Genomic DNA, 53,688 nt, shown 5'->3' on the forward strand with positions numbered 1-53,688 from the left:
GGAAGAGGAAGAACGGGGCGCCGACGGCGGCGGTGACGACGCCGACGGGGAGCGTCGCGGCGGTCGAGCGCGCGAGCGTGTCGGTGGCGACGAGGAAGATGCCGCCGGCGATCGCGCTCGTCGGGAGGAGCACGCGGTGGTCGGGGCCGACGACGAGCCGGAGGACGTGCGGGACGACGAGCCCGACGAACCCGATGACGCCGGCGACGGCGACGGCGGCTGCGGTGACGACGCTCCCGACCGCCAGGAGGACGCGCTTGGTGCGTTCGACCTCGATGCCGAGGGTGCGGGCGTCCTCCTCGCCGAGCAGGAGGACGTTCAGGTCGCGCGTGAACGGGAGGAGGGCGGCGAACAGGACGAGGACGACGGGCGTGGCGACGGCGACGTCGCCCCAGGCGGCGTTGTTGAGGTCGCCCATCAGCCAGTAGATCGCTCGCCGGATGCTCTCGCCGGAGTGCACGAGGAGGAAGGAGACGACGGCGCCGAGGAACGTCTGGACGGCGACGCCCGCGAGCAGGAGCGTCGCGACGGGGGTCCGGCCGCCTTCGGTGGCGATGGCGTACACGAGGAACGCGGCGACGATGGCGCCGACGAACGCGGCGGTCTGGATGCCGACGCCCTTCGGGAGCCCGAGCGGGCCGGTGACGGCGACGACGAGTCCCGGGGCGGTGATAGCGGCGACGGCGCCGAGTGCGGCGCCCGAGGAGACGCCGACGATGCTCGGGTCCGCCATCGGGTTCCGGAAGAACCCCTGCATGACGGTGCCGGCGGCGGCGAGCGCGAAGCCCACGACTGCCGCCAACACGATGCGTGGGGCGCGGACGCCGACGACGATGAGTTGGTTGGTCTGTGCGACGTCGAAGCTGAAGGGATGTGCGAGTTCCAGGCCGAGGCCGCCCTGGACGGTGACGCCGACCGGGACGGGCGTGGCGTTGAGCAGCGCTTTCGCGACTGTCGCGTACGGGATGGAGACGGGGCCGACGGTCGCGGCGCCGGCGATGGTCGCGAGGAGCGCGACCAGGAGGGCACTCGAGTACGCGGTGGCTGTCGTCCCTGCTCGCATCGATAGCAAGTCCACTTGCTTTAGATAAATACTTGTTGCATAAGCCGGGAGGTGTCCACGATGACACGCACGAACGCAGTCGCCGCAGTGCTGCTCGCACTCGCGCTCGTCGCCACGCCCGCCGCCGCCGCAGTCGGCCAGGGCGCAACGACGGCCGCGGCCGAGAGCACGTCGCTCCAGACGACCGACGTCACGCAGCAGTCGGTCGATACCAGTAGCACAGCAGGCCCCTGCGAGTACCCGCTCACGCTCCGTGACGCCTCGGGCACCCAGGTCGAGATAACCGGGGAACCCGAGCGCGTCGTCACGCTCGGGCCCGCGAGCGCCCAGACGATGTGGGAGTTCGACGCCCAGGACAAGGTCGTCGGCGTCACGCAGTTCGCCGCGTACCTCGACGGCGCCACCGCGAAGGCGAACGTCTCCGGTGCCGGCCGCGCGCGCATCAGCGTCGAGCGCGTCGTCGCCCAGCAACCCGACGTCGTCCTCGCCGAGAACGTCACGAGCCCCGAGACCGTCTCGAAGCTCCGCGACGCCGGCATCACCGTCTACTACTTCAACAACTCCGAGAGCATCGACGACGTCTACAAGAAAGTCGCCACCACCGGGCGAGTCGTCGGCGAGTGCGACGCCGCCATCGAGTCCGTCCGGTCGATGAGAGAGGAGATGGCTATCGTCGAGAACGCGACCGCGGGCGAGGAACCGCGTGACTTCCTCTACGCGCTCTTCGGGTACACCGCCGGCGAGAACACGTTCATCAACTCCGGACTCGAGGCCGCTGGCGGGAACAACCTCGCCATCGGCGTCGTCGAGTTCCCGCCGAACGGGTACGCGCCGATCAACCCGGAGACCGTCGCGAACCTCAGCGTCGACTGGATCGTCTATCCCGGAACGCCCGCGGCCATCCCGCAGAACGCCGCGTGGAATCAGACGACCGCCGTCCAGGACGGGAACGTCGTCGCCGTTGACCGCAACCACATCAGTCAGCCCGCGCCGCGCGTCGTCCTCGCGGTCCGGAGCCTCACGAAGACGTGGTACCCCGACGCGTACGCGGCCGCCAACGAGAGCCTCCGCGGGAGCGTCCAGGTGAACGCGGACGTCTACGCGAGCGTCGACGACGAGACGACGACCACGAGCGGTGACGACGACACCGACGCGACCACCAGTAGCACTGGCGACGGCGACGCGACGACGACGACCGCGACGGACGAGACGACGACCGAGCCCGTCGGCGAGGACGGCTCGCCCGGGTTCGGGCCGGTCGCACTACTTGCCGCCGCCGCCCTCGTCGTCGGCGCGCTCGCACGCCGCGACTGACGACCGACGACGACCCGCGTCGTTTCCGCTGTCTCGACCCGCGATTCCGGAAAGGTTGTAAGTCCCACGACCGGACCGATGGGTATGGTCGAGAACGTCCTCTATCCCGCGTACTTCGACGCGACGCTCTCCCGCGCCGACGGTCGACGCGTCCCGGAAGCCCTCGCCGTCGACGACCCCGACGTCGACGAGGTCGCGAAAGCCGTCCAACAGGTCGGGTACGACGTCATCGTCGAACGCGACAAACAGTACAGCCGCGAAGGCCACCGCGACCGCGGTCGCGTCCTCGTGAAGAACCCCGACGGCGACGCGAAGAACGACATCGTCCAGGCAGCCGCGGCCTACGTGAACGCGCTCCGAGAATGACGACCGGTCTCGGGGTGGCGTCGCGACCGACGACCGCTCTTGGGGGGCAGTCGGTATGAAGCGCGTCGGCGAAGTCGTCCGCGTCGCACAGGGGCTCGCTATCGCTCGGGTGAGCGACGACGACCCGCCGCGTATCGGCGCGGGCGTCGTCGACGAGAACCTCGACGACGTCGGGCGCGTCGTCGACGTGTTCGGGCCCGCCGCGCGCCCGTACGTCGCCGTGTCCGCGGACGGCGTCGACCCCGCGCTCCTCCTCGGCGAGAAGCTGTACGCGCGCTGACCCGCGCCCGGCTCGACGAGACGCTTCGCGCGCGCTGACTCCGTCTTTCTGCGGCGTCGTCGCGGAGCGAAACGTACTCCCGGCGCGGGCGGGTACTCGCGGGCATGGAAGACCGCACTCGCATCTACGCCGCGGTCGCGTTCACGATGGCGTTGTTCCTCGGCGTCCAGCTCGGCGGACTGATGCTCGTCGAACCGCTGGAGGCCGCGGACAAGGCGTTCACGCAGAACCCCGACGACCCGACGAACTCCATCCTGTACGTCGGCGCCATCCTCGTGATGACGGCGTTGATGCTCGCCGCGTTCAAGTTCGACCTCGACTGGATCGTTCGCGGATTCGTCGTGCTCGCGAGCGCCGGCCTCGCCTGGCAGGTGTTCGACGTCCTCGTCCCATCGCCGTTCTCGCTCGGGCTCGCCGCACTCGTCGGCGTCGCGCTCGTCGCCTATCCGGAATGGTACGTCATCGACGCCGCGGGCGTCCTCATGGGTGGCGCCGCCGCCGGCCTGTTCGGCATCAGCTTCGGCCTCCTCCCGACGCTCGTCCTCCTCGTCGTCCTCGCCGTCTACGACGCCATCAGCGTCTACGGCACCGAGCACATGCTCGACCTCGCCGACGGCGTCATGGACATGAAGGTCCCCGTCATCCTCGTCATCCCCACCACGCTCTCCTTCTCCTTCCTCGACATGCAGTCGCCTGACAGCGTCGACACCAGCGACGAGGAAGAGGTCGCTACCGACGGAGGGAGCGCGGACGCGGAGACGGACGTCGAGTCAGCGAACGACGTCGAAGCCGACGCCACCGACGAGCCCGAAGACGACGGCGTCCTCAACCGCGACGCGTTCTTCGTCGGCCTCGGCGACGCCGTCATGCCCACCATCCTCGTCGCGAGCGCCGCGCACTTCCACACCGCCGTCCCGAACGGCCCGCTCCCCGACCTCGGCCTCCCGCTCGTCACGATGAACCTCCCCGCACTCGGCGCCATCGTCGGCACCCAACTCGGCCTCGTCGTCCTCCTCTGGATGGTCCTCAAAGGCCGCGCGCACGCCGGCCTCCCCCTCCTCAACGGCGGCGCCATCGCCGGCTACCTCATCTGCGCGCTCGCATCCGGGCTTTCGCTCACCACCGCACTCGGACTTTGAGGCCGCCGGACGCTCATTGACCAGTAAGCGCCTCGCTCGCTGGCAGCCACTCGACCTCTGTCCCGAGGTCCTCGTCGGCCGCCATCGCGCGCTCGTAGAGCAGGTACGCGCCGGCGACCGTCTCGATGCCGGTGCCGCCGGAGTCGAAGATCGTGATCTCGTCGCGGCTCGTGCGGCCGTCGGCGTTCCCGGCGACGATTTCACCGAGTTCCGCGTGCACGTCGCTCTCGTCGACGACGCCGGCGTCCTTCGCCGCGATGAACGACCCGGCGTCCTGCGGGACGCGCTCGCGGAGGTCCGGCACGTACGTCCCGCGCTCGATGGTGCGCTCGTCGAGTTCGCGTTTCTCCGGATGATACTGACCCATCGCGGTGACGTGCGCGCCGTCAGCGAGGTCCTCGCCGTCGAACACCGGCTCGCTCGCGGTCGTCGCCGTGACGACGACGTCCGCGTCCTCCACCGCCGCCGCGGCCGAAGAAACCGCCGCGACCGCCGGGTCGAGCCGGTCGTTCATCTCCGCCGCGAAGTCCTCGCGGTGCTCCTTCGTCGGCGAGAACACGTCCACGGTCTCGAAGTCTCGGACCGTGACCGTCGCACGAAGCTGCCCTCGCGCCTGCGCGCCCGACCCGATGACCGCGAGACTGCTCGCGTCCCGGCGCGCGAGCGCATCCACGCCCACGGCGCCGGCCGCACCGGTCTTGAACGGGTTCATGCTCGCGCCGTCGACGACCGCGAGCGGCTCCCCGGACTCGGCGTCGAACAACGGCGTCGCGAACCACGCGTCGCGCTCCGCGAACCCCGCAGAGTACATGTAGCCGCCCATCGCGCCCGTGTCCGGGAGGACGGCGGCGTACGAGAACAACATCCCGGGCGGGTCCGCGTTCCGGAGCGTCGTCCGCGGTTTCGCGGACGCACCCTCGCCTCGCTGCCGGTAGCCGTCGCGGACCGCCTCGACGAACTCGCCGGGGTCGGCGAGCCCACTCACGTCGTCGCTCGAGAGGAACAGCGCTGTCATGCCCCTAGCTCGGAGCGCGAATCGCAAAAAGGGGCCGGGTAGGCGAGTTGGCTGGGTCGCAGTCGCTCGAGGTCGGTAGCGGCAAGTCGATTATTCGGCGTCCGGGACGGGCGTCGACGTCGGCGAGTCAGTGGGGGTCGCAGGGGCGTCCTGGCGGAGGCTGGGTGCGTCGACGGGGCCGTTCACGAACATCGCGTGCCCGATGAGGGCGACGGCGACGAGTGCACCGAGTGTGACGGCGGTGCTGAGCGCGAGGTCGGTTGCGAACGTGAGCGAGCCGGAGATGCCGAGGAGCGAAAGCGGGATCGCCCCGAGCACGATGTCGTAGTACCCAGTCATAATATACTCTAACAAATGGGGCCCGGGTACTTGTATCTTGGGGTGGAATGGGTTCTGTATTTCACGCGTCGATGATTCGTACTTGCTCCAGCATGACTGCGACACATACTCGTAACTTATGAGAATACAACGAGTAGGAAAACGCACGACAGCAGCGGGTTTACCTGAGGTAAATTACTCAGTGGTGGCGCAAGGCCCGCGTGAACACCGAGGAATCTACCCCGACCGGTGGGCTCTTGTCGGAGAACGCCCTCGCCGGGCACGTGGACCGGAACGACCGCGCCGTCGTCGGCCTCGCGACAGTCGGACACGCGAGCGTGCACACGTTCGAACTCGCCATCCCCCTGTTCATCCCGCTCTGGCTCGCCGAGTTCGACAGTCTGGACCTCCTCGTCGCGAGCGTGCCGTTCGACGCCGCGGCCGCCGGCGTCCTCGTCACCATCGGGTACGGGCTGTTCGGGCTCGGTGCACTCCCCGGCGGCGTGCTCGCGGACCGCGTCGGCTCGAAGCGCCTCATCGTCGCGTGCCTGTTCGGGATGAGCGCGGCGTTCGTCGTGCTCGCGCTCGCCCCGTCGGCGCTCGCCGTCGGCGGCGCGCTCGCGCTCTGGGGCGCCGCCGCGAGCGTCTATCACCCCGCGGGCCTCTCGATGCTCTCCCGCGGTGCGAGCGAGCGCGGGAAGGCGTTCGCGTACCACGGCATGGCCGGGAACCTCGGTATCGCCCTCGGCCCGTTCGTCGTCGCGGTCGCGCTCGTCGTCGCCGACTGGCAGACCGTCGCGCTCGCACTCGCCCTCCCGGTCGTCGGCGTCGCCGCGCTCGCGACGCGCATCGACGTCGACGAACGCGCCGCCGTCGAGGAGGATAGCTCGGACGGAAACGAGGACCCCGCGACCGCGAGCGACGGCGGGGAGGACCGCACCAGTTCCGTCGAGTCGTTCGCGGACTTCAAGCTCGGGTCGAAGGAGCTGTTCCTCGGCGGGTTCGCGCTCATCTTCCCGGTGGTCGTCGCCTCCGGCCTCTACTACCGCGGCATCCTCACGTTCCTCCCCGAGGTCTTGTCGTCGTACGACGCGTTCGCCGCGATCGCCGTCGGCGACCTCTCGCTGGAGACGTACCGGTACGCGTACGCCGGCCTGCTCGCGGTCGGCATCCTCGGCCAGTACGCCGGTGGCCGCGTCAGCGACCTCGTGCGCCCGGAGCGTGCGCTCGCGCCTGCGTTCCTCGCGCTCGCCGTCCTCGCCGCGTTCGTCCTCCCGGCGGCGAACGCCGGCCTCGTCCCGTTCCTCGCGCTCGGCGTCGTCCTCGGCACGATGCTGTTCTTCGTGCAGCCGCTCTACCAGGCCGCCGTCGCCGACCACACGCCCGCCGGGACGCGCGGGCTCTCGTACGGCTACACGTACCTGGGCGTGTTCGGCGTCGGCGCGCTCGGCGGCGCGCTCGCCGGCGCCATCCTCGAGTTCGCCGACGCCGCGGCGCTGTTCGCGACCCTCGGCGGTATCGCGCTCCTCGGCGCCGGTGCGGCGCTCGCGCTCGCCAGACGCGGCGAGTGAGTGACTACCGGGGAGAGGGAGGGGCGGTCAGGCGCGCGCACCGAGTCGCGAGACGACGAGTGGTCGGACGACGCCGAGCGCGAGCGACCCGAGGCCCATCATGACGAGCGCGAACGAGAGCGGAGAGTCGCCGGCGAGGTAGCTGGTTCCGCGGAGCGTGAGGCCGATGCCGGCGCCACCGAGCCACGCGCCGACGGTGAGCTTCGCGGTGTCGACACCGCCGGCGAACGCGCGGTCGCCGTACGCGCCGACGAGCGCGGCGACGAGGAACCACCCGAGGAGGAACGGCGCTGCCGTCACGAGCACGCGACCCGGGTTCCCGACGACGTCCACGGCGTGCCGGAGTTCCCCGGCGAGGACGAGCGCGAGCAGCGTCGCGACGTCCGCCGCCGCGAGCTTTCCGACGGCCGACAACCCCACCGACCTCGCGTCGAGCGTCCGAGCGAGTACGTTCATGTGAGGGCCATGCGACCGCTGGGGCAAGACTCCCTCGGTCGCGTCGCCAAAGACACTTATTCGTGGAGACACGTCGACTCGAGTATGTGTCCCCAGAAGCGACGCGACCTCCTCGGGCTCGCCGGCGCGACCGCGACATCGCTCGCGGCCGGCTGTCTCTCCACGGGCGAGGGCGAGTTCAACGATTCAGCGACGACTGACGACCAGACGACGGAGACAGACGCGGTGGCTGGCAGTGGCGATGCGACCGCGACCGTCGACGGCGAGTTCGCGGCGACGACGTGGCTACCGGAACCGGACGCTTTCGGGTACGATAGCGCGTACATGGGCTTCGCGGGCGACCTGAACGCGCTCCGGGACGCCGACGTCACTGACGCGGCAATGGCTCGGACGGCGGACACCTTCCTCCCGTTGCGCGGGCAGGTCCTCTCCCCGGAGGACGTCGTGGAGCTGGCGACGGTCCAGGACGTGGCGACCGCGTGCACGTTCGACCTCGCCCCGGCGACGGTGCGCGACCGGATCCGAGCGGTGCGGCCCGATTGGGGTACGCCGACGGCGACGCCAACCGCCGGCGCCGGCACACCCAGCGGCGACGACGATACCGACCCAGAAACAGAGACGGGCTCGGGCGAATCGGGCGTCACCCGCATCGACGCTCCCGATGGCTACGAGGGATACGAGACCGCCATCGGCGTGTACTGGCTCGGCGGCGACCACCTCCTGTACGGTCCGGATCGACGACTGGTGCAGACGATGGTCGACGCGCACTCGGGTGACGTCGACCGGTACGCCGCGAACGCCGACGTCGACGCCGTGCTGGAAGCCACCGGGGAGGTGGACTTGCTCGCGGTCGCCGCACGGAGTCAGCGAGCCGTCGCGGACGCGGCAGCGTTCGGGTACGGCTGGCGGTTCGGCGACGACGTGGCACTCGCCGCACCGTTCGCGTTCCCGGACGACGACGCGACCGACCCGAGCGCGGTCGCACAGCTCTCGGACATGGCCGGCTTCACCGACTACGGCAACTTCGACGTGGAGACGACGGGGCGAGTCGTCACGCTCACCGCGAACCTCTCCGTCTCCGAGTTCGACCTCCTGCAGCGCGACGACGGCGGCCGTACCGCGACCGGCGGGAGCATGCCTCAGGTGTCGTTCGCGTTCGAGGCGAACCGCGGGAAGGACGGCGAGTGGGACGGCGGCGAGGACGAACGCGTCGTCGTCACGCACCAGGGCGGCGACAGCATCGCCCTCGCGAACGTCGCGCTGCACTACGAGGGGTCGGACGTCGCCAAGTCGGACGTGTTCGCGTCCACGAAACCCGCCGGCGACACGTGGGCCGGGGGCGGCGAGTGGACGCTACGGGTCGACGCGGCCGGCGCGGACTTCGAGTCGGGCGCGACGCTCCAGGTGGTCTGGACGAGCGACGACGGGAGCCGGTCCGCGGTCATCGCGATGTTCCAGCTGCCCTGAGAAACGAGCGGTCGTCGAGAACGAGTTCGGTGCGAGACGGCGCACCGCGTGGCTGCTTACAGGATGATGCTCTTCTTGCGGACGAACGCGTGGATGCTGGCGTCGATGCCTTCGCGGCCGATGCCGGAGTCCTTGTTCCCGCCGAAGGGGATGTCGCCGAGGCCGTGACTGGGCGCGCCGTTGATGCGGACGCCGCCGGCGTCGATGGCGTTCGCCATCCGCATCGCGCGGTCGTGGTCCGCCGTGAAGACGGCGGCGTCGAGCGCGAGGTCGTTCCCGTTCGCGAGGTCGAGCGCGTCAGCCTCGCTCTCGAACTTCGTGACGGCCGCCACCGGCCCGAACTGCTCCTCGTGGACGATGCGCGCGTCGTGGGGCACGTCCGCGAGGAGCGTCGGCTCGTAGAAGTTCCCGTCGCGCTCGCCGCCGCGGACGAGCGTCGCGCCCTTCTCCACGGCGTCCTGCACGAGTTCGTCGACCCACTCCGCCTGGTCCTCGCTGATGAGCGGCCCGAGCGCGGTGTCCTCGTCGAAGAGGTCGCCGATCGGCCACTCGTCCATCTGGCCCTCGATCTTCGCGACGATCTCGTCGTGGACGTCCTCGTGCGCGAGGACGCGCGAGACCGCCGAGCAGCGCTGGCCGGCGTACTTCAGCGAGCCCTTGGTCGCGGCGGCCGCGGCGGCGTCCAGGTCGGCGTCCGGGAACACGATCTCGGGGGCGTTCCCGCCGAGTTCCATGTGGAGGTTCACCATCCCGGACTCCTTCGCGACGTGCTTGCCGGCGCCGCTGGAGCCGGTCATCGCGATGGCGTTGATGCGGTCGTCGCCGGCGAGCACGTCGCCGATGTCGCTCGCGGACCCGGCGACGTAGTTGAACGCGCCCTCGTGGGGCAGGTCGACCTCGCTGATGACCTCCGCGAGGATGGCCGCCGAGATCGGCGTCTTGCTCGCGGGCTTGAGGACGATGGCGTTCCCGGCGGCGAGCGCGGGCGCGACCTGGAGCGCGGTCGTCGCCAGGGGATAGTTGTACGGCGTGATGCACAGCACCGCGCCGATGGGTTCGTGCTTCACGATGGCCTCCCAGCCCTCGTGGCCGGCGGTGGTGCCCTCGCGGTACTGGCCTTTCATATGCCGGATCTCCTCGGCGGCGCGGCGGAAGCGTTCGGCGGCGGAGTCGACCTCGCCGCGCGCGCTCGATATCGGCTTCCCGGCTTCGCGGACGATGACTTCCGCGAGTTCCTCCTTTCGTGCTTCGAGGCCGTCGGCGATCTCGTTCATCCAGCCGGCGCGCTCGACGACGGTGGTCTCGCGCATCGCGGGCTTGGCTGCCTGGGCGGCCGCGAGCGCGTCGCGGGCCTGTGCGGGCGTGGCCGAGGTGACCTCGGCGAACGTGCCACCGTCGGCGAGGTCGGTGACGGTGAGGCGTTTCTCGCCGCCGAGCCATTCGCCGTCGACGTACACGCGTTCACGTCGCTGTGCTGCGGTGGTTTCCATGGTAGAACACTGCACCCCCAGATGCAAAAGATTTACTCAAGGCCGAAATAACGGGGCTGTGATCGGGAGTAAATGCAGGTAGCACGCTCAGAAACGCGTTTCACGGGGAATCACGGCGATGCGAACGAACCCGTTCATCGTCCTCGACGGCGTACAGACGCCGAGGCGGCGGGCGAACGCGGCTCTCTGGACGCAACCGCCAGTAAACGACACCCGTCGCCGACGAGGCGACCACCTGCACGTCGACGCCCGCCTGGCGACCAACTGGGGCGCGTCGGCACCTTCGCGACCAACGAAGGCTCGCCGCCGGGCTAGCGACTAACTGTCTCCCCACCCAACCGAAGAACGACGATGGAGGTGCCAGACGACGCACCCGAGGACTGTCCCGTCTGCGACCGACCGTACGACTCCGTGAGCGAGCACGACGCCGGCGTCATGGTGAACCTCCTCGACAACGAACGCTACCAGCGCGTGTGCTTCGAGCCGCGACCGGGCGGACGACTCTGGTTCTTCCATCATACGCACGCCCAGACCGCAACCGCCGAGGACCCCTACTCGGACTGACCGTCAGCGACCCGGACCGACCGAGACCGGCCCGGGCCGCAGTCACCGTCACTCGTGCCCGGACACCCGCACCGGCTCGTACGGCTCCTCGAGGTACGCGACGTCGCTCGCCGAGAGACTCACCGACTCGAGCGCCTCCACCGCGTCCTCGAGGTGCTCGACGCTCGTCGTCCCGACGATGGGCGCGTCCACGTGGTCCTTCTCGAACAGCCACGCGAGCGCGATCTGCGCCATCTTCACGCCCTTCTCCGCGGCGAGTTCCTGCACGCGCTCGTTCACCTCGACACCGCCGCCCTCGTCGTACGGATGCCGGCGCGCGTGCTCCTCGTTCTCGCCGCGCGTCGTCGTCTCGAACTCGTCGTGCGGTCGCGTGAGCCACCCGCGCGCGAGCGGACTCCACGGCATGACGCCCACGCCCCGCTTCTCGCAGAACGGGAGCATCTCGCGCTCCTCCTCGCGATACGAGAGGTTGTAGTGGTTCTGCATCGTCGCGAACGACTCCAGCCCCAGCGAGTCGCTCGCGTGGAGCGCGTCCGCGAACTGGTGGGTCCACATCGAGGACGCACCGATGTTGCGGACCTTCCCGCGTCGGACGGCGTCGTCGAGCGCGCGCAGCGTCTCCTCGATCGGAGTGTCGTAATCCCAGCGGTGGATCTGGTAGAGGTCGATGGTGTCCATCCCGAGCCGGTCGAGGCTGTTCTCCAACTCCTGCTCGATGGCCTTCCGGGACAGCCCGCCCGAGTTCGGGTCGTCCTCGTCCATCTGGAAGTAGCACTTCGTCGCGACCACCGCCTCCTCGCGGCGCCCCTCGAGTGCGTCGCCGAGGACGCGTTCGCTCTCGCCCGCCGAGTACATGTTCGCGGTGTCGAAGAAGTTGATACCGAGGTCGAGCGCCCGGTCGACGAGTTCCTTGCCCTCCTCGGGGTCGAGGACCCACGGCCGCCAGTCGCTGTCCCCGAAGCTCATGCAACCGAGGCAGATGCGGGACACCTCGACGCCGGTGCTGCCGAGTGTGGTGTACTCCATGCCGGACGCGACGACGCCCGGCCACTAAGACCTACGCCCCCCGGCGAACCAGCGGCGCGCACGCGGTGACTCGGTGAGCGGCGACCATCGCACCCGTTCGTGTCGATAGGTTGAAGACAAGGACGGCGGGATACGGGAGTATGCGCACCCCGACCGCCGTCCTGGTCGCAGTCGCGCTCGTCGCCGCCGCCGTCTCCGGCGCCGGAATCGCCGGCGCAGCGACTGGGGACGCGCTCGCTGCCGACGCGACCCCGACCGCATCCGTGGACGACACGACCGCCCCAGCATCCGTGGACGACACGACCGCCCTCCAGTCCACCGCCGTCGCCACGCCGGAGAACCTCAGCGTCCGCGTGAAGACGCCGCGTACCATCGCGAAGAACGTCACGCAGAACTACTCCGTCGCCGTCGACGGCGCCGACGGGAACGTCACCGCTACGTGGACGTTCGACCGTGAGGCGGCGAACGGGACCGACGGCGTGACGAAGAACGGCACGGCCGTCCAGCACACGTGGGCCGACGGCGGGAACGCGACCATCACCGTGACCGTCGTCGACGAGTCCGGCGCGTCCGTCACGAAGGAACTCACCGTGACGGTCGTCGAGTACGGGAGCGCGGACGACGACCCGGCCGGGTCGACGCCGTTCCGCTTCGTCGGGTCGATGATCGTCATGGTACTCGCGATGGTCCTCCTCCCCGCGGTCCTCTACCTGTTCGTGCTCCCGACGGCGATGACGTACCTGACCGACGAGTTCTCCTGACGCGGCGCGTCGGGCGCGGTCAGATTCGCTCCGGGTCCATTCGCCCGACGAGCAGCCGCACGACGACGTACGCTGCCAGTCCCAGGAGGACGTACAGGACCGCGAACGCGATGGTCGTCCGACTCGTCGTCCCGATGGCGAGGCGCGCGACCGTGTTCGCCGGATGCTCCGGGAGCAACCCGCCGAGGGTCGCCGCGCCGATGATGCCCGTCGAGTACAGGAACTGCGCCTGCCGGCGGTCCGACGACCAGAGCGCGATGCCGACGCCGAACGCGACCACCGCGAGCGACAGGCCCGTGACGAGGAGGACGAGCAGCGAGACGTTCCGGACCTCCGTTCCGTTGACGCCGAGGAGGACGAGCCAGGCGAGCGCCTGCACCGGTGCGAGGCTCGCGGTCGCGAACAGCTTCGAGTCCACGATGTCGCCCATGGAGACCGGCGCGACCCGGAGGAGTTCGAGCGTCCCGCGCTGGGATTCCTCCGTGAGCGAGTCCACCGCGATGGAGCCGCTGATGAACACCGGCAGGAACATCAGGAGCGGGACGAGCACGGTGTACGTGAACCCGTAGTACGGACTGCCGCCGGAGCGCACCGGGACGTGTAGCGGCGGTGCGGCGAGGTCGTCGCGGTACTCGAGGCGGAGTCGATGTTCGAGTTCCTCCATCCCTTCGCGTATCTGGACGACCGCTATCGTCGTCCGGATGTTCTCCTCCGGCACCATCGCTCGCACCCTGAGTGTCCCGTTCACCGTCTCGTTCGAGACCAGGACTGCGTCCACCTCCCGGTCCTGGAACGCGTCCAGTGCGGTCGCCGAGTCGGGGTACCGGCGGACGACGACGCCCTCGTCGTCGCCGAGGACGGCGCCGATCTCGTCGCTGCCGTCGCCCGCGAGTCCGACGCCGAGCTGGTAGGTCTGCCCGGCGCCCGGGTCGTACAGGGAGACGAGGCCGACGACGAGGAACGACGAGAACGACGCGACGAACAGCTGGATGAGGAGCGCGAGGACGATGGTCTTCTCCGAGCGAAGGGCGGCGAGTTCGCGCTTCGCGATGGCGAGTCGCGCGCCCGAGGACCCCGAGTCGTCGCTCATCTCAAGCCACCCCCGACCGAAGGCCGATGACGAGCCCGTTGTACCCGAGGTGGACGAACACCGCGGTGAGGAACGCGAGCGCGTACGTCGTCCGACCCTTCTGCGCCCCTATCGCGGAGATGGTGGCGGTGAGGACGTGCAGTCCGAGCGGGAGGAAGAGGAGCGCGAGCACGAGCAGCGGCGACGCGTCGGTCGGAACGGTCGTGAACGCGGCGCGCCCGTACTCGACGTTCCCCATCCCGACGAGCTGGACGACGAGCGTCGCCTTCTCCGCGAGGAAGAATCCGACGCCTGCGGCGACGCCGACGCCGACCGCGGCGAGCGTCGAGTTCTCGAAGCGGTCGTGCGTGAACCCCGCGTAGCTCGCGAGGCTCTTCGCGAGCTCCTCGACGACCGCGATGGCGGCGAGGAGCAGCGGGAGGGCGACGACGCTCGGGATGGGGAAGACGACGGCGATGACGAGGAGTTCCGCGACGAACACGAACGGGAGCGCGGCCATGGTGACGGCGGCGACGGACTTCTTCGAGTGCACGAACGTCGCGACCGCGTCCAGCGCCTTCGCGCCGAGGCGCTTCTGCGTGAACATGTCCTCCTCGCGGTAGACGCTCGCGCCGACCGCGAACAGGACGAGCGCGGCGAGGTAGAACGGGCCCGTGGAGTACAGGTACTCGACGGTCGTGAACCCGACGTCGCGGAGGTGCCGGACGACCAGCGTGAGTGGACTGATGAGCGCGATGGGCGTGATGTCCGAGAAGATCGCGGGGACGAACACGTACGCGGTGAGGAACACGGAGACGGCGATGGTGACGAACGTGAGTTCCTTGAACGACCGCGCGAACATCCCGCCGACGAACGTCGCGGCGAGGAACAGGAGCGCGATGGGCGTCACCGCGGCGAGGATGGGTGGGACCGCGGCGAGACTGTAGGGGTCGCCACCGACGACGACCGCGATGCCCGCGCACACCGCGAGCAGCGCGGCGAAGTACGGGAGGGTCTTCCCGGCGATTATGTCACCGCGGGTCACCGGGGAGACGAGCATGAGTTCCCCGCGGCGGTTCACGCGCTCGTTGATGATCGTGCTCCCGTACGCCTGCACGACGAAGTTCATCGGGACGATGAACAGGAACGCGAGGACGAGCGACTGGAACGGGAACGGCGGGGAGAGCGCCCCCGGCGTCCCGGTCGTATCCGACCCGCCGGCGCCGCTACCGACGCTCGGTGCACGAACCGGTCCGTCGTCGCCGCCGCCGAGGCCGCCCCCGATGCCGCCGCCGGCCCCGCCGCCGCTCGCACCACCACCGCCGCCGGCTCCGTCGCCGCCTGCGTCCCCGCCGGCACCACCGCCCCCGTCGTTCCCGCCGCCGTCGACGCCGGGTAACGGCTGGGAGACGCGCTCGACGTACTGGAGCGTCACGACGACCGGGAACGCCGCGTACTCCTCGGATTCCCCGCGGTCCACCTGCGCCGCGAGACTGCGGTCGTTGTACTGGCGGATCGCAGTCCGTAACTCGTCGTACGCGGCCGCGCCCTTCCGCGTGTCCGCCTGCTGGAACTGGCCGTTCCGAACGAGGACGGAGACGTCGTCGCCCAGCTCCCCCCTGGGCGACCCGGCGACCAGGCGCTCGTTCTGCTGGACGACGTCGTAGTACGGACTCGATTCGTCGACGCCGACGCGATAGATGCCCTCGTCGAGACTCACGTCCGAGACGAGCGCCGGCCCCGCCGCGATACCGACGGCGAGGACGAGGACGGCGAACGCGACGGTCGTCCGGTCGAGCGTCCCGGCGCTCTTCGTGACCTCCCAGCGCGCGATGCGGAGCGTCTTCCGTAGCTTCACGTCTCGACCTCTTGGGTCGGGCGTTCCGCCTCGGGTTCGCGCGCGGACTCGACGCGCTCGCCGGCGATGTCGAGGAAGATGTCCTCCAGGCTCGGGTCCTCGGTCTGGATGTCGACGACGCGCCCGCCGTCGGCCTGGGCCTCCCGACGCACGCGTTCGACGGCGTCCATGTCGCCGACGACGACCTGATAGTGGTCCTCGTCGTCGTCGTGCGCTGCGTCCCGCACCGGGACGTCCGTGTACACGTGGTACGCGGTCTGGCCGTGTTCGTCGCGTATCTCGTCGAGCGTCCCTCTGGCGATGATGTCGCCGTGGTTCATCACGATGAGGCGGTCGCAGATGGACTCGACGTGGTAGAGGTTGTGCGCGCTGAACACGATGGTCTTCCCGTCGTCGGCGAGCTCGCGCGTGAACTCGATGATGTAGTTCGTCGTGAGCGGGTCCAGGCCCGACGCCGGTTCGTCGTAGATGAGGACGTCCGGGTCGTTCACGAGCGACCGCGCGATGGCGACCTTGCGCTTCATGCCCTTGCTCATGTCGCCGATGCGTCGCTCGCGGTGCTCGAGGTCGAGACGGTCGAGGGCCTCCTCGATGCGCTCGCGTGCGGTCTCGGTCGGGACGTCGTAGAGGTCCGCGAAGAACTCGAGGTAGCCGTGCGCGGTCATCTCCTCGTACAGCGGCGACTCCTCTGGGAGGAACCCGAGGTTCCGACGCATGTCGAGGCTCCCGGCGGACGCGCCGGCGATCTCGACGTCCCCACTCGTCGGTTCGACGAGGCCGGCGAGCATCTTGAGCGTGGTCGTCTTCCCGGCGCCGTTCGGGCCCACCACCCCGAACACCTCGCCGCGGTCGACCTCGAACGTGCTGCCGTCGACGGCGACGAAGCCGTCGTACGCCTTCCGCAGGTCGTCCACCCGGATCATTCGTTAGGTCGAGTCTGGGGTCGAATACAGGTTAAGCTTCTGGGCACCTCACCGCTCGATTCGACGGTCGAGGCGGACGCGTCTCGTGATTGCCGGCCGACAGCTAGCGTGTCTGGACGGCGACAGGTCGGGTGGTGGACCCGGACCGTCTTGGGCGTCGCGCCCGACGACTCGCGCATGAAGAGTCGGGTGCGCGTCGAGCGCGGCGAGTCGGGTCGACGGTACGCGGTGAGTCGCGAGTACGCGGTTCCCCCTGAGCGAGCGTGGACGGTCCTCGCTGAGACCGCGCACTGGCCGACGTGGGGGCCGACCGTCTCCGCGGTCCGCCCCGCGGACGCGACCGTCAAAGAGGGGCTGACCGGCGAGGCCCAGGTCCTCGGCGGCCCGTGGGTGCCCTTCGAGGTGACCGCGGTCGAAGGGGACGCGGACGGCGACGTCCGCCGGTGGACGTGGTCCGTCGCGCGGATTCCCGCGACCGGCCACCGCGTCGAGCGCGTTCACCGCGACGCGGGTGGTGACGGCTGCCGCGTGGTCTTCGAGGTGCCGTTGCTCGCCGGCGGCTACGTCCCGGTGTGTCAACGCGCGCTCGCCGCGCTCGCGACCGAGTTCGAAGAATGACGAGGTCGAGCCGTCAGGCCGCGTTCAGAGCCCGACGCCGGCCGCGTACGCCCACTCCTGGCCCGCGAGCGCGAGCACGAGCAGGCTGGCGCCGAGGAGGCCGACGTTCTTGAGGAACCCCGTCATCTCGTCCTGGACCTGGTCGTCGGGGACCGCCCAGAAGTCGTGCATCATCGGCGTGACGACGACGAAGAACGACGCGAGCGCGCCCGCCGCGAGCACGGGGTACGCGCCGAGGGCGAGGAGCACGCCGCCGAACGCGAGCTGGCCGCCCGAGAAGAGGACGGCGGCGCGCGGGAACGGAATGCCCTTCGCCTCGGCGTACGCTGCCATCCCGTCGGGCTGCATGAAGTGGTTCAGACCCATGAACGCGAGGACGCCGCCGAGGAGGACGCGCCCGACGAGGAGCGCGACGCCCTCGACCCCGGTGACGGCCATCAGGCGACCACCTCCGCGGGGGTGGTCGTGCTTCCGAGAAGCGGTGCGTGCAGCGAGCGAACCGATTGTGGTTGCATCACGTTACCTGGTTCGTCAGCGAACCATTTAAGCGGACGCGGACCCGAGGGATACCAGATAACACCGATGTCCTCAGACTCACCGACGACGGTCGCTGCGACGGCGGACGAGGACGACGCGGGCGCATGCCCCGTCGTCGAGACGATCCAACAGATCGGGTCGGAGTGGCGACTCATCGTCCTCCACGACCTCCACGACGGTGAGAAGCGGTTCAACGAACTCAAGCGCTCGACGGACGCGAGCTCGCGGACGCTCAGTCGCGTGCTCGACGACCTCGCGGACCTCGACCTCGTCGAGCGCCGCGTGGAGAGCGACGCCCCCATCGCGACGTACTACAGCCTCACCGAGAAAGGCGGCGCGCTCTGCCCGGTCTTCGACGAGATAGAGACGTGGGCGAACGAGCACGTCGAGAGCTGCCAGGAGTGACGACCTCCGGCCCGGCGCGGGGCACCGCGACCCGACCGTACCCCGAGCGGTCGCCGCACGACCGCTGAAGCGCTAGCACAGGTTGGGAAGGTTCAAAACGCCCGCGCGAGTCCTCCTCGATATGGACACGTACGACCTGATCACGCGGAACGCAGAGGAGGTCGTGACCGAGGAGGAACTCCGAGCGCTCGCCGACGACCCAGAGGGCAAGCGCGTCTACGTCGGCTACGAGCCGAGCGGCGTCCTCCACCTCGGCCACCTCCTGACGGCGAACATGCTCATCGACCTCCAGGACGCCGGGTTCGACGTCGTCGTCCTCCTCGCGGACGTTCACGCGTACCTCAACGACAAGGGGACGTTCGACGAGATAGAGGCGACCGCCGAGGTGATGCGCGAGCAGTTCCTCGCGTACGGCCTCGACCCCGAGCAGACCGAGTTCGTCTTCGGCTCGAGCTACCAGCTCGACGAGGACTACCTGCTGGACCTCCACGAGATGGCGCGGTCGACGACGCTGAACCGCGCGCAGCGCGCGATGGCGGAGATCCAGGGCGGGGAGACCGCGAAGGTCAGTCACGTCGTCTACCCGCTCATGCAGGCGCTGGACATCGAGTACCTCGACCTCGACCTCGCCGTCGGTGGCCTCGACCAGCGGAAGGTCCACATGCTCGCTCGCGAGGAACTCCCGAACGTCGGGTACGAGAGCCGGCCCGCCATCCACACGCCCATCCTCGCGGACCTGACGACGGGCGTCGGGAAGATGTCGTCGAGTTCGGGCGTCACCATCAGCATGGAGGACGACGCGGACGCCCTCGAGGAGAAGGTCAATAGCGCGTACTGTCCGCCGACGCGCGACCCGGAGCCGACCGACGACGGCGAGGAACGCAAGAACCCCGTCCTGGAGCTCTTCCAGTACCACGTGTTCCCGCGGTTCGAGTCGGTGGTCGTCGAACGACCCGACGAGTACGGCGGCGACCTCACGTACGAGGACTACGACTCGCTCGCCGAGGACCTCGACTCGGGCGAACTCCACCCGGCGGACGCGAAGGGAACGCTCGCCGCGTACCTCGACGAACTCATCGCGCCCGGCCGGGAGCGCCTGGAGGAACTGCGGGACTGAACCGCCGTCGAGCTGGACGACGAACGCATCGCGCGCCTTTTTGTCGACGCCACGCGAAGCGCCGGGCATGAACGACACGCGACTGCGGGTGCTTGCCGCGCTCGCGGGCGGGCCAGTCACCGGGCCGGCGCTCGCTGACGCGCTCGACGTCTCCCGTGCGGCGGTCTGGAAGCACGTCGAGGCGCTCCGGGACGCCGGGTTCGAGGTGTCGAGTACCGACGACGGGTATCGACTCGACGCGATCCCCGAGTACGGCGGGTTGGCGGTCGCGCACGAACTGGACGCACCGTACGACGTCGACTACCACGATTCGGTCGGGTCGACGAACGATCGGGCGCGCGACCTCGCGGCGGACGGCGAGCGCGACGTCGCGGTGGTCGCCGCAGAGCAGACGGGGAGTCGCGGGCGTCTCGACCGGGAGTGGTCCGCGCCCCGTGGCGGCGTGTGGACGAGCGTCCTCGTCCGGCCGGACGTCCCGCCCGCGCAGGTCCCGGTGTTCACGCTCGCTGCCGCGGTGGCGACCGCGAACGCGGCGCGCGAGGCCGGCGTCGACGCGGGCATCAAGTGGCCGAACGACGTCCTCGTTCCGACGGAGGACGGTGGCACGCGCAAGCTCGCTGGCGTCCTCACGGAGATGGAGGGCGAGGCGGACCGCGTGTCGTGGCTCGTCGTCGGTATCGGCGCGAACGTCGACGTCGACGCAGCGGACCTCCCCGAGGGTGCGACGAGCGTCGCGATGGAGGGCGGTGTCGCGGACCGCCGAGCGTTCGTCCAACGGGTCCTCGAAGGGTTCCACGATCTGGTCTCCGGCGACCTGGACGCGGTGCTGCCGGCGTGGCGCGAGCGCGCGCTCACGCTCGGCCAGCGGGTGCGCGTCGAGACGCCCGGCGGCGTCGTCGAGGGCGTCGCTCGCGACGTCGAGTTCCCCGGCGCGCTCCTCGTCGAGACCGACGACGGCGTCGAACGCGTCACCGCGGGCGACTGCGAGCATCTGCGCCCGGCGGACTGACTCTTCGAGCATACGGCCGCCGCCAGGCGGCCGTTTCTGTGGTGGACTGACTCTTCGAGCATACGGCCGCCGTCAGGCGGCCGTTTCCGAGTCACCGCGCGAAGCCGGACGCAGCGCGCTCGCTATTGTCTGAGGACGCCGAAGAGGAAGGGGAGCGTTGCGATGCCGGCGAACACGGCGAGGGTCTCGTCGAAGTACGCGAACGCGAGCACCATCGCTACGAGTGTGAACGTCGCGAGCGCCTTCTGCTGGAGGTCCATCACGCGTCGTCACCGACGCGGACCGTCAGCACCGGGACCTGGCACGCGCGGACGACGCGCTCGGCGACGCTCCCGAGCAGCAGTCTGTCGATGCCGCCGCGACCGTGGGTGCCCATGACGACGAGGTCACAGCCCTCCTCTTCGGCGTACCTGACGATCTCGCGACTCGGCGACCCGTCGAGGACGACGGTCTCGACTGGGACGTCCGCGTCGGCGGCGAGTTCGCCGACGCGGTCGAGCGCGCGTTGGCCTTCCTCGCCGAGCATGTCGCGGATGTGCTCCCACGACGTCTCCATCGGCATGCTCGAGTAGCTCGCGGTGTTCACGACGTAGAGCGCGTGCAGGGTCGCGTCGTGCGTTGCGGCCAGCTCGACCGCGTGCTCGACCGCGCGCTCCACGCCGACGGACCCGTCCGTCGGCACCAGGATGTGGTCGTACATCGCCCCGTGGATGGTGATACGATACCATCTATCATGAATCCTCGCCGTAATCGACCCCACGACGACCACCGGCGCGGCTCTCGACACCTCACAGCACGACGCGGTCGACGTCGTCGACCGTCGCGCGCCGCACCACGCCACGGACGACGTCGTGGACGCCGTCGAGGTTGTCGGAGTCCCCGTCGAGTGCGAGGAGCTTCGCGTCCCGACCGGCCTCGACGACGCCGCAGTTCAGGTCCGCGATGTCCGCGCCGTTCGCGGTCGCCATCGCGAGCACCTCGCGGGCGGACAGCGTGGAGAGCTTCGCCGCCCACTCCAGCTCGCGGAACATCGACGGCGCGTTCACCATCGCGTTGTCCGTGCCGAGCGCGAGCGTCGTCCGGTCGTGGAGCGCGTCGATATCAGGGAGTCCGACGTTCAGCGCGGCGTTCGACCGCGGACACACCACCACGGGAACGCCCTTGTCCTCGACGCGGTCCAGGTGGAGGCTCTCTGCGTGCACCATGTGCACGAGGAAGTCCGGGTCCAGGTCCAGCGCCGGATGGACGTCCGACGCGTCCACCTCGCCCGCGTGGATCCCGAACAGCTTCCCCTCGCGTCGCGTCGCGTTCCGCTCCCGGTCGAAGTCCGCGTCGTTCGCGCCGCTCGCCCCGAACCCGTCCGCGCGCTCCATCGCCGCAACTTCCTCGCGCCCGAGCACGACCGACTCGACCGCCGAGTTCGCGCCAGCGCGCTCGATAGCATCGACGCCCTCGACGCCGCCCTCGCGGAACTCGACGTGCGCCGCCGTCCCCGCGCGCTCCATGTACGCGAACGTCCGCCGCATCGCCGCGACGAGCTCCTCCCGGGTCGCCTCGCGGAGCAACCGGTGCTTGAGGCCGTCCGGCGGCGCGACGAGCTCCTCGAGCGTCAGGCCCTCGCCGGCCTCCTTCGCGATGGAATCCCCGATGTGGGTGTGCGCGTTCACGAACGCCGGCAGCACGATGCGGTCGCTCTCCACCGACGCCTCCTCGATAGCCGTTATCTCGCCGTCCTCGAACACCACTCGACCCTCCACGGGCTCGAACTCGCGGCCGCGGAGAACGAGGCCTTCGAGCGTGCCAGACGCGCCCGCGTCGGGCGCCGAGTCTGCGGTCACGCGTCCTCACCCGAGAACGACCCGAGCGTCTCCTGGAGGCCCGACCGGACCTCGGAGACGAGCGCCCCGTCGAGGTCCAGTCCGAGCACGTCCGCGGCGGCCGTCCCGACCGCCTCCGTGTCCTCGGCGGGCGCGTACACGCCGAGGCGCCACTGCGCGCGGTTCGCCGCACGGAGCGCGTCCACGAGCGGCGACTGCTCGTGGAGCACCCTCGCGTCGCCGTTCACGAGCACGCGCGTCGACGACTCCGTCATCTCCGGCTCCCCGGGGACGTCCAGGACGACGTCCGCCTCCGGAACGCCCGCGCGCTCCGCGATCTCGAGCTCGTACCCGCGGACGTCCTCGTGCGCCAGGTCGAGCAAGCTCTCGGGCGTGTCGTCCAGTTCCGCCCAGAGCGCGCGCTTGTGGAGGTCGCGCTCGTCGAACCGGCGCGCGAACGACTCCGTCTCCGGCGTCTCCCGGAGCGCGACCAGGAACCCCGGGTCGTCCATCCGCCGTAGTTCCTCCGCGTCCACGTCCGTCGATTCGAGCAGTCGCTCCGCCGCACGCCGCAACATCGTCTTCGAGATGCGCGTGACGTGATGGTTGTACACCGTCGGAATCATGAGTGCACGCGCCACCAGGAGGCTCTCGGCGGTCTGGACGTTCCCCTCGTCGAGCACGAGGTCGTCGTCCTCGTCGAACGTCAACTCGCGCACCAGCCGCCCGTGGTCGATGGTCCCGTACGGCACGCCCGTGTGGTGAGCGTCCCGAACGAGATAGTCCATCCGGTCGACGTCCAGCTCTCCGGAGACCACCTGCCCGTACTTCCCGTCGCCCGCGACGAGGTCCGCGACGCGAGCGGGCGACAGGTCGTGCTCCCTGAGGACCGCGCCGACCTCGCCGCGCTCGAACAGCTCGTGGACGTCGTCGTGGTACTTCCCCGTCCGGCGATGCGTGAGCGGTTCGAGGTTGTGACTGAACGGCCCGTGCCCGACGTCGTGCAAGAGTGCGGCCGCCTTCACGCGCTTCGCGTTCCGCCCCGCGACGCCGAGGTGGTCGAGCGCCTCGCACGCCAGGTGGTAGACGCCGAGGCTGTGCTCGAAGCGCGTGTGGTTCGCGCTCGGATACACCAGCGACGACGTCCCGAGCTGGACGATGTGCCGCAACCGCTGGACCGCCGGCGTGTCCAGGAGGTCGCGTGCCACCCCACCGACCTCGATGTGGTCGTGGACGCTGTCCTTTATCGTCTTCATGCCCGCCGATTGCGCGGCCTCGTACAAAAAGCAGTAGAATCGTTCGACTGTCGACACCGCCGAACGACGTAGTCGCGAGCGCTCAGACCGCGCCTTCTACGGCGCGGAGGTCCTCGGCGCGCGACCGCGCCTGCTCGACGATAGCTGGCCGTGCCTCGAAGTCCACGAGGACGTCGTCGTCGCCGTACTCGACGTCGTCGACGTTCGCCTCGTCGTGCAGCCACGACACGACGCTCATCGTGTCCTCCGTCATCGGGAGGACGAGCCGCTCGCGCTCCCAGTCCGGGAGTTCCGCGACGATGCGCTCGCGGAGCGCGTCCACGTTCAGGTCCGCGAGCCCGGACACCGCGACCGGGTTCGGCGCGAGCGCGCTGATGGCGTCGCGCTTCCGCTCCAGCTCGCGGTCGTCGACCTCGTCTATCTTGTTCAGGACCGTCACGATAGGCGCCTCGTTGCGCTCGTAGAGCGTGTCGTGACACGTCACGAGCTTCTCGCGTATCTCCTCGACGTCCTCGCTCACGTCCACCACGAGCAACACGAGGTCCGCGCGGTACACGGAGTCGAGCGTCGACTTGAACGACTCGACGAGCCAATGGGGGAGGTCAGAGATAAACCCGACCGTGTCCGTCAGCAGGACGTCGCGGTCCTCGACGTCCGCGCGCCGCGTCGTCGTCCCGAGCGTCGTGAACAGCCGATTCTCGGATTCGGCGGTCGTGTCCAGGTCCGGGTGGAGGTCCTCGTTCTCGTCGACGTCCATGTCCGCCGCGAGCCGCCGGAGGAGCGTCGACTTCCCCGCGTTCGTGTAGCCCGCGAGCGCCACGAGGTCGAACCCGCCCTCGCGGCGACGCTCCCGTCGAGACTGCTCGGTCTGCTCGATGCGTTCGAGCTCGTCTCGGATACGACTGATCTGGTTCTTGATGTCCTGCTCGCGGGACTCGTCGTACTCCCCGAGCCCCATGAACCCAGGGTGCTCGTCGCGCTTCGCGAGACTCGTCTTCGCCTCCGCGCGCGGCAATTCGTACCGGAGCTCCGCGAGCTCGACCTGCAGCTGGGCCTTCCGGGTCTCCGCGCGCTGGCCGAAGATCTCCAGGATGAGCGTGAACCGGTCGAGTATCTCCACGCCCTCCGGGAGCTTCGCGCCGAGGTTGAACGTCTGGTACGGCCCGAGGCTGTTGTCGAACACCACCACCTCGGCGCCGGTCGCCCGAACCTCGGCGGCGAGCTCGTCCGCCTTCCCCTCCCCGAAGTGTAACGCCGGGTCCTCCGTGCGCGTCTGCGTCACCGACCCCACGACCTCGTAGTCCGCCGCACGCGCCAGGTCCAGGATCTCCTCGAGGTCCGCATGGCCTTCGTCCGCGCGCTTCGCGATCACCGCTTTCATCGACGACCCACCCCGGCCTCGTGACGCGACCCCGTCGGCGTCGCGCCGGCAGTCGCTCCTCGCATCTCAAGCAGGGCCGGCCGCCACCTCGATTGTCCGAGTCATACCCGACCGTTGGTCGTCCGCATCCTTGAATCTCTCCCCACCCGTCGCCGACACGAACCGGTCGCCCAACGGCCGGAGCGAATCCGATGACGTCGGACGCACGTCAGCTCACGCCACAAACGCCTTATGGCGGCGGCGAGGAGTGAGGGGTATGGACCCAATCGCACTGCAACTGGGCGTCGATCCCCAGCAACTGGGTATCGAGTTCGGGACCGGAGGTGTCATCGGCGGAATCATCGGGTTCGCAGCGAAGAAGATCGCGAAGATCATCGCCGTCATCATCGGCCTCGAGCTCGCGCTGTTCAAGTTCCTCGAGTCCCGCGGTATCCTCACCGTCGACTGGGACAAGCTCACGTCCGGATTCGTCAAGGCAGGCCAAGACGCCGCCAGCGGCGCGCCGCCGTCGTGGATCCAGACCATCCTCTCGACGCTCTCCGTCGGCGCCGGCTTCACCGGCGGCTTCCTCATCGGCTTCAAGAAGGGATGATCGGCTGACGGACTCGAACCACGAACCACCGCCGCTTCTCTCGTTCGTTCTCCTCGCTCGTCAGCGACCGCGGTCGCCAGCGTCGTCGTCCGCTGCCGCCGTCGTCCCTTCGACGATTTCGAACAGTCGGTCGGCGCGCTCGCGGTCGATGTCCGCCTCGACGACGCGCGGGAGGAGCGGTTCGTCGTCGGCGACGTACGCGAACGCCGCCACCGCGCCAGCGCCGAGGACCGACAGGAGGAGGCTCCCCTGGAGGACGCCCCAGCCCGCGACGACCACGACCACGACGGCGACGAGGAACGTCCGCATCTGGTCGCGCTTCCGCGCTTCCGTCTCGTGCGCTCGAACGATCTCCTCGCCGCGGCCCGCGTCGACCGCGCGGTACGTCGTCGCTATCGGGCGCTCGTCCCGGAACAGGAACCGATGGACGACGAGGACGCCGACCGCGCCGAGCACGCCAAGGAGGAGCATCCCTTGCACGAGCGCCCCACCGAGCACGACCGCGACGACGACGTACGTCGCGACCGCGACGGTCTGCTGGTGTTTGCGTTCGGCATCCGATAGCGCCTCGCGTTCGTCGAACGCCACCACGTCCACCCGCGACGCCATGCTAGCGGGTCTTGATGTCGTCCTCGTCCTTCACGATCCGAGTCTCGGCCTGCCCGCTGGTCATGTCGTTGACCATGTCGTAGAAGTCGTTCTGCATCCCCGCCGGGAACGTCAGCACGCCGATCCAGCCGCCGTCGTTCGTCCACTCTTCGCTCTCCAGATCGCCGTACTGGCGGATCTTCGCCTGCGCCGACCCCGCGTAGTCAGCGGGCACCCGAACTGCGACCGTCACCTCGTCGAACCGGATAGGGATGACGGGACGGAGCGCGTCGAGCGCGTCGTCGACCTGCTCCTCCACGGGCTCCATCGGGTCGACCTGGAACCCGGCCTGTTCGAGCGCGCTCTCGATGCGGTCGGGCGGATGCGGCGCGTCGTCCATCTGCGGGTTCACGGCGTTGCGCGCGATCTTGTTCACGAGTTGCTTGTGCTTCTGCTCCTGCATCTCGCGGCGCTGCTCGGCCGTGATCTGGATCTCGCCGCGCTTGATGACTTCGGGGATGATCTCCATCACGTCGGTCGTCTCGAAGACGTCCTCGAGGTCGCTCTCCGCGGGTCTGTCGCCGCGACTTGCGTTCTCGTAGACGTCCTCCGCTGCGATGACGTCCTCGAGGTCGCCGTCGAACTCGCCGCGCTTGATCGCGAGCGCCGCGTCCGGGTCGACGAGGACCTCGAAGCGCGTGCCGTGGGATTCGAGCCGCGCCGTCACCGCTTCGTCCAGTGAAATCATACCCTGAACTTACGCGGTCGGGCTTAAAAAGGTGTGTCCCGGTTGGTCACTCCGCTCCGGAGTCGTCGGCGGCGTCGTCGCCGTCGACATCCTCGCTCGAATCCACGGCCTCGCTCGCCGCATCTTCGCCGCCCGGATCTTCGCCGCCCGCCTCTTCGCCGCCCGCCTCTTCGCCGCCCGCCTCTTCGCCGCCCGCATCTTCGCCGCCTGCGTCGTTCTCGGGCGCTGGCAGCGCGTCGAGGTGCGAGGCGAGCGCGTCGTCGTCGAGGACGGTCACGGTTCGCGTCTCCACGTCGACGGTCGCGACCGCGACCTGGTCGACGGCCGGGCGTTCCTCGTCGGGAACCGAGATGGCGCGGAGTGCGAGCGCGGTCGCGTCCTCGAGGTCGAACGCGGGGTCGTACTCGGCTTCGAGGAACGACTGGACGTCGCCGCGGTGCGCGCCGACCGCGACCGCCTGCCAGCCGTCGACGGTCCCCGAGGGGTCCGTCTCGTAGAGCCGCGGCGTGCCGTCGCGGTCGACACCCGCGATCAGGAGCGCCGCGCCGAACGGTCGCGCCCCACCGACCTGCGTGTACGCCTGCACGAGGTCCGAGACGTGTCGCGTCGCCGTCTTCGCGTCGATCGGTTCGCCGTACCGGAGGCGATTCACCTGCGCGTCCCTGCGGAGTTCGTCGACGAGTCGACGACCGTCCGCGACGTGACCCGCGCTCGCTGCCAGCAGGTGGTCGTCGACGACGTGTAGCTTCTCGATGCTCTCGCCCTCCATCAGCGACGAGCTGACGCGCTTGTCGACCGCGAGCACCACGCCCGACGACGTCTTCACGCCGACCGTCGAGGACCCGCGCTTGACTGCCTCGCGCGCGTACTCGACCTGATACAGCCGGCCGTCCGGCGAGAAGATGCTCGTGCCGCGGTCGTACGCCATCTGGTCGTGTCCGTCCATCGTGTCACTCCACGTCCTCGCTGGTCGCGTACACGCGCTCGCCGTCCACGTCCATCGCGACGCGGTCCCCGCGCACGATGGCGTTCCGGCGGCCGTCCGCGAACGCGACCTCGCGTCGGTCCGGACGTTCCGTCGCGGCAGGTATGAACTTTTCCTCGCACGCGCGGATGGTCCCGGAGACGCCGCGGACCGTCACGGCGACGGTCGCGTCGTCGACGCTCTCGATGCACGCGAGCGCCGCTCTGAGGTCCTCGACGTGCCCGCGGCGGGCGCGGACGACCGCGCTCCCGTCGCCGTTCCGGAACTGGAAGCGGACGACGGTGCCGTCCGCGTCCGCGCTCCCGGCGTCCCCGAGGAGGTTCTGAGCGGCGTACCAGAGTTCGCGCTGGAACGCACCACGCGACAGCGAGACGTCCGGGTCGGCCTCCAGCGCGACCGCGACGTACCGCCACTTCGGTCGCAGATGCTTCGGGAGGTGCTTCATCGCGGCCCGTCCCCGAGCGCATCGGTGTCCGCCCGGGCGAACGCGCGGTGGTCGCCCGCGGCGAGCGCGTCGACGTCGTCGCCGACGAGCACGCCGACCTGGTCGTGGACGCTCGTCGCGTCACTGAGCGCGAACCCCGCGTCGGTGAACGCCTCCGCGAGCACGCCGACGGTCGCCGGGTCGTCGACCTCGGGCGAGTAGAACGGCTCCTCGGGGTCCGGGAGCCCGAAGAACATCACGTCACCGAGCACGAACCGGTCGGGGTCGAGCGCGGCGACCGCCCGGAGGGCCTCGCGCTTCTCGTCGTCCGCGAGGTGATGCATCGCGAAGTTCGACACCACCACGTCCACGTCGACGTCGTCGGGGACGTTCGGGTCGCGGAACCGGCCCTCGCCGAACGAGACGTTCTCCAAGCCGGCGTCCGCGGCCTTCTCGCGAGCCTGCGCGAGCATCCCCTCGCTGATGTCCCGGCCGAGGACGCGGGCCGCGTCCTCGGCGAGCGACAGACCGATGGCGCCCGTTCCACAGCCGAGGTCGAGCACCGTCGCGTCCGCATCCATGGCGTCTCGCGCCGCGTCCACGACGAGCGAGACGCACGCGCGGTACTCGTCGGTGTCGTTCTCCTGGTCGTCGTACGTCGCCGCCATCTCGTCGAACCGCGCCGCGTGCTCCTCGATCGGTCGCTTCATGCCTCGGGGTTGGCGACCCCGCGTCAAGAACGCCGTGGGTTCGCTCCCACTCGCGCTACTGCTCGCGATCGTCGCCAGTCGCGTCGTGGTGGTCGCGGTAGCGGCCACGACGCACGCCCGGCTCGATGTAGTCCGGCGCGGTGACCTCGCGATTGCGAGCGACGAGCCGCCCCCACTCGCGGAGACCATCCTCGACCTGCTCGCGGGAGAACCCGATGCGTTCGCCGACCGCGGCGAGCGCGCGCGGCCCGCGGAGGTGTCGGTGACTCGTCCCGTCCGCGCTCACGACGTACGGGACGTCGTAGTACTCGACGAGTTCGCGGAGCTTCCGCAGGTCCCCGAGCGCCTGCACGCGCTGGCCGCCCGTGGCACGCAGCACGCCCGAGAGGTCGAACTCGACGCGGACGCCGTGCTCGGCGGCGGCCTTCGCGAGCACGTGATTGAAGTCGCCGTCGCCACGCATCGGGTGCGCGAGCACGTCCACGCGCTCCTGCTCGACCGCGAACCGATTCATCCGGTTCGTGCCACCGTGCACGAGCAAGAGCGTGTACTTCGGCCGGTAGTTCCCGACGTAGCCACTCGCCTGCTCGGGCGAGTTCGCACGGATCTCCAGGCCGTCGACGACGTCGATACCGACCGCGTCCGCGACCGCATCGGTGTCCACGTCGCTCCGAGCGTCGCCGTGATTCCGAACCACGACGCCGTCGTACCCGAGCGCCGCGGCGTGCTCGGCGCATCGACGAACCGTCGACTCGCCGTCCGGTCGCGCGTGCACCGCCTCGTAGAAACCGGTCATCCCGCGGCGACCCCCGTCATCGCTCTAGGCGTCGTCGCCGTCCTCGGTCGCGCCGGGGTCGTCGCCGTCGCTCGTCGCGTCCGCGTCGTCGTCGGGGACGCGGACCTCGTGCTCCTCGAGTTCCTCGATCGTCCGACGCGCGTTCTCGATGGCTTTCTCGCGCTTCGCCGGATACGCCTCGACCTTCGCGCGGAACGTGATACCGTCGCCGCGCGCCGTCTCACCACCGAACGCCGCCTGCTTGTCGAGATGCAGGAAGAACTCGCAGTGCTCGGTGACGCGCTCCTCGATCTCCGCGAGGAGCGCGTCGGTGTCGTCGAGGTTCGCGACGCGACTCAGCGCGTACCGGAGGTCGTCCGCGTTCTCGATGCGCGCCGAGAGGATGGCGATGCGGTCGCCGTGATGCCCCTCGGACGACGTCCGCTCGACCTCGACGTCCTCGGGCAGGAAGTGACGGAGCGCCTGCTCGACGCGTTTCTCGTCCTCGGTCGCGTACGCGAACGTCCGGACGTCCACGTAGTGGAAGGGTACGCTCGCCATAGGCGCTCCAGGGCCGCGTTATTCCTCGTCGTCCTCGGCCTCGTCGTCGTCGACGAGTTCGAGGGAGTCCTCGGGGACGCCGGACTCCTGGCCGTCCTCGAAGCTGATGGTGTAGTTCGCGTCGCCGAACATGGACTCCATGACCTGCGTGATGGTGCCCGTCTCGCCGTCGTACTCGCTGTGCTCGTCGTGGAGGACCACGGTGTCGTCTTCGTCGAAGCTCATACCACCGCGTATCCTCGGCGCGAGTAAAAAGGACTCGATACGGGCGGGCCGTCGGTCGCCGACGTCGTCACCGGCGGGACCGTTGTTGCGCTCGCTCGATCGTCGACGTCAGTGGTCGAGTTCGTCCAGCAGGACGTCGGCGGCCGCGGCCGACGACCCGGGGCCGCGTGCGGTGACGAGGTCGCCGTCGACGGTGACGCTCGTTTCCGCGTCGAGTTCGGCGTCCCAATTCCCGCCAGCCGCGATGACCTCGTCCTCGACGTAGTACGGGAGCTTGCGGCCGTCGAGGCGGTCGTGGTCGTCGACGATGCCGTCCTCCCACGCGTTCGGGAACCCGGTGACGGAGCGGCCGTCGACGACGAACTCACCGTCGTCGTCCCGGGTGAACGCGAGGATGCCGACGGCGTGACAGACGACGAGCGCGACGCCGTCGTCGCCCGCGACCGCGGTGCGGAGCGCGTCGCGAGCGTGCACGTCCTGATTGACGTCCCAGACGGTGCCGTGGCCGCCGGGGAAGACGACGGCGTCGTACTCGCTCGCGTCGACGGCAGCGAACGGTTCGGGGTCGTTCAGGTCCGGGTCGTTCTCGTGGACGTCGAGGACGCGCTCGGCGGTCTCCTCGCCGACCTCCTCCGGGTCGACCGAGCGGTCGTCGACGACGGGCGGATTCCCCGCTGGCGTGGTGACGTCGACGTCGACGCCGGCGTCCTTCAGGGTGGTCAGTGGTTCGACGCACTCCTCGCCCCAGTAGCCGTCCTCGCTGACGAAGAACAGTGCTCGTGTCATCACCCTCGGGTACGAGCGGGCGGGGAAAGGCAGGTGAGGAAGCGGCCGCACGTGCCGATACCGACACCGGGGGTGACTCGCGTCGTGGCGGCGACGCGGCGAGTCGATAACGAAGCCTCTTTGGGTTGCGTTCGCATACGTTCGCGGTATGATGCAGTCCCACGCTCTCCCGTCCCTCTCCGCCACGCCCCGTCGGTCGACGACCCCTGCGGCCGGTTCGACGCGGCGATGCCGGTAGACGACCTCTGGTTCCTCGCCGACCGCGCCACGCAGGTCGGCGAGCGCGCGTACCACCGACTCGACGACGGCCACGACGAGTACCTCGCGTGCGACCAGACCCGCGACGTCTGCCGCGAGCAGTTCGAGCGCGTCGCCGAACGCGTCGCACAGTCGGGCGCCCCCTTCGGCGCGCACACCGTCGTCTACCGCGACGGCGGCGAGCTCCTGCTCGTGTACCACGAGGGCGTCGACAAGTGGGTCGTCCCCGGCGGCGGCGTCCACCCCGAGGAGTCCTTCCGCGAAGCCGCCGAGCGCGAGCTCGCGGAGGAAGCTGGGGTCGCCGCGGACTACGACGGCCTCGCGCTCCTCGGGCGCATCGACGTCCACCACGGCTCGTACGCGGTCACGGGAGCGCTCCCCGTGTTCGCGGCGGAAGCGCGGACGCACGAGCCCGCCGTCGAGGACCCGGACGGCGAGATAACCGCCGCCGAGTGGTTCGACGTCCTCCCCGAGGACACGCGCGACCGCGAGGACCTCCGGCAGTGGCGCGACCGCGCACTCCCCGTCTGATCCACCCCCACCACCGCTGCAAGTGAAGAATCGGCGACGGCACGGCCACCGCTGCGGTCAGCGTGCCGCGAGTCCCGGAGGCCCGCGACGGCGAGTCCTCACTCGGGCGCGCCGTGGGACTCGCCGTCGCGCGCGTCCGCCTTCATCCGCCGCAGCGCCGCCTGGGCCTGACTCGCGTCGTACCCGAAGTAGACGCCGTCCGCGTACGCCTCAGCAACCTCCGTCGCGTGAATCAAGTTGTCGACCTCGACCTCGACCGCGTACAGCTCGATACCGAGGTCGACGCCGTCGGGGATGCGCGACCGGAAGCCCTTCGCGATGGTCTCCAGCCAGTACGTCGTCCCGTAGTGCGTATCGTAGAGCGGCACGACGAACTCGTCGACGTACTCCGCGAGCGCGTCCACGTCCAATCCCGCGCGCTCCTCCAGGTGCCCGGGGTACGGGTCCGGGTAGAGCGTGAAGTACACCTTCCCCGGGATGCGGTCGGTCGCCTCCGCGACGAACTCCGTGATGGTCGCCTCGCGCCACGCCCACCAGTCCTCGAACTCGCTGTCCGCGAACGCCGCCTCGCAGTGCTCGCAGTGACAGTACTCCGCCCGCGGGAACCCGACGTCGTCGAGGCGGACGTCCGGATTCGCCGCCGCGGCGTCCTCGATCATCTCCAGGAGCCCCTCGCGGTAGCGCTCGCGGCTCGGACAGACGTACCCCCAGTCGAAGTACGGCTGCTCGCGCGTCGCCCGCTCACCGTCCTCGCTCACCGGCACGAGGTCCGGCTTCGCCTCGCCCGCGGCCGTATCACCGAAGCACGAGATCATGTTTACGCCCTCCGCCTCGGGTTCCACCGCTCGACCGGTGACGTCCTTGACCTCGTAGAACGCGCGGTCGAACGACGGCCAGTCGAGCTCCGGCTCGTTCCGCGTGACGACGCCGTACATACCCGTCGCTGGGGCGTGGATACACGAAAACCGTTCGGAAGCGGGCGGCGCGGACGGCGGCGCCGCCCGGCGGACTCGACGGGGTTATTCGGCGTCGTACTCTACTTCGACGGTCTCGTCACCGCCGGAGAACGTCTTGTAGAGGAGGGCGATTGCGACCACCGCGATCAGGAGTTTGACCTTCTTGGACATACCAATACGTTCGAGCTTTGACTATTTATGGCTTACTGAACCAGGGACCGTCGAACGCGACCGGGCTCCCGGGCGCGACGGGACGACTGGGTCCACGTCTTCGCCCTCTCGGGCCGTCGTGTCAGCCGTCGATGAGCGACGCGATGTCCTCGCGGACGATGGTCTCGCAGTACTCGCAGCGGACGCCATCGCGCAGCACCGCGAACGCCGACTCGACCGGCTCGTCGGCGGTCGTGATACAGTTCCGGTTCGGGCACGCGAGCACGCCGGTCACCCGGTCGGGGCGTTCCACGCGGTTCTTCTCGACGACGTCGTAGTCGCGGACGATGTTGACGGTCGCGTCGGGCGCGATGACCGACAGCACGTCGAGCTCGTCCTGACTGAGTTCGCGTCCCTCGACCTTCACGACGTCCTTCCGGGCGAGCGCGTCCGACGGGACGTTCATCCCGACCGATATCTCCTCGCCGCTGGACCCGTCGATGCCGAGCATCGACAGGACGTTCAGCGCCTGACCGGCGCGAACGTGGTCGATGACGGTGCCACTGCGGATCTTGGAGACGCGGAGTTCCTTGTCGGTCATCGCTCGCCCTCCATGAGCAGGTCGAGCAGCGCCATCCGTACCGGCACGCCGTTGTGCGCTTGCTCGAAGTAGTTCGCGTACGCGGTGTCGTCTACCTCGGGTGCGATCTCGTCGACGCGCGGGAGCGGATGCATGACGGTGAGGTCGTCGCTCGCCGCCTCGAGGGTCTCGGCGTCGATCTGGTACTGGCCCGCGACCTTGTGGTACTCGTTCTCGTCCGGGAAGCGCTCGCGCTGGATGCGAGTGACGTACAACACGTCGAGGCTCGCGAGGACCTCCTCCAGGTCGGTGTGCTCGCGGACGTTCGCGCCTGCCTCGTGGAGGTCGTAGCGGACCGAACGCGGGAGCTTCAGGGACTCCGGACTGATGAAGTGCTGGTGCGCGTCGAAGTTCGTGAGCGCGGTCGCGAGCGAGTGCACGGTCCGCCCGTACTTCAGGTCGCCCATGATACCGATCGTGAGGTCGTCGAGCCCGGCGGTCTCCCGGATCGTATAGAGGTCCAGGAGCGTCTGCGTCGGATGGTGTCCGGCGCCGTCGCCCGCGTTCAGGATCGGGACGTCGACGTACTCGCTCGCCATCTTCGCCGACCCTTCCAGGGGGTGCCGGAGGACGAGCGCGTCCGCGTACCCCTCGATGACGCGGACGGTGTCCGCGAGGCTCTCCCCTTTCTTCACCGACGACGAGTCGACGCTCCCCATGTCGACGACGTCGCCGCCGAGGCGCTTGATAGCGGCCTCGAAGCTCATCTTCGTTCGCGTACTCGGTTCGAAGAAACACAACCCGAGGAGCGTCCCCGCGTTCCGTTCCCGGGCGGCCGACGGGTCGGCGTCGAGCTCCGCGGCCCGGTCGAGGACCTCCTCGATGTCCTCGCGCGAGAGCTGTCGCGCCGTGAGCAGGTGGTCGTGACGCATCACGTGACACCACCCACCCCCGGCCCTTGAATCAATCCGTTCGGGTCGCGCCCCGGCCGCGAGTTGAAGTGCGATGGGGCGGCGACTACGGGTATGCTCGCGTTCGCCGGGGGGAAGGGTGGGACGGGGAAGACGACGACGGCGCTCGCGTTCGCGCGCGAACTCGCCGCCGGCCGAGCGGGCGAGGCGTCAGGACGGAGCGTGACGGTCGTCGACGCGGACGTCGACATGCCGGACGTGCACTCGATGGTCGGCGTCGACCGGACGCCGACGGTCCTCGAGTGCCCGCGCGGGCGGCCCGCCCCGTCGCTCTCGGGGGTTCGCGTCGCCCCGGCACCACCCGGGGACGCGACCGACGCATTCGAGAAGACGCTGTTCGAGCTGCGAGCGGCCGACCGACCGAGCGCCGAGGGACGACCGACCGGCGCTCGACCGCGCTGTCGCGTCGTCGTCGACGCCCCCTGTGGCGGCGGGCCCGACGCAGCGCGGCCGCTCGCCGCCGCGGACGGCGTCGTCCTCGTGACGCGCCCGACGCCCGCCGCGGTCCGCGACACCGCGAAGACCGCGGCGATGGCTCGAGCACTCGAGACGCCCGTCGTCGCCGCCGTCGTCGTCGGCAACCATCCACCGCGCGCACTCGAAGACGTCCTCGGAGCGCCACGCGTCGTCACCGTCCCGCTCGTCGACGGCGACCCGTTGACCGCTCCAGCCCACCGGACCGCAATGGGGCGCCTCTGCAAGGGACTTCGACGCGGCAGACACCTTTTTACGGAGTGAAGGCCAACCCAGAGGCACATGGCGGGGCGTCTAGAGACGGGCATCGAGGTTCTCGACCGGAAGCTCGACGGTGGCCTCCCACCGGGGACCATCGTCGCGTTGACCGCAGAGCCGGCGAGCCAGTCCGAACTCATCCTCTACGAGCTCACGGCGGCCCGCGGCAGCCTCTACCTGACGACCGAACGCTCCGATCAGGCGGTCCGCGACGCCATCGAGAAGACGAACGCGCCCGTCGGCTCGCCGACGGTCCGAGACATCTCCGGGAGCGAACCGCTCGACCAAGCGAACCGCCTCATCCGCGCGCTCCCCGAGGGCGCGAACCTCATCATCGACACCGCGAACGTCCTGGAGCGCGGCGACCGGAACCGCTTCCGGAACTTCATGACGGAGCTCCAGACGCACATGGTGAACACGGGCTCCATCGCCATCATGCACTGCATGAAAGAGCAGACGCCACCCCAGAACCGGTCGTCGACGAAGCACATGGCGGACGTCGTCTTCGACCTGGAGACGCAGGTTCGAGGGAGCGAACTCGAGAACCGCCTGACCGTCCCGAAGTTCCGGGGGGGCACCGCGCTGAAGGAATCCATCAAGCTCGAACTCTCCGACGAGGTCGCCATCGACACGAGCCGCGACATCGCCTGACGAGTACGACGCGCTCGAGTTCCATCGCAGCCGCAGGGGCCACGTCTCCATTCCGAGCCGTCACGCTCACGTTTCGTTCCAGCACCAGCCACGCTCGATCCGCCGTATCGTCGCGGAGCACCGCCATAGCGCGAGATTTCGCCGGAGTAAACTGCGAGAAACGTGAGCGTTCGAAACCAGCACAAATTACAAGGTCCGTTCAGTACGGAGTGACAAGGACGACGAACATCGACTCTATACCGATGATTCCTACCCTACCATGACAGACACACACGACGTGGTTATCGCCGGTGCGGGCCCCGCAGGTGGACAGGCGGCGCGAGACCTCGCGTCCCGTGGGTACGACGTGGTCGTACTCGAGACCGAGTCCGAGGACGAGTTCCCGAGCAGGAGCAACAAGTCGACAGCGGGGACGTTCCCGTCGACGATGGCGTCGTTCGGCATCCCGGACGACGTCGTCATGAACTTCACGGACGACGTCATCCTGGAGTCCCCGAACCATCACTATCGCCGTCACCAGCCAGGTGCCGTCCTGGAGTTCGCGGACTTCAAGAACTGGCTCGTGGACGAGGCGGTCGCCGACGGCGCCGAGTATCGGTTCGACGCGCGCGTCTCGAAACCCATCATGGACGGCGACGAGATAGTCGGCGTGACGTACAACGGCGACGAGGAGGTCTACGCCGACATCGTCATCGACGCGACCGGGCCGGCGGCACCGCTCGCGAAGGCCCTCGACGTCTGCGGGCTGAGACGCGAGAAGCAAGCGATCGGGATCGAGTTCGAGTACGAGAACGTCGACGTGGACGCGGAGGGATACGCGGACCTGACGGACTCGATGATGCTCCGGCTCGACCACGACATCGCACCGGGCGGGTACTCGTGGATCTTCCACACGGGCGCGGACACGGCGAAGGTCGGCGTCTGCTACCTCCAGAACGAGAGTCATCGCGCGAACTCGAAGTCCGGGTTCACGATCGACGACTACCTCCAGTACTGGGTGGACACCGACCCGCGGTTCGCGGACGCGAAGAAGCTCGAGGGGAAACAACATCGCGGGTCCGCGCACGTCCAGCTCCCCGACAAGATGAGTACGGACAACTTCATGGCGATCGGCGATACGGTGCCGACGGTCGACCCGCTCTGGGGCGAGGGCATCGACAAGTGCATGCGCTCGGGGCGGGTTGCGGCGGCGACCGCGGACCGGTCGCTCACGGACAGCGACCGGGACACGTCGGCGGGCGAGCTCGCGGTCTACGACCAGCTCTGGCAGGACCGCGTCGCGCCGAAGGTCAACAAGCGACTGTTCATGACGGAGATGCTGTACCGCGCGTCGAACGACCGGTACGACGCCCTCGTCAGCGACCTCCACAAGCACTCCAAGGACAAACTCGACTCCGTCAACGCGGGCAACCTCCGCGACATGCTAGGGATGCTGAAGCTCGAGGACGTCTCCATCCTCGCGAAGACGGCCCGCGACTGGGTTCGGAACTGACGGCAGCGACGACTTCGTTCTCTCGACTCGCGCGCTCCGTCAGCGATCGCTCCCGGGGTCGCCGGTCGCCTCGATGCGTCGTTCGTACTTTTCGAGCGCTTCGTCGAGTGCAGCGTCGGCGTCGACGTCGAGCGAGTTCGCGAACGAGAGGAGACTGAACAGCGCGTCCCCGATCTCGTCGCGCTCGACTTCCACCTCGCCGTCACCGGCGCCGTACTCGGTCGACGAGCACGCGTCCGCGGCGAGTTCGCCGACCTCGCTCGCGAGGTCGAGCAGCTGGTACTCGGGTTCCCCCTGCATGTCGTGTTCGTCGTGGAACTCGCGTACGCGGTCCTGAGCGTCCATGTCGAGCGCGTCGACGCCACCTTCCAAGGGCGTTCTGGAATCCGTCGACGAGCGTCGCCACTACGAGGTCTGGAAACGAGAGAATCGGCGCTGCTGCGTTACTCTTCGTCGAGTTCCGCGGCGATCTCGTCGGCGTCGACGTCGGCCTCCTCGAGCGCTTCCTCGACGGCTTCGGCGTCGGCGCCCTCGCCGCCGCCCATGCCGCCCATCATACCGCCCATGCCACCCATCATGCCGCCCATGCCGCCGCCGTCGATGATCTCCTGGACGACCACGCGGTCGACATCGACGTGACTCATGATCTGTTGGGCGACCTGCTGCTTGCCGAACATCCACTGCTGGTTCATCTGGAGCTGCGGGACGCTCTCGACGTAGAGCGAGCGCTTCTCGACGACCTCGGTCTCGAACTCGGGCTCGGCGTCCTCGTCGGCGTCCTCGTCCGGCTCGACCATCGTCTCCTCCTCGACCTCGTCCGTCTCGATGTGCATCTCGGGCGCGATGTCGAAGAACATCTCGAACAGGCCGGAGGCCTTCTCGACCTCGTCCGTGACGACGTCGACGATCTCGTAGTCGTACTCGACGTCGTCACCGGCGAGCGGGTGGTTGAAGTCCACGCGAGCGCGGCCGCCGATGATGGTGTTCACGAAGCCTTCCTCGCCGTCGATCTGGACCTGCGCGCCGGGATGGCGGTCGTCCTCGGGGATCTTCTCGGCAGAGATCGTGCGGACGGCGTCCTCGTCGTACTCGCCGAACGCTTCGGCAGCGGGGACGGTGACGGTGCCGGTGTCGCCGACCTCCTTGCCGCGGACGTCGTCCTCGACGCTGTCGAAGATGTGGCCCTCACCGAGGACGATGGTGCGCGGAGCGAACTCCTGGCCTTCCTGGTCGATGCCCTCTTCCTCGGCGACCTCGGGGTCGGTCGTGTCGACGAGCTGGTCGTTCTCGACCGTGCGGGCGGTGTAGGCGAGCTTGACGAAGTCTCCGTCCTGCACGCCCTCGGTCTCGTCTGCCTCTGTCTCGGCTGCTGCGTCCTCAGTCTCGGCTTCTTCGTCGGTCATGTCGTATACGTCTCCCAGCCCGCATTTAAGAACCACGTTTTCGACCCGCGAGCGTGCACTTCGCGCGAGCGGATTCGACCGGGTCCTGAGAGCGGATTCGGCGGCCGGATGCGGCCGGGAACGACCACGTTTTTGCCGGTTCCGCGATGGGTTCGTGGTATGTACGAGGTCGAGATGAAGGTGCGGGCGGGCGGCGTGGAGACGCGGGCGGGACTCCGCGAGGCAGGGGCGTCGCTGTCGCGTGTCGTGTTCCAGGAGGACACGTACTACGACGCGCCGCATCGGGAGTTCGCGGAGACGGACGAGGCGCTCCGGGTGCGTCGCGAGGCGACGCTCGCGCCGGATGCGCCGACGAGCGTCGACGAGGTGATGGACGCGCTCGAGGACGGTGCGTTCGAGTCTCGCGTGACGTACAAGGGGCCGCTCGTCGACGACGCTTCGAAGACTCGCGAGGAGTTCGAGACGGGGGTCGCGGACGGCGAGACGATGGCGCGCGTGCTCTCGGAGCTCGGGTTCTCGCCGGCGGCGACGGTCGCGAAGCGCCGCGAGTTCTGGACGCTCGACGGGGTGACGGTGACGGTCGACGACGTGGCGGACCTGGGGACATTCGTGGAGGCGGAGGCGGAGACGGACGAGGCCGGGGTCGACGCCGCTCGTGAACGGGTCGCGGACGCGCTCCGCGCGCTCGACCTCGACCCCGACGAGCAGATACGGACGTCGTACCTCGGGCTGCTGCTCGCGGCCGCCGGCGACTGAGCGACGGGCACTGTTGCAGGGGGCCGTGCTCGGATCGGGCCAGGGCTGGGTGCTGCGGGCGACCGGAAGGCTGATTGTCCGAGTACCGGTGGTCGTGTACTGATGGCTTCCCGGTCGCTGGTGTCCGCGCTCCGCGCCGTCGCCGGGCGGGTCGCGGTTGGATTCGGTCGCCTCCTGGGGGTCCGACACGAGGCGATGTGCGTGTACGCGACCTCGCTCGAGGAGGGCACCGTCGCGACGCGGCTGCCGCCTGGCGTCGAGGTGGACGTCGAGCGCGTCGGCGACGTCTCGAACCTGCCGGCGTCGGCGGCGACGGACGCGGCGCCCTCGGACTTCGTCGCGGTCGCTCGTGACACCGCTGACGGGACTCCGGGCGGCGTCCTCGGGTGGGCGTTCGCCCGGGTCGACGCGCCGGTTCGGGTCGGCGAGTGCGTGCGACCGCTCGCGTTCGAGGGCGCGTACGTCTGGGGGTTGTTCGTCGAGCCGGCTGTCCGCGGCGACGGCGTCGGGACGGCGCTCGTCACGACGCTTACCGCTCGGGTGGCTCGGGACCGCACTGGGGCGGCGTTCGCGCTCGTCGGTCGGTCGAACGCGTCCTCGCGCGCCGTGTTCGAGCGGGTGGGGTTCGAGTGCGTCGCGGAGACGACTCGCCTCGCGGTGCTCGGGCGGCACCCCCCGACCGGCCTCGTCCTCGGAACGCGCACCTACAGAGAACCACGATGATTACTACCGGGCATAATATGAGCCGTGGTCGTTTCCGCAAGTTATAGAAACCACGGTGGGATAGGTGTGGAACAATGACTGACCGCAATATTCGCGTGGAGCCCATCGACCGACTGGCCGTCGAGGACCAGGAGGTCGAGATCGTCGAGCGGAAGGGCCTGGGGCACCCCGATTCCATCTGCGACGGTATCGCCGAGAGCGTCTCGCAGGCGCTCGCGCAGACGTACCTGGACCGCGTCGGGAAGGTCCTGCACTACAACACCGACGAGACGCAACTCGTCGCGGGGAACGCCGCGCCCGCGTTCGGCGGCGGCGAGGTCATCGAGCCCATCTACCTCCTCATCGTCGGCCGTGCCACACAGGAGTACGAGACCGACGACGGCGTCACCCACCACATCCCCACGGGTCGCGTGGCCCTCGAGGCGGCGCGTGACTACATCGACGCGCACTTCCCGGAGCTCGAGTTCGGGACGGACGTCGTCGTCGACGTGAAACTCGGCGAGGGCTCCGGCGACCTCCAGGAGGTCTTCGGCGAGGACGGGGCGACGGTCCCGATGGCGAACGACACGAGCTTCGGCGTCGGCCACGCGCCGCTCACGGAGACGGAGACCATCGTGTACGAGGCGGAACGTCGCCTGAACGGCGAGTACCACGAGACGAACCCCGAGCTCGGGCAGGACGTGAAGATCATGGGGAAGCGCGAGGGCGACGAGATAGACATCACGGTCGCCGCGGCGATGGTGGACGCGTACGTCGGTGGCATCGAGGAGTACACCGAGGCCGTCGAGGGCGTCCGCGAGTTCGTGTCGAAGGTCGCGTACGAGCACACCGACCGCGAGGTGAACGTGCACGTGAACACCGCGGACGACCTCGAGGAGGGCTCCATCTACCTCACCACGACGGGGACGAGCGCGGAGCAGGGCGACGACGGCTCCGTCGGTCGCGGGAACCGCGCGAACGGCCTCATCACGCCGAACCGCTCGATGTCGATGGAGGCCACGTCGGGGAAGAACCCCGTGAACCACATCGGGAAGATCTACAACCTCCTCTCGACGCGCATCGCCGAGGCCGTCGTCGACGAGGTCGACGGCATCCGCGACCTCCGCATCCGCCTCCTCAGCCAGATCGGGCGCCCCATCGACCAGCCGCACGTCGCGGACGCGCACGTCATCACCGAGGACGGCGTCGCCATCAGCGACGTCCGCCCCGAGGTCGAGGCCATCGTCGACCGCGAACTCGCCGACGTCACCGACGTCACGCGCAGCGTCATCGAGGGCGAACTCACGACGTTCTGACCGCGCCGACGTTCCCGGCGTGACCGCATCGGCGATTCGTCCGTATTCTGCGGCGCTGTCGCTCGTTCCGGTCAGCAGATGGCGTAGGTCCCGCGGAGTTCGTCCTCGGCGCTGACGACGAACTCGGCCCACCCGTAGCACTCGCTCGTCTCGATGGTCACGGTCTCGGTCTGGTCCTCGAACGTGCACGTTATCCTGAAGGCCTCGACGCCGTCGGGGTTCGCGTCCGCGGTGTCGTAGGCGACGATCTCGCCGCCCGCGGATATCTCGTGGGACTGGTCGTGGACGACGGTCCCGGTCGCCTCGCGGTACACCTCCAGGTCGACGGTGTGCGCGACGCCGTCCTCGCCGTCGTTCCCGAGGATGACGTCCTTCGAGGGGTCGGGCTCGTTCGCCGCCTCCGACCACCAGTTCGAATCGTCGTCGGTCGTGTCCGCTGGCGTCGTGGAGCGCCCGGTCGTCTCCGACCCCGAGCGAGTCGTCGCAGTGTCGTCGGGCGTCGCTGAGCGGTCGGTCGTGGGCGCCCCGGGTTCGTCGTCGGTCAGACAGCCGGCGAGCGCGACGCTCGCGAGAGCGCTCGTCGCCGTCCCGAGGAGGGTTCGTCGGTTCATGGTCAACAGATGGGGCGCTCGACGACGAGTTCGCCGTTCTCTCTGCGGACGATACCGCAGTCGGTGTAGCACTCGCTGGTCGCCATGAACCGCCAGGTGGTCTGTTCGTCCGTTTCTCCAGTGACTTTGAACCGCTCGACGCCGTCCGGGTTCGCTTCGTTCAGGTTGTAGACGTACGCGGTGCCGCCGGGGTCGAGGTCCTCCGTGGACTCGTGGACGACCTCGTCCGAGCCGTCGTCGACGTGCTTCGTGACGGTCACGGCGATCTGGTTGGCGGTTTCGGCCTCGTTCTCCACCCAGATGCGATGGTCGGGGTCGGGAGCATCCATCGCGTGGACCGTCGTCGAGTCGTCGGTCGTGGACGAGGGGTCCGTTCCCGAGTCGCTCGTGGATTCGAGACAGCCGACGGTGCTCGAAACCACTGTGAGCGTGCCGACGAGGAGGGTTCGTCGGTTCATGCGTCGTGGAGGGTGTGGACGGCGTCGATGGCGTCGTCGGCGCCGACGACGAGGCGGAGGTCGCCGGTGGCGGCGTTCGTCCGGAGGCGCGCGGTTGCCGTGCCCGTGCCGTACTCGGCGCACTCGGCGGTGACGTGGAAGGTCTCGACGCCGTCGGGGTCGGCGTCCGCGAGGTCGTACGCGTCGACGGAGACGCCGGGCGCGACGCGGTGAGTGTCGTGGGAGACGACGTCGCTGCGGTCGCTGCGCGTGACGGTGACGGTGACGGCGCGCGTCTCGGCGGTGTCGTTCTCGACGACGACGGCGTGATGCGGTTCCGGTGTCCGCATCGGGGCGTCCGCGTCCGCATCTGCGGTCGCGTTGGCGTTGGCGTTCGCGTCGTCGCGACCGTCGACTGTCGGGGAGTCAGTGGCGGGGAGCGCGCTGCTGGGGGTGGAGGGGAGGGGGCGGCGGCTCATACACCGAGCGTGTCCGCGGCCCGGTAAGTGCCTTTGGGCGACCCGAACTCGCGGGGGGCGCCGACCGATGGGCCGATGCCCGCGCACGGTGGTGTCGACCGACGGGTCGGTGCGCGCGGACCGACACGCGTTTTGGCGGGCGCGCGGTACCGAGAGGTGATGCAGCCTCCTGGCGCGGACGTGGTGCTCGTGCGGCACGGCGACATGGGCTCGAAGTCCCGTGGCGTGAAGCGCGACATGGAGCACCGGCTGGGGGAGAACCTGCGCGCCGTCCTCGACGACCGCGACCTGGCGGGCGACGTGGAGTTGACGTGGTCGCGGCCGCGCGTCCACACCACCGAAGGCGACGTCGCCGCGGTCGCGGAGGCGGCGGCGGACACGTTCGGCGTCGTCTCCGCGAGTCCCGCGCTGTCGGTCGACTCGGAGCTCGACGGTATCTGCGACGCGCTCGCGGCGACCGCCTCCGAGGTCTACGACGGTGGCGCGTTCGCGGTCGACGCTCGGCGGAGCGACCGCTCGCTGCCGTTCGACAGCGAGGACGTCCAGCGCGAGGGCGGACAGGCGGTCTGGGACGCCGCCGAAGCGGCGGGCGTCGACCCCGCGGTCGACCTCGACGACCCGGACGTCACGTTCGGCGTGGAGGTCCGCGAGGAGACGACGTTCGTCTACACGGAGACCGTCGACGGCGTCGGCGGTCTCCCGCTGGGCACGCAGGCGCCGCTCGTCGTCCTCGTCTCCGGCGGTATCGACTCGCCGATAGCGGCGTTCGAGGTGATGAAACGCGGCAGCCCGATTATTCCAGTATACGTCGACCTCGGCGACTACGGCGGCCCGGACCATCGCGCTCGCGCCGTCCAGACCGTCCGGGACCTCGCACGGTACGCACCGAATCACGTCGACGAGACGTGGGTCGTCCCCGGCGGCGACGCGGTCGCGCACCTCGTCGCGACGATGGATCGCGGGCGGATGCTCGCGCACCGCCGATTCCTCCTCCTCGTCGGCGAAGCCGTCGCCGAGACGGTGGGCGCGGCCGGTGTCGTCACGGGCGAGGCCATCGGCCAGAAGTCGAGTCAGACGACGAGCAACCTCGCCGTCACCGACGCGGTGACGACCCTCCCCGTCCACCGGCCGCTGTTGACGTGGGACAAGCACGACATCACCGCGCTCGCTCGCGACGTCGGGACGTTCGCGGACTCCACCATCGACGCCGGCTGTAACCGCATCGTCCCCGACGAACCCGTCGTCGACGGGAGTCTCGACCAGATCCGCGACCTGGAGCCGGACGACCTCGCGTCGCGAGCGCGAGACGCGGTCGGCCGCGCCGAACGCGTCCCTCTCGACCGGAACACCTCGTAGGACGGGCCGGAACGCACCGTCGCCCGCCGCCGGTCTGACTGCGGAATCGTAACTTTAGAGACGTGTCGCGTCCGCCAGTGGACTGTGAGCGCCCTCCACGCAGTCCCACGTCCATCCAGGCGAACGCTCCGCGTCCTCGCCCTCGCGCTCGTCCTCGTGAGTGCGTCGCCCGCGATGGCGACAGTCCTCGGTGTCGCCACCGGGAGCGCGAGCTACGACGGCGGCGTCCCCGAGTCGGTCCCGCCCGCAGACGGCCACACGGTCGTCACCGTCGACGGGATCGGGCCCGGGCTCATCGCCGCGTACGCGCCGAACGGGTCGAAGGTGTACGAAGCCGACGAGCACCGGTTCTATCACGACGTCGACCCCGCGCCGCGGTTCGGGACGGCGTCGGTGACGTACGTCGCGAGTCACGGCGCCGCCGCCAGGCACTGTGCGAGCGAGGACCGCTGCCGGAAGTCCCAGGTGATGCGCCTGAACGTGACGACCGGCGAGCGCGAGGAGCTATGGGCGCGGTACGCGACGCCCTCCGGGTCGAACAACATCCACGACGTCGACTTCGTGAACGACACGCACCTCGTCGTCGCGGAGATATCGCACCCGGACGGCGTGTACATGGTGAACGTCTCCGCGGACGAAGAGGTGTGGCGGTGGAACGCCAGCGAGCACTACGACCCGAACGCCTCGGGCGGCCAGTACCCCGGTGACTGGACGCACATGAACGACGTGGAGTACCTCCACGACCGCGGGCTCGTGATGGCGAGCCCCCGGAACATGGACTCCGTCATCTTCGTCCGGCCCGGTGAGGGCGTCGTGGAGAACATGACGCTCGGGAGCGACGGCGACCATCGGACGCTCTACGAGGCGCACAACCCCGACTTCATCCCCGCCGAGCGCGGTGGGCCGGCGGTCGTGGTCGCGGACAGCGAGAACGACCGGATCGTCGAGTATCAGCGCGTCGACGGCGCGTGGGAGCGCTCGTGGCTGTGGCGCGACGGGAGCGTGCAGTGGCCGCGGGACGCGGACCGCTTTCCGAACGGGCACACGCTCGTGACGGACACGCACAGCGACCGCGTCGTCGAGGTGGACGAGGACGGCGACATCGTCTGGCAGATGCGGTTCCCGGGGCCCTACGAGGCCGAGCGCCTCGGGACGGGCGCGGAGAGCGCGGGCGGCCCGTCGGCCGTCGAGGCCGGGCTCGACTCGCGGCGCGCGAGCGGCGGCGTCCTCGCTGGCGTCGTGCTCGCCGCGGAGGACGTCCTCCCGAGCCTGCTCGTGAACGGGATGCTGTTCACGCTCCCGCGGTGGATGACGCCCGTGGACGCCGTCGGGATGGTGTTCGCGGCGCTGTTCGCGCTCGCCTGGACGGTCGGCGAACTCGGGGTGCTCGTGGCGCGACGGCGGAGTGCCGACGCCGACGCGAGCGCGGAGAGCGCGGAGTCGAGTGCGCCCGGGGACGACTGACGCGACCCGCGAGGGCAGCGCGGCCGGTACACAAGACATTTCTCCGTGCTGGTGGTCGATACGGCTCGAAGCGACATGTCTCTCCGTTCGCGCGTCCAGCGCGCCGTCGTCGCCCGGTTCTCCGTGGATCGGCGAGCACTCGCCGCGTTCCGCGTCGCGCTCGCGACCGCGGTCCTCGTCGACCTCGCGCTCCGACTGCGGGACGTCCGCGCGTTCTACACCGACGCTGGCGTCCTCCCGCGAGCCCTCCTCCTGGAGACGTTCCCGGCGCTCGGCCGGCTCTCGATACACACGCTCTCGGGCGGACTCTGGTGGCAACTCGTGCTGTTCGCGGCGACCGCAGTGGCGGCGCTCGCGCTCGCCGCGGGCTACCGGACGCGGCTCGCGACCGCCGTCACGTTCGCGCTCGTGCTCTCGATGCAGCTCCGGAACCCCGTGCTCCTCAACGCCGGCGACTCGCTGCTCCGACGCCTGCTCCTCTGGAGCGTCCTCCTCCCGCTCGGCGCACGCTGGAGCGTCGACGCGCGCCGACGCGAGTCGACCGTCGACCGCGCCGACGTCGCGTCGATCGCCGCCGCCGGGTTGCTCGTGCAGGTGCTCGCGGTGTACGTCGTCAACGCCGTCCTCAAGGCTCGCGGGAGCGCCTGGCACGACGGGACGGCGGGCCGACTGGCGTTCGGCATGGACGCCATCACGGTCATGTTCGGCGAGGTCGTCGCCGAGTTCCCCGCGCTCCTGACGGCGGGGACGTACGCGTGGACGGTCGTCCTCCTGGCCGCCCCGCTGCTCGTGCTCGCCACCGGACGCGCGCGAACCGCCGTCGTCGCGGCGTTCGCGACCGGGCACGTCGCGATGGCGCTCACGCTCCGCCTGGGCGCGTTCCCGCTCGTCTCGCTCGCCGCACTCGTCCCGTTCCTCCCCGGCGTCGTCTGGGACCGCGTCGAGCGCGTCGTCGACGAACGACTCGCGCCGCGCGCCGACCGCGTCTTGGACCGAGTCGGCCTCGCTGAGGGCGAGACGTCGAGCGTCGCGCTCCCGGCCGCGCTCCGCGACCTCGGCGCTGGGTCGGCGCGCGCGCTCGCAGCGGCGCTGCTCGCGTTCGTCCTCGTCTGGAACGCCGCGGCGCTCGGCCTCGTCGCGCTCCCGGGGAGCGTCACGGACACCGTCGACCCCGAGGAGCGCCGCTGGGACATGTTCGCCCCCGAACCGCGGGCGACCGGCGGCTGGTACGCGACCGTCGGCACGACCGAGTCGGGCGAGCGCGTCGACCTCGCTCCCGGTGCCGACGGCACCGCGATGCCCGCCGACGTGGACTCGACGTACCCGAGCCATCGCTGGTACGTCTACCTCACGTCGCTCAGGGACGCGCCGGCGCCAGCGCTCCGCGAGCGCTTCGCGCACTACCTCTGCGAGCGCTGGACGCGCGAGCACGCGTCGACGCTCGAATCGGTGAACGTCACGTTCGTCGCCCGTAGCGTCGTCCTGGACGCGCCAGACCGCGTCGACGTCAGGCCGTTCGGGGTCACCGCGTGTGCGGGCGCCGACCGCGCGGCCTCGGAACGCACAAGACACTTACCGCCGCTGGAAGACGACTGACAGGATTGCCCCGTCATGCCCTCCCTCCAGCGGCTCCGCGAGGCGACCGTCTCGCGCGTCGGCGTCGACGAGCGCGCGCTCGCGGCCCTCCGCGTCCTCCTCGCGACCGTCGTCCTCGTCGACGTCGCGCTCTCCGTAGCTGACGCGACCGCGTTCTACACCGACGCCGGCGTCCTCCCGCGCGACCTCCTGTACGCCGAGTTCCCCGTTCGCGGCCCGCTCTCCCTGCACTCGCTGTCGGGCGAACTCTGGTGGCAGTACGTCGCGTTCGCGCTCGTCGCACTCGCCGCCGTCGCGATGCTCGTCGGGTACCGGAGTCGGCTCGCGACCGCGCTGACGCTCGTGCTCGTGCTCTCGATGCAGTTCCGGAACCCGTACGTCCTGAACTCCGGACACGCGCTCCTCCGACGGCTCCTCCTCTGGAGCGTCCTCCTCCCCGTCGGCGCCCGATGGAGTCTCGACGCACGACGCCGAACGTCGACGGGAACGGCCGGGACGGGCGACGACGAGGAGCGCAGCGGGTCGACCGTCGTCGCGTCGGTCGCGACCGTCGGCGTCGTCGTGCAGGTGCTCGTCGTGTACGCGATGAACGCCGTCCTGAAGTCCCGTGGCCCGGCGTGGCGGTCGGGCGACGCGGCCGAGCTCGTGTTCGGGATGGACGCCATCACCGTCCTCCTCGGTGACGCCCTCGCCGGACAGTCGTTCCTCCTGGAGCTCGGCACGCACGCCTGGGTCCTCCTCCTGTACGCGGCGCCGCTGCTCGTGCTCGCCACCGGCCGGCTCCGTGCGCTCGTCGCCGGCGCGTTCGTCGCCGCGCACCTCGCGATGGCGGCGACCCTGTACCTCGGCGCCTTCCCGTTCGTCTCCATCGCCGGCCTCCTCGTCTTCCTCCCGCCGTTCGTCTGGGACCGCGTCGAGGGCGTCGTCGCCGCGCACTTCGCGGGTCGCGCGACCGCCGTAGCGACTGCACTCGGTCGTGCACGGTCCGCGGTGGCGGCGCGGACGCCCTCGGTCCCGCGGCCGACGTGGTGGCGGGACGCCGCGAGCGTGACCCTGTCGCGAGCGCGTGCCGTCGGACGCACCGCGTACCGCGTGCTCCCCGTCGTCGTCCTCGCGGCCGTCCTCGTCTGGAACGCCGCCGGGTTCGGGCTGCTCGCGCTCCCCGCCGACGCGACCGAGACGGTCGACCCGAAAGAGTACCGCTGGGACATGTTCGCACCGTACCCGCTCTCGTCGGACGCCTGGTACGCGACCGTCGGCACGACCGAATCGGGCGAACGCGTCGACCTCTACGCCGGGGCCGCCGGTCGCGGCCCGCCAGCGGACGTCGACGGGACGTACCCGAGCCAGAAGTGGTACCTCTACCTGCGGAACGTCCGCGGCGGCGACGTCGACGACCGACGCGACCGGTTCGCGCAGTACCTCTGCGAGCGCTGGAACCGCCGGCACGCGTCCACCCTCGCGACCGTGAACGTCACGCTCGTCACCGAGAACGTCCGTCTCGGCGGCGACAACGAGATCGGGCGCGAGACCTTCGGCGGCTCGTGCAAGGGCGCGACGACGCGACTATCGGCACCGGACGCGACGAGGGCGCGCGAGCCGAAACCGATTAGCCCCGTCGTCCCCGAGAGGCTGGCGTGACAGAGGTCTGCTTCGTCGGGGACGCTGACTGCGACCTCCAGTACGAGTTGCTCTCGCGGGAGACCGCGCGGGAGGCGCTATCGACGTACGACCTGCGGCGGCCGTTCGAGAACGCGATCGCGCTGTCGACGGTGAGCCTCGGCGCCGCCGTCTCGCTGTGCAACGACCTGAACTGGTACGTCGTGCGGTTCGTCGACGACGTCCTGGTGCGCGAGCCGAGCGTCGACGACGACGAGTGGCTCTCGCGCGAACTCGCGACCGCGGTCCGCGACGGCGACGTGACGGGTCCGGACACCGGCGAGTACCTGAAGGTGTACGGGCTCGAGGAACCGGAGCCGACGCCGGAGGACCCGAACCCGAAGGGACCGCCGGCGCTCGTCGAACCGCTGTACGTCTCGCGGCAGGACGGCGCGGTCCCCGAGTACGACCTCCGGGACGTCGACGATACCGTCGTCGTCCGACTCACGGAGGGCGAGTTCACCGTATGATACCCGAGGACGAACGCGAGCCGGTCGACGGTGGCGAGGCGAGCGCGCCCGTCGCCGGCGAGAGCGAAGACATAGGGGATGACGGCGGCGTCGAGTCGACGATGGACGGGCCGGCGAGCGTCGGCACGGGCGCGGCCGTCGTTAACGGACGACGCGTCGCGTACCGTCGCGCCGGCACCGACGGCCCGCCACTCGTCCTCCTGCACGGCGCCGGCGTGGACGACGGCGCGCTCTCCTGGGAGCACGTCCTCCCGGAGCTCGGCCGGACGCATCGCGTGTACGCGCTCGACTGGCCGGGGCACGGCGAGAGCGACGACGCGCCCGAGCACTCCGTGGCCGCGTACCGCGACGTCCTCGTCGGCGTGCTCGACGAACTCGGCCTCGAGTCGGTCGCGCTCGCCGGCATCTCGATGGGCGCCGGGGTCGCGCTCTCGTTCGCGCTCGCGAACCCGGAGCGCGTCGACCGGCTCGCGCTCGTCTCCAGCTACGGCCTCGGCCGGTCGGTCCCGGCCGGGTCGCTCTGGTACGCGCTCGCGAACGTCCCCGGCGCGAACCAGGCGGGGTACGCGGCGATGGGGTCGTCGACGACCGCGGCACGCACCGGCCTGTCGCAGGTCGTGTACGACGCGTCCACGCTCGACGCCGGGTTCGTCGAGGCGTTCCGGGAGCGCGCGAGTCGCGCCGGCGCTGGCGCGGCGTTCGCCGCGTTCCAGCGCAACGAGATCGGGCCATCGGGTCGCGTCGAGACGAACCTCGCCGGGAGACTCGGCGACCTCGCGGTCGAGACGCTGTTCGTGCACGGCACCCAGGACCCCCTGTTCCCCGTGGCGTGGGCGCGCCGCGGCGCCGAGCGCGTCCCCGACGCCTCGCTCGTCGAGATTCCCGAGTGCGGGCACTGGCCGACCCAGGAGCACCCTGGCGTGGTCGTGGACGCGTTCCGCTCGTTCTTCGCGACCTGACTGGATACCCCGGTCGGGTCAGCTCCCGGCGAGGAAGGAGAGCCAGCCGGCGAGCGACCAGCCGGTGAGCGCGCCGACGAAGACCGGGAGGCCGAACGTCGAGAGCTGTGCCTGGAGGCCGAGGACGCCCGCCGCGAGTACGGCACCGACGAGGTCGAGGAGGAGGTTCGGCGTGGACCCGTACACGCTCGGGTTGAACGCGAACGCGAGCGTCGGCGCGACGAATCCAACGGTGGCGCCGACGGCCGCGCTCCGGCGGCGCGTGCGGACCGCCGGGCGTTCGGCTCCGCGCCACCAGAGCACGCTCCCCGCGAGCAGCGTCCCGACAGCGGTGGAGAGGAGGAAGTCGACGCCGGGCGCGAACGTCGGGTTCGAGAGGTCGACGGTGAGGACGAACGCGACGGCGACGACGGCGTAGCTCGCGCCGACCGCGACCGACACGCCGACCGTCCGCTCGTCGACGTCGTTCACGCTCGTGGCGTTCCCGCGCCCGCCAAAGAAGCGTTCTGGTTTCTCGGACACCTCCCCCGTCGAGGTCGTCGCCGCGCATCCTCGCCCTCGCCGTCGCAGCGGTCGGTGCCGCGACGCACTTCGGCGGCCACACCGCCGCCACAATAGTTATCTCTCGATTGCGCGTCCGTCCTGCCGTGAACGAGACTCCGTCGCGCGGAGCCGACGCCACCCGCGGTCGACCGAACGCACTCGTCGTGCTCGGCGCGACGCTCCTCGTGGTGGTCGTCGTCCTCACCGTCCTCGCGTCGAACCCGCTCGAAGCGCGCCTCGTGCAGGCGTCGTTCCCGACCGTTCTCTCGCTCGGCATCGTCGCATACGGGCGACGGCACGACCACACACTCAGCCGGCACTCGCCACGGCCGCTCGGCGAGTGGCTGCTCGCGATACTCCTGTACTTCGTGTTCGTCGGCGCGTGGTTCTTCGTGCTGTCCGAGACGTTCAAGACGACCATCCCGCTCGCGATACTGACGTCGATAACCGCCGGGACCGCGCTCGGCGCCGTCATCGGCGTGTACGCCGTCCGATTGAACGCCGCGAACGAGGAGCTCGTCGCGGCGAACGACGAGCTGTCGGCGTTCGCGAGCATCGTCAGTCACGACGTCAGGAACCCCGTCCAAGTCGCGTCGGGCTCCCTGGATCTGCTGGCGGCGGACCTCCCGGACGACGACGAGAACGTCGAACGCATCGAGCACTCGCTCGACCGCATCGACACCATCATCGAGAACGTCCTCGTGCTCACGCGCGGCATCGAGGACGTCTCGGACTCGCGGCCGGTCGAACTCGCTGCCGCCGCCAGCGACGCCTGGGAGACGACGGACGCACCCGACGCATCGCTCTCGCTCGCTGACCCGCCGACGGTGACGGCGAACGAGGACCTGCTCGCGACGCTCCTCGAGAACCTGTTCCGGAACGCGAACGACCACTCGCCGGACGCGGTGACGGTGACGGTCGGCGAACTCGCCGACGAGGACGGGTTCTACGTCGAGGACGACGGCCCCGGCATCCCCGCGGGAGACCGCGACGGCATCTTCGGGATGGGCGAATCCGGCAGTGGCGGGACCGGCATCGGGCTGTTCGTCGTCGGGCGCGTCGCGGACGTCCACGGGTGGGCGTACCGCGTCACGTCGGGCGCCGCGGGCGGTGCACGCTTCGAGTTCCGGACGTGATCTGAACAGTCACCGCCGAACGCGACACTGCCGCCAGGAACTCACTCGGCGTCGTCGAACAGCCCCGTCGAAAGGTACCGTTCGCCGGAATCCCAGAACACCGTCACGACGAGCGGGCAGTCCTCGCCCGCGTCCCGCCCAGCGCCCACGGCCGGCTCGCCGGTGTGCGTCCGCTCCTCGTCGCGCTCACCGACGGGCGTCCGCGGTTCGCCGCTCCCGGCGGGCGGACACTCCACGTCCGGCGTCGCGATGCGTTCCGCGACCCGCTTCGCGGCGACGTTCGACGCACCCGAGGACTGCCCGACGAGGATGCCCTCCTCGCGAGCGAGCCGCCGGCACTCCGCCTCCGCAGTCTCGACGTTCACCGTCTCCACCTCGTCGATGAGGCTCCGGTCGAGGTTCGGGCTGACGAACCCCGGCCCCATCCCCTGGAAGTCGTCGTCGCCGCTCTCGCCCGTCGACAGCACCGCGTTCTCCTCGGGCTCGACCGCCACGACCGTCATCTCCGGGAACTCCTCCCGGAGCCGTCGCGCGTTCCCCGAGAGCGTCCCGCCGGTGCCGACGCCCGCGACGAACGCATCTATCTCTCTGCCCTCCACCTGCTCGAGTATCTCCTCCGCGGTCGTCCGGTAGTGCGCTCGCGGATTCGCCTCGTTCTCGAACTGATGTAACTGAACCGCGCCCGTCTCCCGCTCGATCTCGTCCGCGCGCTCCTTCGCCGCCTCGATCTCGCCGTCGACGAGCTCCAGGTCCGCGCCGTACGCACCCATCACCTGCCGTCGCTCCGGGCTCTTCGACGCCGGCATCACGATCGTACACTCGTACCCGCGCGCCGCACACACCATCGCCACGCCGATTCCCGTGTTCCCGCTCGTCGGCTCCACCACGCGGTCGCCGGACTCCAGTTCTCCGGCGCGCTCCGCCGCCCGAATCATCTCCAACGCCGGCCGGTCCTTCGCCGACCCGGCCGGATTGAACGACTCGATCTTCGCCGCCACCGTCGCCCCCGGCGGCCCGTCGACCGCAACGAGCGGCGACCCGATGGTCCCGAGGATGCTCCGCTTCATACCACGCCGTTCGCCCGCAGCGGTTTTACCGTGTCGGACACCGGCAGCCCCTGACGCTACCGCAGCCACCAGTTCGTCCCAACCCCGCTCGCGCCCGTCGGCCGACCGCCCTCGGCCCGTCCATCGACCACGCTCGCGCTCGTCGCCCGACGACTGCACGGGCGAGTGTCGCGAGCGGAACCGTCAAATCCCTCGCGTC

General features: G+C 69.8%; 61 protein-coding genes (1 of these 61 cut by a window edge). 27 read left to right on the plus strand and 34 right to left on the minus strand.

Annotation, left to right across the window (positions count from 1 at the left end; genetic code table 11):
* Positions 1-1,063, minus strand: the 5' portion of a protein-coding gene (btuC, locus tag VYJ16_RS12300) for a vitamin B12 ABC transporter permease BtuC (RefSeq protein WP_336350600.1). 32 nt of this gene lie to the left of the window's left edge; 1,063 of the gene's 1,095 nt are visible here — the first part of the coding sequence; the start codon lies at positions 1,061-1,063; its stop codon lies off the left edge, out of view.
* 60 nt (positions 1,064-1,123) lie between these two features.
* On the opposite strand from btuC, the gene VYJ16_RS12305 reads away from it, so the two are divergent.
* From VYJ16_RS12305 to VYJ16_RS12320, 4 genes are all read left to right on the plus strand, one after another.
* Positions 1,124-2,377 (plus strand): PGF-CTERM-anchored ABC transporter substrate-binding protein, encoded by a 1,254-nt coding sequence (locus tag VYJ16_RS12305; protein ID WP_336350601.1) that lies wholly within the window; start codon positions 1,124-1,126, stop codon positions 2,375-2,377.
* A gap of 84 nt (positions 2,378-2,461) precedes the next feature.
* On the plus strand, positions 2,462-2,743 hold the full coding sequence (gene srp19, locus VYJ16_RS12310; protein WP_227130851.1) for a signal recognition particle subunit SRP19: 282 nt from the start codon (positions 2,462-2,464) through the stop codon (positions 2,741-2,743).
* 55 nt (positions 2,744-2,798) lie between these two features.
* Positions 2,799-3,023, plus strand: a complete 225-nt coding sequence (locus VYJ16_RS12315; RefSeq protein WP_336350602.1) for an H/ACA ribonucleoprotein complex subunit GAR1 — start codon at positions 2,799-2,801, stop codon at positions 3,021-3,023.
* 104 nt (positions 3,024-3,127) lie between these two features.
* A complete protein-coding gene (locus tag VYJ16_RS12320; protein ID WP_336350603.1) occupies positions 3,128-4,162 on the plus strand; it encodes a presenilin family intramembrane aspartyl protease PSH in 1,035 nt (344 codons plus the stop codon).
* Between the two features lie 13 nt (positions 4,163-4,175).
* Here the strand turns inward: VYJ16_RS12320 and VYJ16_RS12325 are convergent, their stop codons facing one another.
* Together VYJ16_RS12325 and VYJ16_RS12330 are read right to left on the minus strand one after the other, a co-directional pair.
* The gene (locus VYJ16_RS12325; protein ID WP_336350604.1) at positions 4,176-5,177 is read right to left on the minus strand and encodes an ornithine cyclodeaminase family protein; all 1,002 of its coding nucleotides are present in this window, start codon (positions 5,175-5,177) and stop codon (positions 4,176-4,178) included.
* Positions 5,178-5,267: 90 nt separating this feature from the next.
* Complete coding sequence (locus tag VYJ16_RS12330) at positions 5,268-5,516, minus strand: DUF8015 family protein (RefSeq protein ID WP_336350605.1); 249 nt, start codon at positions 5,514-5,516, stop codon at positions 5,268-5,270.
* A gap of 236 nt (positions 5,517-5,752) precedes the next feature.
* Here VYJ16_RS12330 and VYJ16_RS12335 point away from each other — a divergent pair, with 236 nt between their 5' ends.
* Positions 5,753-7,066 carry an MFS transporter gene (locus VYJ16_RS12335; RefSeq protein WP_379762542.1) on the plus strand — a complete coding sequence of 438 codons (1,314 nt, stop codon included), beginning with the start codon at positions 5,753-5,755 and terminating at the stop codon, positions 7,064-7,066.
* Positions 7,067-7,093: 27 nt separating this feature from the next.
* Here the strand turns inward: VYJ16_RS12335 and VYJ16_RS12340 are convergent, their stop codons facing one another.
* Positions 7,094-7,522: a DUF3054 domain-containing protein gene (locus VYJ16_RS12340; RefSeq protein ID WP_336350607.1), complete on the minus strand. Its 429-nt coding sequence runs from the start codon at positions 7,520-7,522 to the stop codon at positions 7,094-7,096.
* Between the two features lie 84 nt (positions 7,523-7,606).
* Between VYJ16_RS12340 and VYJ16_RS12345 the strand changes: the two genes are divergently transcribed.
* On the plus strand, positions 7,607-8,989 hold the full coding sequence (locus tag VYJ16_RS12345; protein ID WP_336350608.1) for a hypothetical protein: 1,383 nt from the start codon (positions 7,607-7,609) through the stop codon (positions 8,987-8,989).
* A 56-nt stretch (positions 8,990-9,045) separates the two neighbouring features.
* On the opposite strand, the gene VYJ16_RS12350 is transcribed toward VYJ16_RS12345, so the two are convergent.
* Positions 9,046-10,479: an aldehyde dehydrogenase family protein gene (locus VYJ16_RS12350; RefSeq protein ID WP_336350609.1), complete on the minus strand. Its 1,434-nt coding sequence runs from the start codon at positions 10,477-10,479 to the stop codon at positions 9,046-9,048.
* A 351-nt stretch (positions 10,480-10,830) separates the two neighbouring features.
* Between VYJ16_RS12350 and VYJ16_RS12355 the strand changes: the two genes are divergently transcribed.
* Positions 10,831-11,043 (plus strand): DUF8145 family protein, encoded by a 213-nt coding sequence (locus VYJ16_RS12355; RefSeq protein ID WP_336350610.1) that lies wholly within the window; start codon positions 10,831-10,833, stop codon positions 11,041-11,043.
* 48 nt (positions 11,044-11,091) lie between these two features.
* On the opposite strand, the gene VYJ16_RS12360 is transcribed toward VYJ16_RS12355, so the two are convergent.
* Positions 11,092-12,069: an aldo/keto reductase gene (locus VYJ16_RS12360; protein WP_336350611.1), complete on the minus strand. Its 978-nt coding sequence runs from the start codon at positions 12,067-12,069 to the stop codon at positions 11,092-11,094.
* A 140-nt stretch (positions 12,070-12,209) separates the two neighbouring features.
* Here VYJ16_RS12360 and VYJ16_RS12365 point away from each other — a divergent pair, with 140 nt between their 5' ends.
* Positions 12,210-12,830, plus strand: a complete 621-nt coding sequence (locus tag VYJ16_RS12365; protein ID WP_336350612.1) for a PKD domain-containing protein — start codon at positions 12,210-12,212, stop codon at positions 12,828-12,830.
* Between the two features lie 19 nt (positions 12,831-12,849).
* Here the strand turns inward: VYJ16_RS12365 and VYJ16_RS12370 are convergent, their stop codons facing one another.
* From VYJ16_RS12370 to VYJ16_RS12380, 3 genes are read right to left on the minus strand one after another with little or no spacing between them, the layout of a single operon-like run.
* A complete protein-coding gene (locus VYJ16_RS12370; RefSeq protein ID WP_336350613.1) occupies positions 12,850-13,920 on the minus strand; it encodes an ABC transporter permease in 1,071 nt (356 codons plus the stop codon).
* Position 13,921: 1 nt separating this feature from the next.
* The gene (locus VYJ16_RS12375; RefSeq protein ID WP_336350614.1) at positions 13,922-15,757 is read right to left on the minus strand and encodes an ABC transporter permease; all 1,836 of its coding nucleotides are present in this window, start codon (positions 15,755-15,757) and stop codon (positions 13,922-13,924) included.
* A complete protein-coding gene (locus VYJ16_RS12380; RefSeq protein ID WP_336350615.1) occupies positions 15,754-16,680 on the minus strand; it encodes an ABC transporter ATP-binding protein in 927 nt (308 codons plus the stop codon). Before VYJ16_RS12380 ends, VYJ16_RS12375 begins: the two co-directional genes overlap by 4 nt.
* A 177-nt stretch (positions 16,681-16,857) precedes the next feature.
* Here VYJ16_RS12380 and VYJ16_RS12385 point away from each other — a divergent pair, with 177 nt between their 5' ends.
* Positions 16,858-17,298 (plus strand): SRPBCC family protein, encoded by a 441-nt coding sequence (locus tag VYJ16_RS12385; protein WP_336350616.1) that lies wholly within the window; start codon positions 16,858-16,860, stop codon positions 17,296-17,298.
* Between the two features lie 24 nt (positions 17,299-17,322).
* Here the strand turns inward: VYJ16_RS12385 and VYJ16_RS12390 are convergent, their stop codons facing one another.
* Positions 17,323-17,736 (minus strand): DoxX family protein, encoded by a 414-nt coding sequence (locus VYJ16_RS12390; RefSeq protein WP_336350617.1) that lies wholly within the window; start codon positions 17,734-17,736, stop codon positions 17,323-17,325.
* 144 nt (positions 17,737-17,880) lie between these two features.
* On the opposite strand from VYJ16_RS12390, the gene VYJ16_RS12395 reads away from it, so the two are divergent.
* From VYJ16_RS12395 to VYJ16_RS12405, 3 genes are all read left to right on the plus strand, one after another.
* Complete coding sequence (locus VYJ16_RS12395) at positions 17,881-18,240, plus strand: winged helix-turn-helix transcriptional regulator (RefSeq protein WP_336350618.1); 360 nt, start codon at positions 17,881-17,883, stop codon at positions 18,238-18,240.
* A 121-nt stretch (positions 18,241-18,361) separates the two neighbouring features.
* The gene (locus VYJ16_RS12400) at positions 18,362-19,357 is read left to right on the plus strand and encodes a tyrosine--tRNA ligase (RefSeq protein ID WP_336350619.1); all 996 of its coding nucleotides are present in this window, start codon (positions 18,362-18,364) and stop codon (positions 19,355-19,357) included.
* 67 nt (positions 19,358-19,424) lie between these two features.
* Positions 19,425-20,366 (plus strand): biotin--[acetyl-CoA-carboxylase] ligase, encoded by a 942-nt coding sequence (locus VYJ16_RS12405; RefSeq protein WP_336350620.1) that lies wholly within the window; start codon positions 19,425-19,427, stop codon positions 20,364-20,366.
* A gap of 122 nt (positions 20,367-20,488) precedes the next feature.
* Here the strand turns inward: VYJ16_RS12405 and VYJ16_RS12410 are convergent, their stop codons facing one another.
* The 5 genes from VYJ16_RS12410 to hflX form a co-directional block, all read right to left on the minus strand.
* On the minus strand, positions 20,489-20,626 hold the full coding sequence (locus VYJ16_RS12410; protein ID WP_336350621.1) for a hypothetical protein: 138 nt from the start codon (positions 20,624-20,626) through the stop codon (positions 20,489-20,491).
* The gene (locus VYJ16_RS12415) at positions 20,626-21,066 is read right to left on the minus strand and encodes a universal stress protein (RefSeq protein WP_336350622.1); all 441 of its coding nucleotides are present in this window, start codon (positions 21,064-21,066) and stop codon (positions 20,626-20,628) included. Before VYJ16_RS12415 ends, VYJ16_RS12410 begins: the two co-directional genes overlap by 1 nt.
* Positions 21,067-21,154: 88 nt before the next feature.
* Entirely contained in the window at positions 21,155-22,204 is a 1,050-nt protein-coding gene (locus VYJ16_RS12420; protein ID WP_336350623.1) for an amidohydrolase family protein, read from the minus strand.
* A complete protein-coding gene (locus VYJ16_RS12425; protein ID WP_336350624.1) occupies positions 22,201-23,439 on the minus strand; it encodes an HD domain-containing protein in 1,239 nt (412 codons plus the stop codon). The genes VYJ16_RS12420 and VYJ16_RS12425 overlap by 4 nt, the downstream gene beginning before the upstream one ends.
* 82 nt (positions 23,440-23,521) lie before the next feature.
* On the minus strand, positions 23,522-24,820 hold the full coding sequence (gene hflX / locus VYJ16_RS12430; RefSeq protein ID WP_336350625.1) for a GTPase HflX: 1,299 nt from the start codon (positions 24,818-24,820) through the stop codon (positions 23,522-23,524).
* A 256-nt stretch (positions 24,821-25,076) separates the two neighbouring features.
* Here hflX and VYJ16_RS12435 point away from each other — a divergent pair, with 256 nt between their 5' ends.
* On the plus strand, positions 25,077-25,412 hold the full coding sequence (locus tag VYJ16_RS12435) for an FUN14 domain-containing protein (protein WP_336350626.1): 336 nt from the start codon (positions 25,077-25,079) through the stop codon (positions 25,410-25,412).
* 60 nt (positions 25,413-25,472) lie between these two features.
* Here the strand turns inward: VYJ16_RS12435 and VYJ16_RS12440 are convergent, their stop codons facing one another.
* From VYJ16_RS12440 to VYJ16_RS12480, 9 genes are all read right to left on the minus strand, one after another.
* Positions 25,473-26,021, minus strand: a complete 549-nt coding sequence (locus tag VYJ16_RS12440; RefSeq protein ID WP_336350627.1) for a hypothetical protein — start codon at positions 26,019-26,021, stop codon at positions 25,473-25,475.
* A 1-nt stretch (position 26,022) separates the two neighbouring features.
* Positions 26,023-26,748: a ribosome assembly factor SBDS gene (locus tag VYJ16_RS12445; protein ID WP_336350628.1), complete on the minus strand. Its 726-nt coding sequence runs from the start codon at positions 26,746-26,748 to the stop codon at positions 26,023-26,025.
* A gap of 46 nt (positions 26,749-26,794) precedes the next feature.
* Positions 26,795-27,694: an archaeal proteasome endopeptidase complex subunit alpha gene (gene psmA / locus VYJ16_RS12450; RefSeq protein WP_336350629.1), complete on the minus strand. Its 900-nt coding sequence runs from the start codon at positions 27,692-27,694 to the stop codon at positions 26,795-26,797.
* A 4-nt stretch (positions 27,695-27,698) separates the two neighbouring features.
* Positions 27,699-28,178 carry an Rpp14/Pop5 family protein gene (locus VYJ16_RS12455; RefSeq protein ID WP_336350630.1) on the minus strand — a complete coding sequence of 160 codons (480 nt, stop codon included), beginning with the start codon at positions 28,176-28,178 and terminating at the stop codon, positions 27,699-27,701.
* Positions 28,175-28,867: a methyltransferase domain-containing protein gene (locus VYJ16_RS12460; RefSeq protein ID WP_336350631.1), complete on the minus strand. Its 693-nt coding sequence runs from the start codon at positions 28,865-28,867 to the stop codon at positions 28,175-28,177. Before VYJ16_RS12460 ends, VYJ16_RS12455 begins: the two co-directional genes overlap by 4 nt.
* A gap of 55 nt (positions 28,868-28,922) precedes the next feature.
* Positions 28,923-29,663 carry an RNase P subunit p30 family protein gene (locus tag VYJ16_RS12465; RefSeq protein ID WP_336350632.1) on the minus strand — a complete coding sequence of 247 codons (741 nt, stop codon included), beginning with the start codon at positions 29,661-29,663 and terminating at the stop codon, positions 28,923-28,925.
* A gap of 24 nt (positions 29,664-29,687) precedes the next feature.
* On the minus strand, positions 29,688-30,203 hold the full coding sequence (locus VYJ16_RS12470; protein ID WP_379762348.1) for an RNA-binding protein: 516 nt from the start codon (positions 30,201-30,203) through the stop codon (positions 29,688-29,690).
* Between the two features lie 18 nt (positions 30,204-30,221).
* On the minus strand, positions 30,222-30,428 hold the full coding sequence (locus VYJ16_RS12475; RefSeq protein ID WP_336350633.1) for a DUF1918 domain-containing protein: 207 nt from the start codon (positions 30,426-30,428) through the stop codon (positions 30,222-30,224).
* Positions 30,429-30,536: 108 nt separating this feature from the next.
* On the minus strand, positions 30,537-31,214 hold the full coding sequence (locus VYJ16_RS12480; protein ID WP_336350634.1) for a DJ-1/PfpI family protein: 678 nt from the start codon (positions 31,212-31,214) through the stop codon (positions 30,537-30,539).
* 228 nt (positions 31,215-31,442) lie between these two features.
* Here VYJ16_RS12480 and VYJ16_RS12485 point away from each other — a divergent pair, with 228 nt between their 5' ends.
* Complete coding sequence (locus tag VYJ16_RS12485; RefSeq protein WP_336350635.1) at positions 31,443-32,003, plus strand: NUDIX domain-containing protein; 561 nt, start codon at positions 31,443-31,445, stop codon at positions 32,001-32,003.
* A gap of 98 nt (positions 32,004-32,101) precedes the next feature.
* Here the strand turns inward: VYJ16_RS12485 and VYJ16_RS12490 are convergent, their stop codons facing one another.
* The 3 genes from VYJ16_RS12490 to pyrB form a co-directional block, all read right to left on the minus strand.
* Positions 32,102-32,938 (minus strand): glycoside hydrolase family 18 protein, encoded by an 837-nt coding sequence (locus VYJ16_RS12490; RefSeq protein ID WP_336350636.1) that lies wholly within the window; start codon positions 32,936-32,938, stop codon positions 32,102-32,104.
* A gap of 313 nt (positions 32,939-33,251) precedes the next feature.
* Positions 33,252-33,710 (minus strand): aspartate carbamoyltransferase regulatory subunit, encoded by a 459-nt coding sequence (gene pyrI / locus VYJ16_RS12495; protein WP_336350637.1) that lies wholly within the window; start codon positions 33,708-33,710, stop codon positions 33,252-33,254.
* The gene (pyrB, locus tag VYJ16_RS12500) at positions 33,707-34,621 is read right to left on the minus strand and encodes an aspartate carbamoyltransferase (RefSeq protein ID WP_336350638.1); all 915 of its coding nucleotides are present in this window, start codon (positions 34,619-34,621) and stop codon (positions 33,707-33,709) included. Before pyrB ends, pyrI begins: the two co-directional genes overlap by 4 nt.
* 93 nt (positions 34,622-34,714) lie before the next feature.
* Here pyrB and VYJ16_RS12505 point away from each other — a divergent pair, with 93 nt between their 5' ends.
* The 3 genes from VYJ16_RS12505 to VYJ16_RS12515 all read left to right on the plus strand — a co-directional run bounded on the left by VYJ16_RS12505 (position 34,715) and on the right by VYJ16_RS12515 (position 37,535).
* On the plus strand, positions 34,715-35,398 hold the full coding sequence (locus tag VYJ16_RS12505; protein WP_336350639.1) for a MinD/ParA family ATP-binding protein: 684 nt from the start codon (positions 34,715-34,717) through the stop codon (positions 35,396-35,398).
* 18 nt (positions 35,399-35,416) lie between these two features.
* Complete coding sequence (locus tag VYJ16_RS12510; RefSeq protein WP_227130812.1) at positions 35,417-36,043, plus strand: RAD55 family ATPase; 627 nt, start codon at positions 35,417-35,419, stop codon at positions 36,041-36,043.
* Positions 36,044-36,302: 259 nt separating this feature from the next.
* Entirely contained in the window at positions 36,303-37,535 is a 1,233-nt protein-coding gene (locus tag VYJ16_RS12515) for a digeranylgeranylglycerophospholipid reductase (protein ID WP_336350640.1), read from the plus strand.
* A 39-nt stretch (positions 37,536-37,574) separates the two neighbouring features.
* Here VYJ16_RS12515 and VYJ16_RS12520 read toward each other — a convergent pair whose 3' ends face one another.
* Positions 37,575-37,880, minus strand: coding sequence for a MazG nucleotide pyrophosphohydrolase domain-containing protein (locus VYJ16_RS12520; RefSeq protein ID WP_336350641.1), 306 nt, complete (start codon positions 37,878-37,880; stop codon positions 37,575-37,577).
* Between the two features lie 98 nt (positions 37,881-37,978).
* On the minus strand, positions 37,979-38,938 hold the full coding sequence (locus tag VYJ16_RS12525) for an FKBP-type peptidyl-prolyl cis-trans isomerase (RefSeq protein WP_336350642.1): 960 nt from the start codon (positions 38,936-38,938) through the stop codon (positions 37,979-37,981).
* A gap of 159 nt (positions 38,939-39,097) precedes the next feature.
* Here VYJ16_RS12525 and cyaB point away from each other — a divergent pair, with 159 nt between their 5' ends.
* The 3 genes from cyaB (at position 39,098) to VYJ16_RS12540 (ending at position 41,712) form a co-directional block, all read left to right on the plus strand.
* Positions 39,098-39,694 (plus strand): class IV adenylate cyclase, encoded by a 597-nt coding sequence (gene cyaB, locus VYJ16_RS12530; RefSeq protein WP_336350643.1) that lies wholly within the window; start codon positions 39,098-39,100, stop codon positions 39,692-39,694.
* A 102-nt stretch (positions 39,695-39,796) separates the two neighbouring features.
* Entirely contained in the window at positions 39,797-40,417 is a 621-nt protein-coding gene (locus tag VYJ16_RS12535; RefSeq protein WP_336350644.1) for a GNAT family N-acetyltransferase, read from the plus strand.
* A gap of 74 nt (positions 40,418-40,491) precedes the next feature.
* The gene (locus VYJ16_RS12540; protein ID WP_336350645.1) at positions 40,492-41,712 is read left to right on the plus strand and encodes a methionine adenosyltransferase; all 1,221 of its coding nucleotides are present in this window, start codon (positions 40,492-40,494) and stop codon (positions 41,710-41,712) included.
* Positions 41,713-41,783: 71 nt separating this feature from the next.
* Here VYJ16_RS12540 and VYJ16_RS12545 read toward each other — a convergent pair whose 3' ends face one another.
* Genes VYJ16_RS12545 through VYJ16_RS12555 form a run of 3 tightly spaced genes read right to left on the minus strand, consistent with a single transcriptional unit; the run spans position 41,784 to position 43,239 of the window.
* On the minus strand, positions 41,784-42,323 hold the full coding sequence (locus tag VYJ16_RS12545; protein WP_336350646.1) for a hypothetical protein: 540 nt from the start codon (positions 42,321-42,323) through the stop codon (positions 41,784-41,786).
* 2 nt (positions 42,324-42,325) lie between these two features.
* Complete coding sequence (locus VYJ16_RS12550) at positions 42,326-42,781, minus strand: hypothetical protein (RefSeq protein ID WP_336350647.1); 456 nt, start codon at positions 42,779-42,781, stop codon at positions 42,326-42,328.
* A complete protein-coding gene (locus tag VYJ16_RS12555; RefSeq protein WP_336350648.1) occupies positions 42,778-43,239 on the minus strand; it encodes a hypothetical protein in 462 nt (153 codons plus the stop codon). The genes VYJ16_RS12550 and VYJ16_RS12555 overlap by 4 nt, the downstream gene beginning before the upstream one ends.
* A 159-nt stretch (positions 43,240-43,398) precedes the next feature.
* Between VYJ16_RS12555 and VYJ16_RS12560 the strand changes: the two genes are divergently transcribed.
* From VYJ16_RS12560 to VYJ16_RS12585, 6 genes are all read left to right on the plus strand, one after another.
* Entirely contained in the window at positions 43,399-44,595 is a 1,197-nt protein-coding gene (locus tag VYJ16_RS12560; RefSeq protein WP_336350649.1) for a tRNA sulfurtransferase, read from the plus strand.
* 84 nt (positions 44,596-44,679) lie between these two features.
* Positions 44,680-46,059: an arylsulfotransferase family protein gene (locus VYJ16_RS12565; protein ID WP_336350650.1), complete on the plus strand. Its 1,380-nt coding sequence runs from the start codon at positions 44,680-44,682 to the stop codon at positions 46,057-46,059.
* Positions 46,060-46,134: 75 nt separating this feature from the next.
* Positions 46,135-47,655, plus strand: coding sequence for an HTTM domain-containing protein (locus tag VYJ16_RS12570; RefSeq protein ID WP_336350651.1), 1,521 nt, complete (start codon positions 46,135-46,137; stop codon positions 47,653-47,655).
* A 15-nt stretch (positions 47,656-47,670) separates the two neighbouring features.
* Positions 47,671-49,296: an HTTM domain-containing protein gene (locus VYJ16_RS12575; RefSeq protein WP_336350652.1), complete on the plus strand. Its 1,626-nt coding sequence runs from the start codon at positions 47,671-47,673 to the stop codon at positions 49,294-49,296.
* Positions 49,293-49,784: a DUF5804 family protein gene (locus tag VYJ16_RS12580; RefSeq protein ID WP_336350653.1), complete on the plus strand. Its 492-nt coding sequence runs from the start codon at positions 49,293-49,295 to the stop codon at positions 49,782-49,784. Before VYJ16_RS12575 ends, VYJ16_RS12580 begins: the two co-directional genes overlap by 4 nt.
* Positions 49,781-50,743, plus strand: a complete 963-nt coding sequence (locus tag VYJ16_RS12585; RefSeq protein WP_336350654.1) for an alpha/beta fold hydrolase — start codon at positions 49,781-49,783, stop codon at positions 50,741-50,743. Before VYJ16_RS12580 ends, VYJ16_RS12585 begins: the two co-directional genes overlap by 4 nt.
* A gap of 18 nt (positions 50,744-50,761) precedes the next feature.
* On the opposite strand, the gene VYJ16_RS12590 is transcribed toward VYJ16_RS12585, so the two are convergent.
* On the minus strand, positions 50,762-51,214 hold the full coding sequence (locus tag VYJ16_RS12590; protein WP_336350655.1) for a hypothetical protein: 453 nt from the start codon (positions 51,212-51,214) through the stop codon (positions 50,762-50,764).
* A 176-nt stretch (positions 51,215-51,390) separates the two neighbouring features.
* On the opposite strand from VYJ16_RS12590, the gene VYJ16_RS12595 reads away from it, so the two are divergent.
* Positions 51,391-52,422 (plus strand): sensor histidine kinase, encoded by a 1,032-nt coding sequence (locus tag VYJ16_RS12595; RefSeq protein WP_336350656.1) that lies wholly within the window; start codon positions 51,391-51,393, stop codon positions 52,420-52,422.
* Between the two features lie 41 nt (positions 52,423-52,463).
* Here VYJ16_RS12595 and VYJ16_RS12600 read toward each other — a convergent pair whose 3' ends face one another.
* On the minus strand, positions 52,464-53,489 hold the full coding sequence (locus VYJ16_RS12600) for a PLP-dependent cysteine synthase family protein (protein WP_336350657.1): 1,026 nt from the start codon (positions 53,487-53,489) through the stop codon (positions 52,464-52,466).
* Between the last annotated feature and the right edge of the window lie 199 nt (positions 53,490-53,688).

Source organism: Halorubellus litoreus, assembly GCF_037081675.1.
GTDB lineage: Archaea > Halobacteriota > Halobacteria > Halobacteriales > Natrialbaceae > Halorubellus > Halorubellus litoreus.

Excerpts from the sequence above, each read along its gene's own strand:
- VYJ16_RS12305 (WP_336350601.1), top strand. The coding sequence starts at position 1,124 with ATGACACGCACGAACGCAGTCGCCGCAGTGCTGCTCGCACTCGCGCTC.
- srp19 (WP_227130851.1), top strand. The coding sequence starts at position 2,462 with ATGGTCGAGAACGTCCTCTATCCCGCGTACTTCGACGCGACGCTCTCC.
- VYJ16_RS12315 (WP_336350602.1), top strand. The coding sequence starts at position 2,799 with ATGAAGCGCGTCGGCGAAGTCGTCCGCGTCGCACAGGGGCTCGCTATC.
- VYJ16_RS12320 (WP_336350603.1), top strand. The coding sequence starts at position 3,128 with ATGGAAGACCGCACTCGCATCTACGCCGCGGTCGCGTTCACGATGGCG.
- VYJ16_RS12325 (WP_336350604.1), bottom strand. The coding sequence starts at position 5,177 with ATGACAGCGCTGTTCCTCTCGAGCGACGACGTGAGTGGGCTCGCCGAC.
- VYJ16_RS12330 (WP_336350605.1), bottom strand. The coding sequence starts at position 5,516 with ATGACTGGGTACTACGACATCGTGCTCGGGGCGATCCCGCTTTCGCTC.
- VYJ16_RS12340 (WP_336350607.1), bottom strand. The coding sequence starts at position 7,522 with ATGAACGTACTCGCTCGGACGCTCGACGCGAGGTCGGTGGGGTTGTCG.
- VYJ16_RS12345 (WP_336350608.1), top strand. The coding sequence starts at position 7,607 with ATGTGTCCCCAGAAGCGACGCGACCTCCTCGGGCTCGCCGGCGCGACC.
- VYJ16_RS12350 (WP_336350609.1), bottom strand. The coding sequence starts at position 10,479 with ATGGAAACCACCGCAGCACAGCGACGTGAACGCGTGTACGTCGACGGC.
- VYJ16_RS12355 (WP_336350610.1), top strand. The coding sequence starts at position 10,831 with ATGGAGGTGCCAGACGACGCACCCGAGGACTGTCCCGTCTGCGACCGA.
- VYJ16_RS12360 (WP_336350611.1), bottom strand. The coding sequence starts at position 12,069 with ATGGAGTACACCACACTCGGCAGCACCGGCGTCGAGGTGTCCCGCATC.
- VYJ16_RS12365 (WP_336350612.1), top strand. The coding sequence starts at position 12,210 with ATGCGCACCCCGACCGCCGTCCTGGTCGCAGTCGCGCTCGTCGCCGCC.
- VYJ16_RS12370 (WP_336350613.1), bottom strand. The coding sequence starts at position 13,920 with ATGAGCGACGACTCGGGGTCCTCGGGCGCGCGACTCGCCATCGCGAAG.
- VYJ16_RS12380 (WP_336350615.1), bottom strand. The coding sequence starts at position 16,680 with ATGATCCGGGTGGACGACCTGCGGAAGGCGTACGACGGCTTCGTCGCC.
- VYJ16_RS12385 (WP_336350616.1), top strand. The coding sequence starts at position 16,858 with ATGAAGAGTCGGGTGCGCGTCGAGCGCGGCGAGTCGGGTCGACGGTAC.
- VYJ16_RS12390 (WP_336350617.1), bottom strand. The coding sequence starts at position 17,736 with ATGGCCGTCACCGGGGTCGAGGGCGTCGCGCTCCTCGTCGGGCGCGTC.
- VYJ16_RS12395 (WP_336350618.1), top strand. The coding sequence starts at position 17,881 with ATGTCCTCAGACTCACCGACGACGGTCGCTGCGACGGCGGACGAGGAC.
- VYJ16_RS12400 (WP_336350619.1), top strand. The coding sequence starts at position 18,362 with ATGGACACGTACGACCTGATCACGCGGAACGCAGAGGAGGTCGTGACC.
- VYJ16_RS12405 (WP_336350620.1), top strand. The coding sequence starts at position 19,425 with ATGAACGACACGCGACTGCGGGTGCTTGCCGCGCTCGCGGGCGGGCCA.
- VYJ16_RS12410 (WP_336350621.1), bottom strand. The coding sequence starts at position 20,626 with ATGGACCTCCAGCAGAAGGCGCTCGCGACGTTCACACTCGTAGCGATG.
- VYJ16_RS12415 (WP_336350622.1), bottom strand. The coding sequence starts at position 21,066 with ATGTACGACCACATCCTGGTGCCGACGGACGGGTCCGTCGGCGTGGAG.
- VYJ16_RS12425 (WP_336350624.1), bottom strand. The coding sequence starts at position 23,439 with ATGAAGACGATAAAGGACAGCGTCCACGACCACATCGAGGTCGGTGGG.
- hflX (WP_336350625.1), bottom strand. The coding sequence starts at position 24,820 with ATGAAAGCGGTGATCGCGAAGCGCGCGGACGAAGGCCATGCGGACCTC.
- VYJ16_RS12435 (WP_336350626.1), top strand. The coding sequence starts at position 25,077 with ATGGACCCAATCGCACTGCAACTGGGCGTCGATCCCCAGCAACTGGGT.
- VYJ16_RS12440 (WP_336350627.1), bottom strand. The coding sequence starts at position 26,021 with ATGGCGTCGCGGGTGGACGTGGTGGCGTTCGACGAACGCGAGGCGCTA.
- VYJ16_RS12445 (WP_336350628.1), bottom strand. The coding sequence starts at position 26,748 with ATGATTTCACTGGACGAAGCGGTGACGGCGCGGCTCGAATCCCACGGC.
- psmA (WP_336350629.1), bottom strand. The coding sequence starts at position 27,694 with ATGGACGGACACGACCAGATGGCGTACGACCGCGGCACGAGCATCTTC.
- VYJ16_RS12455 (WP_336350630.1), bottom strand. The coding sequence starts at position 28,178 with ATGAAGCACCTCCCGAAGCATCTGCGACCGAAGTGGCGGTACGTCGCG.
- VYJ16_RS12460 (WP_336350631.1), bottom strand. The coding sequence starts at position 28,867 with ATGAAGCGACCGATCGAGGAGCACGCGGCGCGGTTCGACGAGATGGCG.
- VYJ16_RS12465 (WP_336350632.1), bottom strand. The coding sequence starts at position 29,663 with ATGACCGGTTTCTACGAGGCGGTGCACGCGCGACCGGACGGCGAGTCG.
- VYJ16_RS12470 (WP_379762348.1), bottom strand. The coding sequence starts at position 30,203 with ATGGCGAGCGTACCCTTCCACTACGTGGACGTCCGGACGTTCGCGTAC.
- VYJ16_RS12475 (WP_336350633.1), bottom strand. The coding sequence starts at position 30,428 with ATGAGCTTCGACGAAGACGACACCGTGGTCCTCCACGACGAGCACAGC.
- VYJ16_RS12480 (WP_336350634.1), bottom strand. The coding sequence starts at position 31,214 with ATGACACGAGCACTGTTCTTCGTCAGCGAGGACGGCTACTGGGGCGAG.
- VYJ16_RS12485 (WP_336350635.1), top strand. The coding sequence starts at position 31,443 with ATGCCGGTAGACGACCTCTGGTTCCTCGCCGACCGCGCCACGCAGGTC.
- VYJ16_RS12490 (WP_336350636.1), bottom strand. The coding sequence starts at position 32,938 with ATGTACGGCGTCGTCACGCGGAACGAGCCGGAGCTCGACTGGCCGTCG.
- pyrI (WP_336350637.1), bottom strand. The coding sequence starts at position 33,710 with ATGACCGACAAGGAACTCCGCGTCTCCAAGATCCGCAGTGGCACCGTC.
- pyrB (WP_336350638.1), bottom strand. The coding sequence starts at position 34,621 with ATGCGTCACGACCACCTGCTCACGGCGCGACAGCTCTCGCGCGAGGAC.
- VYJ16_RS12505 (WP_336350639.1), top strand. The coding sequence starts at position 34,715 with ATGCTCGCGTTCGCCGGGGGGAAGGGTGGGACGGGGAAGACGACGACG.
- VYJ16_RS12510 (WP_227130812.1), top strand. The coding sequence starts at position 35,417 with ATGGCGGGGCGTCTAGAGACGGGCATCGAGGTTCTCGACCGGAAGCTC.
- VYJ16_RS12515 (WP_336350640.1), top strand. The coding sequence starts at position 36,303 with ATGACAGACACACACGACGTGGTTATCGCCGGTGCGGGCCCCGCAGGT.
- VYJ16_RS12520 (WP_336350641.1), bottom strand. The coding sequence starts at position 37,880 with ATGGACGCTCAGGACCGCGTACGCGAGTTCCACGACGAACACGACATG.
- VYJ16_RS12525 (WP_336350642.1), bottom strand. The coding sequence starts at position 38,938 with ATGACCGACGAAGAAGCCGAGACTGAGGACGCAGCAGCCGAGACAGAG.
- cyaB (WP_336350643.1), top strand. The coding sequence starts at position 39,098 with ATGTACGAGGTCGAGATGAAGGTGCGGGCGGGCGGCGTGGAGACGCGG.
- VYJ16_RS12535 (WP_336350644.1), top strand. The coding sequence starts at position 39,797 with ATGGCTTCCCGGTCGCTGGTGTCCGCGCTCCGCGCCGTCGCCGGGCGG.
- VYJ16_RS12540 (WP_336350645.1), top strand. The coding sequence starts at position 40,492 with ATGACTGACCGCAATATTCGCGTGGAGCCCATCGACCGACTGGCCGTC.
- VYJ16_RS12545 (WP_336350646.1), bottom strand. The coding sequence starts at position 42,323 with ATGAACCGACGAACCCTCCTCGGGACGGCGACGAGCGCTCTCGCGAGC.
- VYJ16_RS12550 (WP_336350647.1), bottom strand. The coding sequence starts at position 42,781 with ATGAACCGACGAACCCTCCTCGTCGGCACGCTCACAGTGGTTTCGAGC.
- VYJ16_RS12555 (WP_336350648.1), bottom strand. The coding sequence starts at position 43,239 with ATGAGCCGCCGCCCCCTCCCCTCCACCCCCAGCAGCGCGCTCCCCGCC.
- VYJ16_RS12560 (WP_336350649.1), top strand. The coding sequence starts at position 43,399 with ATGCAGCCTCCTGGCGCGGACGTGGTGCTCGTGCGGCACGGCGACATG.
- VYJ16_RS12570 (WP_336350651.1), top strand. The coding sequence starts at position 46,135 with ATGTCTCTCCGTTCGCGCGTCCAGCGCGCCGTCGTCGCCCGGTTCTCC.
- VYJ16_RS12575 (WP_336350652.1), top strand. The coding sequence starts at position 47,671 with ATGCCCTCCCTCCAGCGGCTCCGCGAGGCGACCGTCTCGCGCGTCGGC.
- VYJ16_RS12585 (WP_336350654.1), top strand. The coding sequence starts at position 49,781 with ATGATACCCGAGGACGAACGCGAGCCGGTCGACGGTGGCGAGGCGAGC.
- VYJ16_RS12600 (WP_336350657.1), bottom strand. The coding sequence starts at position 53,489 with ATGAAGCGGAGCATCCTCGGGACCATCGGGTCGCCGCTCGTTGCGGTC.